This window comes from Pseudomonas sp. PAMC 25886, assembly GCF_000242655.1.
GTDB lineage: Bacteria > Pseudomonadota > Gammaproteobacteria > Pseudomonadales > Pseudomonadaceae > Aquipseudomonas.
Window position 1 is genome coordinate 1 of record NZ_AHHC01000093.1, and the last position, 56,761, is coordinate 56,761.

Genomic DNA, 56,761 nt, shown 5'->3' on the forward strand with positions numbered 1-56,761 from the left:
CGCCATCGCCGGCAAGCCGGGCTCCTACAGTTCCAGATGATCCAGCAGGCGCGGGTCCAACGGGTCCAGCGGCCGACCGAGCATGGCCTCCGCCGCCCGCCACAGTTGATCCAGGCCGCTGGCCAGTTCCTGTTTGCCGGTGGCGCCCAGCAACAGATAGGACGCGCCCTGGAAGTCTTCGACCTTGAGCCGGAACACCGCCAGCACCTGATTGATCGCCGCGATTCGGCGCAGGCGTTCGCGCCGGCGCGGCAGTTCATCGCCCAGCGGATCGCTCCAATGCAAGTCTTCGCCCAGCAGGCCGCAGAGTCCGCACATGCTTAGTGCCCGCTCATGGCATGACATCGCCGGAGTTCGGGCCGAGGGTCTGGCCAACGAACAGATTACCGCCGGGCTCACTGGCCAACAGCACGGCGGTGGGCGCCACTTCGTCTGCCAGGCCGAAACGGCCCAGGGGCAACTCGGCGGCCTTGGCGCGTTTCCAGGTGTCGCTGATGCCGCCTACCAACGGCGTCTCAATCGGCCCGGGCGCAATGGCGTTGACCAGCACATTGTCCTTCGCTACCTCCAGCGCCAGGGATTTTGTGAAGCCGATGACGCCGGCCTTGGCCGCCGCATAGTGTGTCAGCTCGGCGCCGCCCTTGATGCCCAGTTGCGAGGCGACGTTGATGATCCGGCCCCAGCGCTGGGCGATCATGTGGGGCAACGCACGCTGGCTGGCGACGAACACACTGGTGAGGTCGACGCGCAGCATGTCGTTCCACATATCGATGGTCAGGTCGACGCAACGGGCCTGGGTCAGCATGCCGGCGTTGTTGACCAGAATATCAATGCCGCCGTAGTGGGCGACGCAGGCATCGACGCTGGCCCGGGCGCCGTCGACGGTGCCGACGTCGGCCACGCATTCGAGGACTTCGACGCCGAGGTTGCGGCAGGTGATGGCGGTTTCGGCGAGGGTTGCGGCGTCGCGGTCGGCCAATAACAGACGCACGCCTTCGACGGCGTAGGCGCGGGCGATGGCGGCACCGATACCGCTGCCGGCGCCGGTGATCACGGCGCGGCGGTTATGCAGTTGGGACATACAAAAAACTCCTGATGACAACACTGGACCTGTGGTGAGGGGGCTTGTCCCCCGTTGGGCTGCGCAGCCGCCCCAAAAAAGCGGGAGCGCTGCGCACTCCAACGGGGGACAAGCCCCCTCGCCACAACAAGCCCTCACCGCTTAAGCCTTCATTTCCACGCTGCGTGGGTCAGTCCGGCCAGCGCACGGTCAACCCACCATCAATCACGATGCTCTGCCCGGTCAGGTAACTCGATTCCTCACTGGTCAAGAACCGCACCAGGGACGCCACTTCATCCGCCCGCCCTACCCGGCCCAGCGGAATCGCCCGCGCGGCTTTCGCCAGCCCTTCCGGGCCGAGTGAGTTCTTCGCATCCAGCGACTGCGGCGTCTCGATCAACCCCGGAATCACCGCATTGCAGCGAATCCCCAGCGGCGCCAATTCCACCGCCAGCGACCGGCACAACCCCGGCACACCGGCCTTGGCCGCTGCGTAGTGCGCGTGGTCCTGCCAGCCATACACGCCACCGGCAATCGACGAAATCGCCACCAGCGCGCCGCCTTCCTGCATGTGCCGGGTCGCCGCCCGGAAGGTGCGCATCACCCCGGTCAGGTCGACGTTGAGCATCTCGTTCCACAGCTCGTCGGTCATCTCCAGCAACGGCGCACGCCGCAACAACCCTGCGTTGGCCACCGCGTAATCGAGGCGACCAAAATGCTGGATCGCCTGCGCGGCCAGGTTATCCACAGAGGCGGTGTCGCCCACGTCCAGCGGCAGCATCAGGCATTCACCGCCGGCTTCTTCCACTAGTAAAACGGTGTGGTGCGGGTCGTGGGGATCGGCCGGGTAATAGCCGCCCACCACCGCCACGCCGCTGCGGGCATACGCCACCGCCAGGGCCTGGCCGATGCCGCTGGCGGCACCGGTAATCAACGCAACTTTACGACTCATCAACTGACTCCTTACTGGACGGTTTCCGGACGCACATGGCGTGCGGCAAACATCAGTGCACCGGACAAAAAGCACGGCACTGCGCCAAACCACAGCGCGGCGGTCTGCCAGTCACTACCGGCCGACAACACTTGGGTCGCGCCAAACCCGGCGACCACCGCACCAATCGGCCCCATGGCATGAATGATCGCGCCGCCGGTGGCACGGATGCTGGTGGGAAAACTTTCGCTGATGAAAAACAGCGCCGCCGAGTACGGCCCGATCAGGAAGAACAGGCCCAGGCTGTAGAGCCCGACCACCATCGCCATGTTGCTCGGGCCAAACAGCATCCCGGCAAACGACAGCCCGCCGAGCATCCAGCCCAGGCCGATCACGTTGCGGCGACCGATCTTGTCGCCCATCCAGCCGTGGCTGAGGTAACCGCAGTAACCCACCAGGTTCGACAGCACGAGGATGATCAGCGAGTTCTCGAACGAGATGTGGTGCACGCTGACGATCACCGATGTACCCAGCACGCTGAACACCTGGATCGCCGCCCAGTTGAGCAGCAGCGCCGCACCAATCACCAGGGTTGCACGGCGTGCCGGGCCACGGAATGCGGCCTTGAGGCCGGCCTTGCTGTGTTCGTCATAGTCCACGCCGTAGGTCACGGCGACGTTCTGCGCTTCTTTCACCGAGCCGCTTTTGCGCAGCTCGCTGATGCGCTGGTGAATCTGGAACTGCGGGCTCTCCTTGAGCTTGCGCGCCATGACCGCGATGACAATCGCCGGAATCGCCGCAAACACAAAGCAGCCCTGCCAGCCAATCACCGGCAGCAACAGCGCGGTCAAACCGGCGGCGATCAACGCGCCCACCGGCCAGCCGCCCTGCACCAGGCTGTAGATAAAGCCGCGACGCTTGGCCAGTTTCGGGTCATCGGAGGCGGCGTACAGCTCGCTCAGATAGGTCGCGTTGACGGTTTCCTCGGCATAACCCAGGCCGCCCAGCGAACGGATCAGGATCAGCGACGACTTGCCCCACGCGCCGCCAATGGCGGTCAGCGCCGAGCAGATCGCCGAACCGGCCACGGTGAAAATAATCCCTTTGCGCCGGCCCAGTTTGTCCACGATCGGACCGATGGCCAGCGCTACCACGGCGGTGCCTACCGCCACCCATGTCGCAATCTCCGCTTGCTCCACTTCACCCCAGTTAAAGTGCCGCCCGATTTCCGGCAGCAAGGTGCCGAAAAGAATGAAGTCATACACCGCAAACACCCAGGCGAAAAACGCGATCCAGGTGGCGAAACGCACTTCCTTGGGCGTCAGTTGCCGGGGTTTCCAGCCAGTCAGATCAAGCTTGTTGTAGATAGACATGAATCGCGCCTCGGGAGGTTGGCCAGGGGTTGGTTACAGGTATCAGGTACGCGGTTGGCGGCGGATAAAGTCATCGGCGATTTCGTCGAAGGTGACGAAGCGCACACCGGCATGGCTCTGGATGTGTTCGATCAGGCGCTCAAGCATCAGCAGCACTTGCGGGCGGCCGGACACGTCGGGGTGGATGGTCATGGTGAACACCGCGTGCTCGTGCTCGCGGTAGACCCAGTCGAACTGGTCGCGCCACATTTCTTCCAGGTGACGCGGGTTGACGAAGCCATGGCTGTTGGGGGCTTTCTTGATGAACATCATCGGCGGCAGGTCGTCGAGGTACCAGTTGGCCGGGATCTCCACCAGGTCGGTTTCTTCGCCGCGCACCAGGGGTTTCATCCAGGTGTCGGGGTGCTGGCTGTAGTCGATCTTGGTCCAGCTGTCGCCCTTGCGTACGTAGTAGGGGTGGAAGTCGTTGTGCATCAGGCTGTGGTCGTACTTGATGCCTTTTTTCAGCAGCAGCTCGTTGGTGACCTTGCTGAATTCCCACCATGGCGCGACGTAGCCGGTGGGGCGTTTGCCGGTGACGTTGGTGATCAGTTCGATGGACTTGTCGAGAACGATTTCTTCCTGCTCGGCCGTCATCGCAATCGGGTTTTCGTGGCTGTAGCCGTGCACACCGATTTCGTGGCCGGCGTCGGCGACCGCCTTCATTTGCTCGGGGAAGGTTTCCATCGAGTGGCCGGGGATAAACCAGGTGGTGCGCAGGCCATAGCGCTCGAACAGTTTGAGCAGGCGTGGCGCACCGATTTCACCGGCGAACAGGCCACGGGAAATGTCGTCCGGGGAGTCTTCGCCGCCATAGGAACCGAGCCAGCCGGCGACCGCGTCAACGTCGACGCCAAATGCACAGAGGATGTCTTTAGCCATGATGTGTCTCCTTAAAAAATGAGTGCTGTTTCGGCTGCCAGGGCAGCCCGAAGCAGGCGCGCGTCTTCGCCGCTGGGGGCGCTGAGCAGCAGGCCGGTGGGCAGGCCCAGGGCATCGCGGCCGCTGGGCAGGCTGACGCCGGGCATGTCCAGCAAGCTGCCGGGCATGGTCAGGCGCAGGGTGGCGAGGTTGGTGCTGACGAACAGTTGATCGTCGGCTTCCAGTGGCGCCAGGGCCGGGGCCACTTGGGCCACGGTGGGGGTGATGAGAATCGCGCCGTCGAGTTCGTCGACAAGCTGCTGTTGCAGGCGCCGGCGCGCTTCGTACAACGCCAGCAGTTGGCTGGCCGGCAGCGTGCGGGCCGCTTCAAGGCGACGGCGTACCCGAGGGTCGAGCTGGCTGGCGTCGGGGCTGTCGAGCAGGGCTTCGTGGAGCGCGAAGGCTTCGAAGGAGCCGAGCCAGCCCTGGTGCTGGATCAGGTCGAGGGTGGCCTGGAAGGTCTTCGAGGGGCGCACATCAATCAGCGCGCCTTCGGCTTTCAATCGGTCCACGCAATACAGCAGGTTGTTGCGCACGCCGGGCTCGACGCGGGCGTCTTCCAGCACACTTTGCTCAACCCAAAAACGCTGGCCATTGAGGCTGCGGGCCTGGCGTGGCTGGCGCTGGTCGCGACCGTTGAGCAAATCATCAATGGCCAGCGCATCGCGCACACTGCGGGTCAGCGGGCCGAGGCTGTCGAGGGTATGGGCCAGCGGGAAAACGCCGTCGCGGCTGTAACGCCGGCAACTGCTGCGATAACCCACCACGCCATTCAGTGCCGCAGGAATACGGATGGAGCCCGCGGTGTCGGTGCCCATGGCGATTGGTACGATATCGGCCGCTACGGCGACCGCCGAGCCCGACGACGAGCCACCGGGGATCCGCGGTTGATCGATGCCGCTCGGATTGTGCGGGGTGCCGAAGTGCGGGTTCAGCCCAAGGCCGGAGTACGCCAGCTCGCTGAGGTTGGTCTTACCCACGCTGACCATCCCGGCGCGGCACAACAGGCCTACACTCGGCGCATCCAGCAAAGCCGCCGGCGCGTCGCGACGATGGGCCGCGCCTGCCGTGGTAATGCTGCCGGCCACATCAAACAGGTCTTTCCAGGCCAGGGGCACGCCATCGAACACGCTCAATGGCTGGCCGGCACGCCAGCGGGCAGCCGACGCTTCGGCCTCACGCCGAGCGCGCTCGGCGGTCAGGGAGATGAATACGCTGGGGGCCTGGCTCGCGCGAGCGAGTGCCTGTTCGAGGGCGTGCACCGGGTCGCTGCGACCGCTGGCGAAATCCTCGGCCAGTGAAGTGGCGTCTGACATGGGAATGACCTTCTGAAAACGTACATATTAATAAAATGTACATTTTACAAAGGCAGCTTTCGTGCCAGTCTCTCAGGGGTGATGTTTGAAGCATCTGGCACTTTGGGTCAGACCCACGGGATAGATGGGTTGTTGACATCAAAAGAAATATTCGGCGGCGTTCAATACTCGCCCACAATGAAATAATGTATCTTTTATTAATAAATACATTTTGGTGCAGAAAAGTAACAACCACCCTCTGAAGGCCCCAAAAAAGTGCCACCGACGTGGCGCAGAGTGACAGGCGCAACTATGAGAGAATCCCCGGCCACCGACCCGTTTGCTCCAGAGAACCCGATGAAAGCAGTGTCAGCCTCGGCTTCCCGTTACGCGATGATTCACCAGGTTTTGCGCGACGCCATCACCCACGGCACTGCCCGTCATGGCCTGGTGTTGCTGGAAGCGCCGCTGGCCGAGCTGTTCGGCACCAGCCGGGTGCCGGTGCGCAAGGCCCTGAACCTGTTGCATGACGAAGGGCTGATTTGCCGCTTCGATGGCCGCGGCTACCTGATCAACCCCGAAGGCCTGGACCTGGAACCGCTGCGACTGCCCTTGAGCCACGCACACCTGGGCCTCAACGGTGAAGATGAGCTGGTGGACACCCGGCCACTGGGGGAGCGCATCGTCGAGGAAATCGGCGCAGCGCTGTCGACCTGCATCGCTTTCGGCCATTACCGCCTCGACGAACAGGCCGCCGCCGAGCACTACAACGTCAGCCGCGCAGTGGTGCGTGAAGCCCTGATGCGCCTGCGGGACCGTGGCCTGGTAGAAAAAGAACCCTATTCCCAATGGCTGGCCGGGCCGCTGACCGCCCGGGAAGTCACCGAAGACTACGAACTGCGCGCCTGCCTGGAGCCCGAAGCCCTGCGCCAGAGCGCGCCGAACCTCGACCGCGACCTGCTGCAAGCCATGTTGCAGCGCGTGCTCGACGCGCAGAACAGCGCCCATTGCAGCCTGGAAGAGATCGAGCAGATCGAGGAAGACCTGCACCAGCACTGCCTCGCGGGCCTGCAAAACCGCAAGATCGCCGCGCTGATCCGCCAGGGGCAGAGCCCGATGATCATCAGCCGGATTTTCTACCGGCTGCTGGGTATCGGCGCCGATCCGGCGATGCTGGCCGAGCACCGGCTGATCCTTGAGCTGTTGCTGCACGGCGCCTTCGACGCCGCCGCGCTGAACCTGCGCGAGCACCTGCAACGGGCCCGGCAGCGCATGTTGCAACGCTTGAAGGTGCTGTCGGTGCTGCCCGAACAGCCGTTGCCGGCCTACCTGCACAAACTCAGCTGAAGAAACGCTCCCACATTGGTCCAGCAGCGTTTCGAAAATAGTGTGCAATTTGTTGCTAACCGCCCTCACCCATTGAAACCACTGCCGACCCGCCCCATCTAACCTGCATACTTCCTTATGCAGGTGCCCCATGAGCGACCAGCAAGAATTCCCGGACATCGACCTCGACGACTACGCCGACCCGGAAAACGCTGAACACACTTCCGCCAACACTGGCTTGGCGCTGCCTGGGCAAAACCTGCCCGACAAGGTCTACATCATCCCGATCCACAACCGGCCTTTCTTCCCGGCGCAAGTGTTGCCGGTGATCGTCAATGAAGAGCCGTGGGCCGAAACCCTGGAACTGGTGAGCAAATCCGAGCACCACTCCCTTGCCCTGTTCTTCATGGAGACGCCTCCTGAAGACCCGCGCCACTTCGACACCTCCAGCCTGCCGCTGTACGGCACCCTGGTGAAGGTGCATCACGCCAGCCGTGAAAACGGCAAGCTGCAATTCGTCGCCCAGGGCCTGACCCGCGTGCGGATCAAGACCTGGCTCAAGCATCACCGCCCACCGTACCTGGTGGAGGTCGAATACCCGCACCAGCCGACCCAGCCGACCGACGAGGTCAAGGCCTACGGCATGGCGCTGATCAATGCGATCAAGGAACTGCTGCCACTCAACCCGCTGTACAGCGAAGAGCTGAAGAACTACCTCAACCGCTTCAGCCCCAACGACCCGTCGCCGCTGACCGACTTCGCCGCCGCCCTCACCTCGGCCACCGGCACCGAGCTGCAGCAAGTGCTGGACTGCGTGCCCATGCTCAAGCGCATGGAAAAAGTCCTGCCGATGCTGCGCAAGGAAGTCGAAGTCGCGCGCCTGCAAAAAGAAATCTCCGCCGAGGTGAACCGCAAGATCGGCGAGCACCAGCGCGAGTTCTTCCTCAAGGAACAACTCAAGGTCATCCAGCAAGAGCTGGGGCTGACCAAGGACGACCGCAGCGCCGACGTCGAACAGTTCGAACAACGCCTGGTGGACAAGGTGCTGCCGACCCAGGCGCAGAAACGCATCACCGAAGAAATGAACAAGCTGTCGATCCTGGAAACCGGTTCGCCGGAGTACGCGGTCACCCGCAACTACCTGGACTGGGCCACCTCGGTGCCGTGGGGCGTGTATGGCGAGGACAAGCTCGACCTCAAGCACGCCCGCAAGGTGCTCGACAAACACCACGCCGGCCTGGACGACATCAAGAGTCGCATCCTCGAATTCCTCGCGGTGGGCGCCTATAAAGGCGAAGTCGCCGGCTCCATCGTGTTGCTGGTAGGCCCGCCGGGCGTGGGCAAGACCAGCGTGGGCAAATCGATTGCCGAGTCCCTCGGCCGGCCGTTCTACCGCTTCAGCGTCGGCGGCATGCGTGACGAGGCCGAGATCAAGGGCCATCGCCGCACCTACATCGGCGCCATGCCGGGCAAGCTGGTGCAAGCGCTCAAAGACGTCGAAGTGATGAACCCGGTGATCATGCTCGACGAGATCGACAAGATGGGCCAGAGCTACCAGGGCGACCCGGCTTCGGCCCTGCTCGAAACCCTGGACCCGGAACAGAACGTCGAATTCCTCGACCACTATCTGGACCTGCGCCTGGACCTGTCCAAAGTGCTGTTCGTGTGCACCGCCAACACCCTGGACTCAATCCCCGGCCCGTTGCTGGACCGGATGGAAGTGATTCGCCTGTCGGGCTATATCACCGAAGAAAAAGTCGCCATCGCCAAGCGCCACCTGTGGCCCAAGCAGTTGGAAAAAGCCGGCGTGTCGAAAAACAGCCTGTCCATCAGCGACGGCGCCCTGCGCGCCCTGATCGATGGTTACGCTCGCGAAGCCGGTGTGCGCCAGTTGGAAAAACAGCTGGGCAAACTGGTGCGCAAGGCCGTGGTCAAGCTGCTGGATGAGCCGGACTCGGTGATCAAGATCGGCAACAAGGACCTGGAAGCCTCCCTGGGGATGCCGGTGTTCCGTAACGAACAGGTACTGTCGGGCACCGGTGTGATCACAGGCCTGGCCTGGACCAGCATGGGCGGCGCGACCTTGCCGATCGAGGCGACGCGCATTCACACGCTCAACCGGGGCTTCAAGCTCACCGGGCAACTGGGCGACGTGATGAAGGAGTCGGCCGAAATTGCCTACAGCTACATCAGCTCGAACCTGAAGTCGTTTGGCGGTGACCCGAAGTTCTTCGACGAAGCCTTCGTGCACCTGCACGTGCCGGAAGGCGCCACACCGAAAGACGGCCCGAGCGCGGGCGTGACCATGGCCAGTGCGCTGCTGTCGCTGGCGCGTAACCAGCCGCCGAAAAAAGGCGTGGCCATGACCGGCGAACTGACGTTGACCGGGCATGTACTGCCGATTGGCGGGGTGCGCGAGAAGGTGATTGCGGCGCGGCGCCAGAAGATTCACGAGTTGATCTTGCCGGAGCCCAATCGCGGGAGTTTTGAGGAGTTACCTGAGTACCTGAAGGAAGGCATGACGGTGCACTTTGCCAAACGCTTTGCGGATGTGGCGAAGGTGTTGTTCTGACCGTTATGTAGCGCCTGAACTGGCCCCTGTGGTGAGCGGGCTTGCCCCGCTCACCACAAGCAAGCCCGCTCACCACTATTAAGTGGTGTTTGCCTTCCTGTCACACCTTGTCTCATCTTCGGTTATGCTCGCCCTTCGTCGCCAAACAACGGAGCCCCCATGACCGCTGCCCGCCTGCTTCTCCCCCTGAGCCTTTGCCTGCTCGCCGCCTGTGCCAGTGCGCCGAAGCAAAACGTCACCGTGGAAAAACAGAGCGCTTGCCCCCTGCAACTCAAAACCGGGCAAAACCTGATCCTGACCCTGCCCAGCAACCCCACCACCGGTTACCGCTGGGCCATCCAGGACTCGGCCGGCGGCGTGCTGCGCAGCCTGAGCCCTGAGGTCTACAGCAACACCGAAGACACCGGCGTGGTCGGCAGTGGCGGTCAATCCACCTGGCGTTTCCAAGCCTTCAATGCGGGCCAGGGCCGGCTGCGCCTCACCTCACAACAACCCTGGGAGCCGGAAGCAGAACCGGCCGAAACCTTCGACTGCGCCATTACGGTGAACTGATATGCCATGGATGATCCTTGCGTTGATGGGGGCGGTAACCTTTATCTACGGCCTGAGCACCCACGCCACCCTGCTCTGCCTGTTGGTAAAGCCGTTGCCGGTGCTGGCGTTGCTGGGCTGGCTGCATGATGCGCCGCCCACTGACTATCGACGCTGGATCAGCCTCGGGCTGATTTTTTCCCTGGTGGGCGACGTGCTGCTGGCCTGGCCCGGCGACTTGTTCATCTTCGGCCTCGGTGCGTTTTTGTTCGCGCACCTGGCGTACCTGAAAGCCTACTTGAGCGACTGCCGCCGCCCGGCGATTTTGCCGCTGGTACTGGCGCTGGTGGTGGGCGCGATCTTGCTGAGCATCCTGATTTCCCATGGCCTGGGCCCATTGCTGGTGCCGGTGGTGGTGTATGCGCTGGTGATCAGCGCGATGCTCTGGCGAGCGCTGGCACGGTTGGGCAGCGCAGTGCCCAAGCGCTCGGCGTACCTGGCGGCGGCAGGCGCGGTGTCGTTTGTGTTTTCCGACACGCTGATTGGGATCAATCGGTTTGTGGTGGCGTTTGAAGCGGCGCCGTATTTGCTGATCGTCAGCTATTGGCTCGGGCAGTGGGGCATTACCGCATCGGCGTTCCATCAGACAACCCGCGCATCCGAAGGCCAATTTGGCTAAAATGCCGGCCTTTTCCCCCTCGTCGCCGGAACAGCCGTGAGCAAAGAACCCGATCGCCTATTCGCCCAGCCCCTGCCCCAGGTGCCGGACTTCGCCTTCAACGAAGACGTGGTGCGGGTTTTCCCGGACATGATCAAGCGCTCGGTGCCCGGTTACCCGACCATCGTCGAAAACCTCGGCGTGCTCGCGGCGCAGTTTGCCCAGCCCAATAGCGTGCTCTACGACCTCGGCTCCTCCCTCGGCGCCGTGACCCAGGCCTTGCGCCGTCACGTGCGCACCGACGGTTGCCGGGTGATCGCGGTGGATAACTCGGCGGCGATGGTCGAGCGATGCCGCGAATACCTCAACGGCCAGGACTCGATGTTCCAGGAGTTGCTGCCGGTGGACGTCATCGAGGGCGATATCCTCGCCCTGCAATTCCAGCCGGCGTCCGTGGTGGCGCTGAACTTCACCCTGCAATTTATCGCCCCCGAACAGCGCCTGGCTTTGCTCTCGCGCATTCGTCAGTCACTACTGCCAGGCGGCGCGTTGATCCTCTCGGAAAAGCTGCGCTTCAATGATTCGGAAGAACACGCACTGCTCACCGATTTGCACATCGCCTTCAAACGCGCCAACGGCTACAGCGAACTGGAAATCGCCCAGAAGCGCAGCGCCATCGAAAACGTCATGAAGCCCGACAGCCTCGAAGAACACCGCGAACGCCTGCTGGCGGCCGGGTTCTCGAAAGTCGTGCCGTGGTTCCAGTGTCTTAACTTTGCCTCGTTGATTGCCTTGCCATGATTGATCTGTCTCCCCTCGCCCGCCATCTGGTCGGCACTCCCCTGGCCGTATGGGCCCAGGGCCTGCAAGCGCAACTCGATGCAAAGATGGAAAAGGGTCACGGCGACTTGGAACGCTGGCAAAGCGCACTGGACGCGCTGCCGAAGATCATGCCCAGCGAAATCGACCTGCTGAACGGCCTGGTACTCGACACCGATTGCGACGACGACACCCGCGCGCAAATGCGTACCGCGCTGATGGGCCTGTGCCCGTGGCGCAAGGGCCCGTTCGATCTGTTCGGCGTGCACGTCGACACCGAATGGCGTTCGGACTGGAAATGGTCGCGGGTCGCGCCGCACCTGGACCTCAAGGGCAAGCGCATTCTCGATGTGGGTTGCGGCAACGGTTACTACATGTGGCGCATGCTCGGCGCCGGGGCCGACAGCGTGATTGGCGTCGACCCGAACTGGCTGTTTTTCTGCCAGTTCCAGGCGGTGCAACGCTACCTGTCAGCGCCTAAGGCCTGGCACCTGCCGTTCCCGTTTGAAGACCTGCCGCCGAACATGGAAGGCTTCGACACGGTATTTTCCATGGGTGTGTTTTATCACCGTCGTTCGCCCATCGAGCATTTGCTGGCGTTGAAGGATTGCCTGGTAAAGGGTGGCGAACTGGTGTTGGAAACGTTGGTGGTTGAGGGCGATCAGCAACAAGTGCTGGTGCCGGAAGACCGCTACGCGCAGATGCGCAACGTGTGGTTCCTGCCGTCGGTGCCGGCGCTGATGCTGTGGCTGCGCCGTGCCGGCTTCAGCGATGTGCGCTGTGTGGATGTGAGCGTGACCACGGTCGAGGAACAGCGCGGCACGGAGTGGATGAAGTACCAGTCCCTCAGCGACTTCCTGGACCCTGAGGATCACAGCAAGACCGTCGAAGGGCTGCCGGCGCCGATGCGTGCGGTGATTGTCGCGAAGAAATAAGACTGCTGTTGTGTTGAAGAAATAAGACTGCTGTTGTGGCGAGGGAGCTTGCTCCCGCTGGGCTGCGAGCGGCCCCAAAATCTGGGGAGCGCTGCGCACTCCAGCGGGAGCAAGCTCCCTCGCCACAGGGTATCGCGTCAGCCTTTGGCGCGACGTGCCTTGAAGAACTCGCTCAACACCGTCCCGCACTCTTCGGCCAGCACCCCGCCTTCATACAGCACCCGATGATTGAGAAAGCCCTGGGTAAAAAACTGCCCCTGGCTTTGCACGATCCCCGCCTTTGGCTCCAGCGCGCCGTACACCACCCGGGCAATCCGTGAATGCACGATCAGCCCGGCGCACATGCTGCACGGTTCCAGCGTGACGTACAGCGTACTGCCCGGCAGCCGGTAATTGCTCACGGCCTGGGCGGCCGCACGGATCGCGACCATCTCGGCATGCGCACTGGGGTCGTTGCCACTGATGGGGCAGTTAAAGCCGCGCCCGATGATCTCTCCATCCTGCACCAGTACCGCGCCCACCGGCACTTCACCCAATGCCGCGCCTTGGGCAGCCAGGGCCAGCGCTTCACGCATGAAGTCCTGATCGCGGCTGCGGTCGATAATCGCCGTGGGGCGAAACTGGCGCATTACGCCACCTCGATGGCGGCCATCAGGCCGGTTTCCATGTGGTCGATCACATGGCAGTGGAACATCCAGACACCCGGGTTATCCGCCACCAGCGCCACCCGGGCACGTTCGTTCTTGCCCAGCAGGTAGGTGTCGGTGAAGTACGGAATCACCTTGTGGCGGTTCGAGGCGATGACCTTGAAACTCATGCCGTGCAGGTGGATCGGGTGTTGGTACTGGGTCATGTTCTTCAATTCGAAAATGTAGCTCTTGCCCTTTTCAAGCTTGGCGATCGGGCGGTCGGCGCAGGTCTTGTCGGTGATGTCCCAGGCCTGGCCGTTGATCTGCCACAGGCTCGGTGGCTTGCCATTGTCCACGTTCACCGAGACCGATCCAACCCATTCGAAATTGAAGTTGAGTTTCTCGGCATTGGCCAGGTCCGGCTCGGCAATCGGGTTGGCGGGCATCGCGGGCGGCCACTCGGTGGGCGCGTCGATGCTGGTCACCGAGCGGAAGGTGCCCAGGCGCACCGGCCCATTGCGGATCGACAATTCTTCACCGGCGGGAGGCGCCTTGATCGCCAGGCAAATGCGCATGCCCGGGCCCAGCCAGTATTCCTTGCCCAACGGGCGCGGTTCGACGGGATTGCCGTCCAGGGCATAGATCTGCGCTTCAACGTCGGGGATGTTGATGCGATAGGTCAGGGTGTTATCGAGGTTGAGCAGGCGCACCCGGGTGATCTGCCCGGCTGGCAAATCGATCACTGCCTGGGACACGCCATTGATGGTCGACAGGCGTCCGGCGGTGCCGCCCCGGGCTGCTTCGCGGGGAATGCTGAAGGCGACAAAGGCGCCCTCTTCGTCCACGTGCCAGCTTTTCAGGCTCAGGGTGCGTTCGTGTTTGAAACCAGTGGGTTCGCGCTCTTCGATGATCAGCGGGCCCACCAGGCCACGGCCCAGCTCTTCGCTGCTGTTCACGTGGGGGTGATACCAGTAGCTACCGGCATCGGGCACGCGGAATTTGTAGTCAAAGTATTCGCCCGGCAGCACCGGTAGCTGCGAGACGTACGGCACGCCGTCCATTTCCAGTGGCAGGCGAATGCCATGCCAGTGGATGGTAGTGGCGACCGGCAGGTGGTTGATAAACCGCACCCGCAGCCACTCACCCTGGCGCACCCGCAACTCGGTGCCTGGCGCCGATGGGCCGAATGCCCAGGCTTGGGTCTTGTGCCCCGGCACCAATTCCACGTCCAGCGGTGCGGCGATCAACTCGTAATCGTGCCCCGCCTCGGCCTCGGCGACTTTACCCAGCCAATAGCGGTAGGCGCCACCGGCACCAACGCCCACCACGGCAAGACCGGCAAGACCACCAAGGATTTGTCGACGGGAAAACGATTGGGACACAACAACCTCACGTATCTGCCGCGGGTCCGAGACCCGCAAAAGGCAGATACCATACACCGGCATCACCTAAACAGTAAGGGTTCGCATTGCCACATGTGGGGAACGAGGGTTGTGTGGGAGCGGGCTTGCTGTGGTGAGCGGGCTTGCCCCGCGTTGGGCTGCGAAGCAGCCCCATCAATCGGTGGTGAACCCGACGTGGGACAAGCCCCCTCACCACAGCCCGCTCCCACATTGGATCTTCAGCGCTTTTTTAATGTTTGGCAGCAGCCAGAATCAAGGCTTTCATCTCGGCGACGGCACCTTTGAATCCGACGAACAGCGCATGGGCCACCAGCGCATGGCCGATGTTCAGCTCATTGATGCCCTTGATCGCGGCCACGGCTTCGACGTTGTGGTAGTGCAGACCGTGGCCGGCGTTGACGATCAGGCCTTCGCCCAGGCCGCATTTGACGCCGTCGATGATGCGCTGCAATTCATCAGCGACTTCGGTCGGCGTGGTGGCGTCGGCGTAACGGCCAGTGTGCAGTTCGATGGCCGGGGCACCGACACGGCGCGAGGCTTCGATCTGGCGCTCGTCGGCGTCGATGAACAGCGAGACTTCACTGCCGATCTTCGAGAGGCGTTCCACCGCGGCCTTGATCCGCGCTTCCTGGCCGGCCACATCGAGGCCGCCTTCGGTGGTCAGTTCCTGGCGGGTTTCCGGCACCAGGCAGATATGCGCCGGGCGGATACGCTCGGCGAATGCCATCATTTCTTCGGTGACGCCCATTTCGAAGTTCATGCGGGTTTGCAGCACGTCCTTGAGCAGCAGTACGTCGCGTTCCTGGATGTGGCGGCGGTCTTCGCGCAGGTGCACGGTAATGCCGTCGGCACCCGCTTCTTCGGCGTCCAGCGCGGCCTTGACCGGGTCCGGGTAACGGGTGCCCCGGGCCTGGCGCAGGGTGGCTACGTGGTCGATGTTCACGCCGAGAAGAATGCGATTGCTGGTGGTCACGAAAAGCGCTCCTGAAGAGGGAAGGAATCGCTGCACAGCATACACGGGGATGTCAGGGCTTTCGAAACAACTCGCGACTGACCAATGGCCGACCGCCCAAATGCACGGCCAGGGCCTGGCGCATCAGGCGCTTGGCGGCGGACAACGCGCCGGGGGCGGTCCAGTCGGCTTCGCTCATGGCCAGCAACTCGGTGCCCTGGAACAGGCCGGGTTGCAGCAGGTAGACGCGCTCCAGGCCCGCGTCGACTTGCAGGCGGTACATGCCGTCGGCGGCGATAGGGTCGCCGTGCAAGTCGTTGCTCAATTCGAAGCCGTAGCCAAGGTCGTCCAACAGGCGCCATTCGAACGCGCGCAACAGCGGCTCCAAAGGGCGGCCTTCGGCGAGGGCGAGCAAGGTGGCGGCATAATGATCGAAGACGCCGGGGTGCGGGTCTTCGGCGGGGAGCAGGCGAATCAGCAATTCGTTGAGGTAGAGGCCGCTGAACAGCGCCTCACCGTTGAGCCAGTTGGAGGCACCGGCGGCCTCCATGCGGCCAACGTTCTTCAGCTCACCGCGTCCGCGAAACTCCACTTCCAGGGCCACAAAGGGCCGCGCCAGGGTGCCGGCCTTGCCGCGCGCACTGCGCAAGACAGCGCGCAGACGTCCTTGGGGTGTGAGGAAGTCCACCAAGGCGCTGGTCTCGCGGTAGGCGCGGCTGTGCAAGACGTAGGCGGGTTGGCCGGTGGGTGGGGTGGAGGACATGAGACGGGAGCTTTTCCTGTGGCGAGGGGGCTTGTCCCCCGTTGGGCTGCGCAGCAGCCCCAAACAAAGTAGCTGCAGTCTTTCAGAAAGACCTCATTGTTTGCTTTTAGGGCTGCTTCGCAGCCCAACGGGGGACAAGCCCCCTCGCCACAACAAGCCCCTCACCCACAAATCCGGTCAGGGCTTACAGGTCGCCGTAACCCAACGAACGCAACGCACGCTCATCATCAGACCAACCACCCTTAACCTTCACCCACAGGTTGAGCATGATCTTGGAATCAAACAGCAATTCCATGTCCTTGCGCGCTTCGGTGCCGATGCGCTTGATGCGCTCGCCCTTGTCGCCAATGATGATTTTCTTCTGGCCGTCACGTTCAACGAGGATCAGCGCGTGGATGTGCAAGGTCTTGCCCTGCTGCTTGAACTCTTCGATTTCGACGGTGATCTGGTACGGCAGCTCGGCGCCCATCTGGCGCATGATTTTCTCGCGTACCAGTTCGGCGGCGAGGAAACGGCTGCTGCGGTCGGTGATCTGGTCTTCCGGGAAGAAGTGCTCGTTCTCCGGCAGGTAACCGGCGATCACACGCTCCAGGGCTTCGAGGTTGTGCCCGTGCTGGGCCGAGATCGGCATGATCTGGGCGTTCGGCAGTTGTTCCTGCAGCCAGCTCAGGTGCGGCATCAGCTCGGCTTTGTCTTCGATACGGTCGGTCTTGTTCAACGCGACGATCAACGGGCCGGTGACGTACTGCACGCGCTCCAGAACCATCTGGTCTTCGTCGGTCCACTTGGTGCGGTCGACCACGAAGATCACCACGTCGACGTCTTTCAACGCCGCCGAAGCGGTTTTGTTCATGTAGCGGTTAAGGGCCTTTTCGCCGCCTTTGTGCATGCCCGGGGTATCAACGTACACCGCCTGGACGGCGCCTTCGGTCTTGATGCCCAGCATGTTGTGGCGGGTGGTCTGAGGCTTGCGTGAAGTGATCGCCAGCTTCTGTCCCAGGATGTGGTTCAGCAACGTGGACTTGCCCACGTTCGGACGGCCGACGATGGCAACATAGCCACAGCGAGTTGCGGTTGAATCAGTCATGGCCATTCTCCACGCCCAGGGCAATCAGTGCTGCAGCGGCCGCTACCTGTTCGGCAATACGACGGCTCACACCCTGACCTCGGCTTTTTTCATTCAGTAAGGTGATTTCACATTCGACGAAGAAGACTCGGCAATGCGGCTCACCCTGGATATCCACCACTTCGTAACGCGGCAGGTCGCAACCACGGGACTGCAGGAATTCCTGCAGGCGGGTCTTGGGATCTTTGTTGGTGTCTACCAGCGTCAGGCTTTCGATCTCGGTCGACAGCCAGGCGACGACGCGCTCTTTGGCCGCTTCCATGCCCGCATCGAGGTAGATCGCGCCGATCAGCGCTTCAAGGGCGTCGGCCAGGATCGACTCGCGACGGAAACCGCCGCTCTTCAACTCGCCGGAGCCCAGGCGCAGGTAATCACCCAGGTCGAAACCACGGGCCAGTACGGCCAGGGTCTCACCTTTCACCAGGCGCGCGCGCAAGCGCGACAACTGGCCTTCGCGGGCCAAGGGGAAGCGATTGAACAGGGCTTCACCGGCGACGAAATTGAGGATGGCATCACCGAGGAATTCCAGGCGCTCGTTGTTACGCCCGGCAAAACTGCGGTGTGTAAGGGCAAGGATCATCAATTCCTGATCCTTGAAGGTGTAGCCGAGCTGACGCTCGAGACGGCTTAGAGAAACGCTCACGGTTTACCCACATTCAGTTCGAGGCACCGGTGGCCTGCGACGATTAACGCTGTGTTCAAATTCAAATCCTGGTGGTTGCTGCATGGAGCCGGACTTTGTCCAAGCCCCAGAAAAGCATTCGGCGCTGTGTTCACAGCGCCGCATGGATTACTTGATCAGCCCGACCCGCGAGAAGTTCGGCAGGTGGCTGAGCTTGGGTTCCGGCCAACTCATCCAGACCGCGAAGGCCTTGCCGACGATATTCTGGTCGGGGACCATGCCCAGCAGGTCCTTGGGAATATTGGGGTCATCCCAGTAGCGGCTGTCATTGGAGTTGTCGCGGTTGTCGCCCATCATGAAGTAGTGCCCGGCAGGCACTGTCCACTGGTTGTCAGGCGGCGAACGGTAGCGGCTCATTTCCTTGCGGATTTCGTGCTCTACCGCTCCGAGTTTCTCCTGGTACAGCTCGGCGCTGCCCAGGGTGTTCGGCTCGGAACCGATCAGTTTTTCTGCCACCGACTCGCCGTTGACGAACAGGCGCTTGTCGCTGGTGTAGCGAATCACGTCGCCCGGCAGGCCCACTACACGCTTGATGTAGTTGACGTTCGGGTCGCTTGGGTAGCGAAACACCATCACATCGCCGCGCTGCGGGTCACCGATCTCGATCACTTTCTTGTCGATCACCGGCAAGCGGATCCCGTAAGAAAACTTGTTCACCAGGATGAAGTCGCCCACGTCCAGGGTAGGTTTCATCGAGCCCGACGGGATCTGAAACGGCTCCACCAGGAACGAACGCAACACCAGCACGATGAACAACACCGGGAAGAACGACTTGCCGTATTCAACCAGCATTGGCTCTTTGTTCAGTTTCTCGATCACCGCCACATCGGGCTGGCTGACGCTGCCCTGATAGGACGCGATGGCTGCCCGGCGACGCGGGGCGAAGAACACCAGATCGAGCAACGCCAATAGACCGCAAACGGCAACGGCGATGACCAGCAACAGCGGGAAATTTAGTGACATAGGACCTAACTATCCAACCTGAGCACCGCAAGGAAGGCTTCTTGTGGAATTTCCACGTTGCCCACTTGCTTCATGCGTTTTTTACCGGCCTTTTGCTTCTCGAGCAGCTTGCGCTTACGGCTGACGTCGCCGCCATAGCATTTGGCCAGTACGTTCTTTCTGAGTGCCTTGACGGAGGTCCGTGCAATGATCTGCCCGCCAATGGCGGCCTGGATCGCGACGTCGAACATCTGGCGCGGAATCAGTTCTTTCATCTTTTCGGTCAACTGGCGACCTTTGTAGTGCGCGTTGTCCTTGTGCACGATCAGCGCCAGGGCATCCACCTTGTCGCCGTTGATCAGCACATCCAGCTTCACCAGATTAGCTGATTGGTAACGATCAAAATGGTAATCCAGCGAAGCATAGCCGCGGCTGGTGGATTTGAGACGGTCAAAGAAGTCGAGGACCACTTCGTTCATCGGCAAATCGTAGGTCACTTGCACCTGGGTACCGAGGAAGAGCATGTCGTGTTGTACGCCACGCTTTTCAATACACAGGGTAATGACGTTGCCCAGGTGCTCTTGCGGCACAAGAATATTGGCCCGCACGATCGGTTCGCGCATGTCCTCGATGGAAGACAGATCCGGAAGCTTGGACGGGTTGTCGACGTAAATCGTTTCACCGGTTTTCAGCGCCAGCTCAAAAATAACCGTCGGCGCGGTGGTGATCAGGTCCAGGTCGTATTCGCGCTCGAGGCGCTCCTGGATGATTTCCATGTGCAGCATGCCCAGGAAACCACAGCGGAAGCCGAAGCCCAGGGCGTCGGAGCTTTCCGGGGTGTACTGCAACGACGAGTCGTTGAGGGTCAGCTTCTGCAGGGCTTCGCGGAAATCCTCGAAGTCGTCGGAGCTGACCGGGAACAGGCCGGCGTAAACCTGCGGCTGGATGCGTTTGAAGCCCGGCAGCACGTCGACGTCGGGGGTGGAGCTCAAGGTCAGGGTGTCACCTACCGGTGCACCGTGGATGTCCTTGATACCGGCGATGATGAAGCCCACTTCACCGGCTTTCAGATCAGCGGTCGCGGTGTGCTTCGGGTTGAATACGCCGACGCTGTCCACCAGGTGGATCTTGCCGGTGGATTTGACCAAGATCTTGTCGCCCTTCTTCACACGGCCGTGGCGCACGCGTACCAGGGAAACAACGCCCAGGTAGTTGTCGAACCAGGAGTCGATGATCAACGCTTGCAGCGGATCTTCGTAGTTGCCGGTGGGGGCTGGAATGGTCTTGACCAGGCGCTCGAGCACTTCGTCGACACCCAGGCCGGTCTTGGCGCTGCACTCGACGGCGTCGGTGGCGTCAATGCCGATGATCTTCTCGATCTCTTCCTTGACGCGGTCCGGATCGGCCTGTGGCAGGTCGATCTTGTTCAGCACCGGCATCACTTCCAGGCCTTGCTCGATGGCGGTGTAGCAGTTGGCTACAGACTGGGCTTCAACACCCTGGCCCGCGTCCACCACCAGCAACGCACCTTCACAGGCCGCAAGCGAACGGCTGACTTCATAGGTGAAGTCGACGTGGCCCGGGGTGTCAATGAAGTTGAGCTGGTACTTGATACCGTCTTTGGCGGTGTAATACAGAGTAACGCTGTGGGCCTTGATGGTGATCCCGCGCTCGCGCTCGAGGTCCATGGAGTCCAGCACCTGGGCTTCCATTTCACGCTCGGCAAGGCCGCCGCACATCTGGATGAATCGATCGGCCAGCGTCGACTTGCCATGGTCAATGTGGGCGATGATGGAGAAATTGCGGATATGACTCAAATCACTCACGGATCAACACTCAAAAAGGCTGCAGGCAGACTGCCCGCTGAAAAATAGCCGGGAATTGTACCTGATGCGCAGACCAGACGTCATCCATGGTGACCAAGAACAAAAATGCCCCGATCGTTCGAGCGGGGCATTTTTTGTTCATAAGCGCGGGCTCAACCTGCCCGGCGCAACAGCCAGAAGCCGGCCACGGCGCAGATCGCGGTCGGCACCAGCACCGCAAACAGCGGCGAGAAGCCGAATACCAGGCTGGATGGCCCCAGCAAGTCCTGGGCAATACGGAAGGTGAACCCCACCAATACGCCGGTAAATACGCGCTGGCCGAGGGTTACCGAGCGCAGCGGGCCGAAGATGAACGAGATCGCCATCAGTACCAGCGCAGCGGTCACCACCGGCTGCAACACCTTGACCCAAAACGCCAGCCAGTAACGACCGTTGTTCAAGCCCTGGTCCTTGAGGTAGTGGATATAACCCCACAGGCCGGAGATCGGCAGGCTTTCGGGGATCATCACCACGGTGTTCAGCAATTCAGGCTTGAGGGAAATATCCCACTGCTCCGTCGGCACATTGATCACTTCAGTGCTCGACGCCGCGCCCTTGCCGATATCGCGGAAATAGGTGGTGCTCACCTCGCTCAGTTGCCACTTTTCGTCGGCGTACTGCGCACGTTTGGCGAAGCTGGACGACAGCAGGTGACGTTCTTTATCGAAGTGGTAACGGGTGACACCGATCAACAGGCCGCCCGGTTGCACGGCGTTGATGTGGATGAATTCACCACCCTGACGGTGCCACAAGCCATGCTTGGAACTCTGCGCATCACCCGAGCCCTGGGCCAGGGCACGATTGGCCTGGGCCGCGGATTCGGCCGGAGGCGCCACGTATTCACCGATCAGCACGCTGACCAGCATCAGCAACAGCATGGGCTTCATGACCGCCCACACGATGCGGCCGATGGAAACACCCGCCGCACGCATGATGGTCAGTTCGCTGTTGCTGGCCAGGCTGCCCAGGCCGATCAGGCAACCGATCAGCGCAGCCATCGGCATCATGTCGTAGAGACGACGGGGCGCGGTCAGCGCCACGTAGCTCAGAACGTCGGTGACGGTGTAGGTATCGCTGACGTTGCCGACCTCATCAATGAAGGCGAACAACGAGGCCAAACCCAGAATAATGCCCAATACCGCAAGGATTGCGACCAGGACGCTGCTACCAATGTAGCGGTCGAGCTTAACCACGAGCCATCTCCTTCATGCTGCGACGACTCTGCATCTTCAAGCGCAACGGTTCCCAATAAAGCAGGCCCAGGCCAATCGCCAGGAAGATCCCGTGGACCCACCACAGCCCAAGGGCCGGCGGCAGCTTGCCCTTCTCCAGGGAGCCGCGGGCGGAAATCAGGATGGTCAGGTAAGCCATATAAAGCAGGATCGCCGGCAACAGCTTGAGGAAGCGGCCCTGGCGCGGGTTGACCCGGGACAGCGGCACGGCCATCAAGGTCACGATAAACACCAGCAGCGGCAGGGAAATCCGCCATTGCAGCTCGGCAATCGAGCGCAGTTCCTTGCTGCCGATCAGGTCTGGCGTCGGGATCGCGTCACGGTCGGTGACTTCGTCGCTGACATCCGGCCGGGCCAGCATCACGCCATAGGTGTCGTATTTGATTGCGCGGTAATCGGCCTGCCCGGGGCTGCCGTCATAGCGATAGCCGTTTTCCAGGATCAGGTAACGGCTGCCGTCCGGACGCACTTCCTGCCGGCCGCTGTCGGCCACCAAGATCGAAATGCCACGGTCTTTCTGGTTCTGACCGAGGTTTTTCTGGGAGATGAACACACCGCCCAGGTTGGCACGGTCATCCGACAGTTGTTCGGTGTAGGTCACCCGGGTGCCGTCGTTGAGCGCTTGAAAGCGGCCCGGCTCCAGGGTGTCGAATTCGGTCATGGCGTCTTGTTTATTGAGCACCAACTGGAACTGCAAGGCTCCCTGGGGTGCCAGGCTCAGGCTCAACCAGGCCACGACCAGCGCGATACCGGTGGCAGGAACCATGGTCATGGCCAGCAAACGTTGCTGGCTCATGCCGGTGGCCGACAGTACGGTCATTTCGCTTTCAAGGTACAAGCGACCATAAGCCAGCAGGATCCCGAGAAACAGGCCCAATGGCAGGATCAGTTGCAAGAAACCTGGCAGGCGAAAGCCCATGATCAGGAACAGCGAGCCCGGATCCAGGGCGCCCGAGGCAGCCTGGGCGAGGTATTTGACGAAGCGACCACTCATGATGATGACCAGCAATACCGCACTCACGGCACTCAGGGTCAACAGGACTTCGCGGGACAGATAACGGAAGACGATCAAACCAGACACTCCAGGGTTGTCAGGCTAAGGCGGCCAAACAAGCAAGCATATCGAGTCGACCCATTGCTGCAGGCCGGCTAAAAAGATGCCGCATTATCCTGTGATTGACCGCACCTGTCACGGAGCTTGCTCATACGCGTGCACAAAGCTGTCCGCAAGGGTTGTCAGGCTCGGCCGGCGAGGTTCAAACTGCGGCCTTTGTCGCGGGCGGCCTACAGGCTGCCAAGCTTACAAGCCGGAGTACAGACTCCTGGCTCACTGACCTTTATAAGGGACCCGAAAATGGAACTGGTTGTAAAAAGCGTTAGCCCCGAAACGTTGAAAACCGCCACCCTCGTGGTCGCTGTCGGCGAAGGCCGCAAGCTGGGCGTTGCCGCCAAGCAACTGGACGAACTGAGCGGCGGCGCCATCAGCGCGGTCCTCAAGCGCGGCGACCTGGCCGGCAAAGTGGGCCAGAGCCTGCTGCTGCAAAGCCTGCCTAACCTTAAAGCCGACCGCGTATTGCTGGTGGGCGTGGGCAAGGACGCCGAACTGGGCGACCGCCCGTTCCGCAAGATCATCAGCGGCATCCTCAACACCCTCAAGGGCCTGGGCGGCACCGATGCAGCCCTGGCGCTGGACGAAATCGTGGTCAAGGGCCGCGACAGCTACGGCAAGACCCGCCTGCTGGCCGAAAGCCTGCTGGACGGCGAATACGTCTTCGACCAGTTCAAGAGCACCAAAGCCGAACCCCGCGCGCTGAAGAAAGTCACCCTGCTGACCATCAAGGCCGCCCAGGCTGAAGTCGAACGCGCCGTGACCCACGCCCAGGCCATCGCCGGCGGCATGGCGTTCACCCGTGACTTGGGCAACCTGCCACCGAACATCTGCCACCCCACCTACCTGGGCGAACAAGCCAAGGCGCTGGGCAAGGAATTCAAGGGCCTGAAAGTCGAAGTCCTGGATGAGAAGAAGATCAAGGAACTGGGCATGGGCTCGTTCTATGCCGTGGGCCAGGGCAGCGACCAGCCGCCACGCCTGATCGTGATGCAATACAACGGCGGCAAGAAGTCCGAGAAGCCCTTTGCCCTGGTCGGCAAAGGCATCACCTTCGACACCGGCGGCATCAGCCTCAAGCCGGGCCTGGGCATGGACGAGATGAAGTACGACATGGGCGGCGCCGCCAGTGTCTTCGGTACCCTGCGTGCCGTGCTGGAACTCAAGCTGCCGATCAACCTGGTGTGCATCCTGGCCTGCGCCGAGAACATGCCAAGCGGCGGCGCGACCCGTCCGGGCGACATCGTCACCACCCTCAGCGGCCAGACCGTGGAAATCCTCAACACCGACGCCGAAGGCCGCCTGGTGCTGTGCGACGCCCTGACCTACGCCGAACGCTTCAAGCCGCAAGCCGTGATCGACATCGCCACCCTGACCGGTGCCTGCGTGGTCGCCCTGGGCGCCCACACGTCGGGCCTGCTGGGCAACAACGACGAACTGATCGGCCAACTGCTCAGCGCCGGCCAGGCGGCTGACGATCGCGCCTGGCAACTGCCGCTGTTCGATGAGTACCAGGAACAGCTGGACAGCCCGTTCGCCGACATCGCCAACATTGGCGGCCCGAAAGCCGGCACCATCACCGCAGCCTGCTTCCTGTCGCGTTTTGCCAAGAACTTCAACTGGGCTCACCTGGACATCGCCGGCACTGCCTGGACCAGCGGCGGCAAGGACAAGGGCGCCACTGGCCGTCCGGTTCCATTGCTGACCCAGTACCTGCTGGACCGCGCCAAAGCCTAAACGCCCCGCCCCTTGTAGGAGCCGGCTTGCCGGCGATGAGGCCCGTCAGCCCTGCGCTGATCCCACGGACGCCATCGCCGGCAAGCCGGCCCCTACACAGGCGGGTGCGGCTACTCAGGAACCGCAATGACCCAAGTCGACTTCTATATCTTGCCCAGCGCCGATCCTTCCGCGCGCCTGGACTTTGCCTGCAAGCTCACCGAAAAAGCCTGGCGCATGGGCCATCGCATCTACCTGCATTGCAGCGACGCCGCCCAGCGTGACGACCTCGACGCCCGCCTGTGGCGTTTCAAGGGCGAAAGCTTCGTGCCACACGGCCCCGCTGAATCAGAGCCGGAAGGCCTGGTGGCGCTGGGTTTGGGCGACAGCTGTGGCGATCACACCGACCTGCTGGTCAACCTCGACCTGAAAGTACCGGCCTTCGCCAAAGGTTTCGCCCGTGTGGCGGAAGTGGTGGTGGAAGATCCGGCTATTCGTCAGGCCGCGCGGGAGAGTTTCCGTTTCTACCGCGAACAGGGCTATTCTCTGCAAGATCACCGGCTACAACGACTTTGAGCACATGATGGATACTCCAAACCCGCTAAAAGACTCTGACCACTTGCTGGATGACCTTGAGTCGATCCGCCAACTGCTCGGTGATGATGACCTGCAACCACCGCTGCTGACCGATGCGGTCAACGGTGACGTCCAAATTCCTTTGCTATTCGATATGGTCGGTGGCAAGCCCGTGGCGCCGGAACCTGTCGAAACGCCCGTGGTGCAAGCTGTGCCCGCTGCGGCTGTTGCCGTACCTGCCGCCGAAAAAGCCCCCGACGCCCTGCTGCTGCACCTGGACAACGAACTGCGCGCCGCCGCGCAACTGATCATGCAAGACGTGATCGACGATTTTGCCCCGCATATCGAAACCGAGATCAAGCGCCGGCTGGATGCGCGCATGGAGCGGTTGTTGAGCCAGTATCAGAACTGAGCTTCCATAAAGGAGCGGGCTTTCTCGCTCCTACCCCTGCGCTCCCTCCCCCGCTATACTTGCCGGCTTTCCTGAATTAATGCCAACTAGGGTCCCGCCGCGCATGGATAAGACCTACCAGCCGCACGCTATTGAAACTTCCTGGTACCAGACCTGGGAGTCCGAGAATTATTTCGCTCCGCAAGGCGCGGGCGATTCCTACACCATCATGATTCCGCCACCGAACGTCACTGGCAGCCTGCACATGGGCCATGGCTTCAACAATGCGATCATGGATGCCCTGATTCGTTTCCGCCGCATGCAGGGTCGCAACACCCTGTGGCAGCCAGGCACCGACCACGCCGGTATCGCCACCCAGATGCTGGTGGAACGCCAACTGGAAGCCACCGGCCAGAACCGTCACGACCTGGGTCGCGAGAAATTCCTCGAGAAAATCTGGGAATGGAAGGATCAGTCCGGCGGCAACATCAGCCGTCAGATCCGTCGCCTGGGTTCGTCCGTCGACTGGAGCCGCGAGCGCTTCACCATGGACGACGGCCTGTCGGAAGCCGTGAAAGAAGCCTTCGTGCGCCTGCATGAAGACGGCCTGATCTACCGCGGCAAGCGCCTGGTCAACTGGGACACCAAGCTGCACACGGCGATTTCCGACCTTGAAGTGGAAAACCACGACGAGAAAGGTTTCCTGTGGAACCTGAAATACCCGCTGGCTGACGGCGCGAAGACCGCCGAAGGCAACGATTACCTGATCGTCGCCACCACCCGCCCGGAAACCATGCTCGGCGACGCCGCTGTCGCGGTTAACCCGAACGATGAGCGCTACCAGGCGCTGATCGGCAAGTTCGTTGAGCTGCCGCTGGTCGGCCGCCGCATTCCGATCATTGCAGACGACTACTGCGACCCTGAATTCGGCACCGGCTGCGTGAAGATCACCCCGGCCCACGATTTCAACGACTATGAAGTCGGCAAGCGCCACAACCTGCCGCTGCTGAACATTTTCGACAAGAACGCCGCCGTTCTGCCGGCCTGCCAAGTGTTCAACCTCGACGGCACGCTGAACGAAAGCATCGACGGCAAGATCCCGGCCGAATACGCCGGCCTCGACCGTTTTGAAGCGCGCAAGCAGATCGTTGCTGCCTTCGACGCTGCCGGCCTGCTGGTGAGCGTTGACGACCACGGCCTGAAAGTACCGAAAGGCGACCGCTCCGGCACCGTCATCGAGCCTTGGCTGACCGACCAGTGGTACGTGTCCACCAAACCTCTGGCCGAGCCGGCGATTGCTGCCGTGGAAGACGGCCGCATCGCGTTCGTGCCAAAACAGTACGAAAACATGTACTTCTCGTGGATGCGCGACATCCAGGATTGGTGCATCAGCCGTCAGCTGTGGTGGGGCCACCGGATCCCGGCCTGGTACGACGAGTCGGGCAAGGTCTACGTTGGCCGCGATGAAGCCGAAGTGCGTGCCAAGCACAACCTCGGCCCGGACGTGGCGCTGCAACAGGATAACGACGTGCTGGACACCTGGTTCAGCTCGGGCCTGTGGACGTTCTCCACCTTGGGCTGGCCGGAAAAAACCGAGTTCCTCGAGAAATTCCACCCGACTGACGTGCTGGTGACCGGCTTCGACATCATTTTCTTCTGGGTTGCCCGGATGATCATGCTCACCATGCATTTGGTGAAAAACGACGACGGCACCCCGCAGGTACCATTCAAGACCGTGTATGTGCACGGCCTGGTACGTGATGGCCAGGGCCAGAAGATGTCCAAGTCCAAAGGCAACGTCCTGGACCCGCTGGACATAATCGACGGCATCGACCTGGAAACCCTGGTGCAGAAACGCACCTCGGGCCTGATGCAGCCGAAACTGGCGAAGAAGATCGAGAAGCAGACCCGCGACGAATTCGCCGACGGCATCGCCAGCTACGGCACCGACGCCCTGCGCTTCACCTTCTGCTCGCTGGCGTCCACCGGTCGCGACATCAAGTTCGACATGGGACGCGTCGAAGGCTATCGCAACTTCTGCAACAAGATCTGGAACGCCGCGCGCTACGTGCTGGATAAAGGCGAAGACTGCGGCCAGAACGGCGAGGCCATCGAGTTGTCCCTGGCGGACCGCTGGATCATCTCCCAGTTGCAGCGCACCGAAGCCGAAGTGACCCGTCAACTCGACCAGTTCCGCTTCGACCTGGCAGCACAGGCCCTGTACGAGTTCATCTGGAACCAGTATTGCGACTGGTACCTGGAACTGTCCAAGCCGGTGCTGTGGGACGAGAACGCGCCGATCGAACGTCAGCGCGGCACCCGTCACACCCTGGTCCGCGTACTGGAAGTGGCCCTGCGCCTGGCGCACCCGTTCATGCCGTTCATCACCGAAGAAATCTGGCAGCGCCTCGCGCCGCTGGCTGGCAAAGACGGCAAGACCATCATGCTGCAGCCTTGGCCAGTGGCCAACGAAGCACGCATTGATGAGGCCGCCGAAAGCGACATCGAATGGCTCAAGACCTTGATGCTCGGCACGCGCAACATCCGCGCCGAGATGAACATCGGTCCGGGCAAGCCATTGGCGGTGTTCGTGAAGAACGCCAGCAGCGAAGACCAACGCCGTCTCACCGAGAACGATGCGCTGCTGAAGAAGCTGGCGAAGCTGGAGTCGATCACTGTATTGGCCGCAGACGCCGAAGCACCGCTGTCCGCCACCGCTCTGGTGGGCGAGATGGAAGTGCTGGTGCCGATGGCGGGCCTGATCGACAAAGGTGCCGAACTGGCGCGCCTGGACAAGGAAATCCTGCGTCTGCAAGGCGAAGTGCAGCGGGTGGGCGGCAAGCTGTCCAACGCCGCGTTCGTCGACAAGGCCCCGGCTGAAGTCATCGACAAGGAACGCGCCAAACTGGCCGAAGCCGAACAGGCTTTGGGCAAGCTGGCCGAGCAGCACGCACGGATTTCCAGCCTGTAAGGGGCAACCCGTGTGAAAAAAGAGACCTTCGGGTCTCTTTTTTTTGCCCGCAGAACACTGCTATTTCTCTTTGGAAACCCGATCATTGTGGGAGCTGGCTTGCCTGCGATGGCGTCGCCTCGGTCCGACAGGTACACCGCGTCGCCTGCATCGCAGGCAAGCCAGCTCCCACATTTGACCGAGTTCGACCAAGGAATGTGTGACAATACCCGCCACTTTTGAAACAACCCCAGAATCGACGCAGCCCATGACCGCCCCCAGCACACCCAAAGCACCGCGCAAGAAGCCAAAATCCACGACCCCGGCCAAGCCCGTCGTTCCGCGGAAAGAGGCCACCTTGCACCCGCGTAACCGCCACCAGGGCCGTTACGACTTCCCGGCGCTGATCAAGACCACGCCAGAACTGGCGCAATTCGTGATCATCAACCCGTACGGCAAGGAAAGCATCGACTTCGCCAGCCCCGACGCGGTGCGGGTGTTCAACCGGGCGTTGCTCAAGGCGTTCTATGGCATCAATCACTGGGACATCCCGGCTGACTACCTGTGCCCACCGGTCCCGGGCCGTGCCGACTACGTGCACTTCCTTGCCGACCTGCTGGCCAGCGTCAACGAAGGCGTGATCCCTCGTGGTGCGCCGGTGAAGGTGCTGGACATCGGCATGGGCGCCAACTGCGTCTACCCGTTGATCGGCTACAGCGAATACCGCTGGCACTTCCTCGGCTCGGAAGTCGACCCCACCGCCGTGGCCGCCGCCAAGGCGATCGTGCAGTCCAACGGGCTGAACAAGGCCATCCAGTTGCGCCAGCAAACCAACCCCAAGCAGATCCTGCTGGGCCTTCTGGAGCCGGGCGAGCGGTTTGACCTGACCATGTGCAACCCGCCCTTCCACGCCTCCATGGATGAAGCGACCAAGGGCAGCGAGCGTAAATGGCGTGCACTGGGCAAGGCGGATCCGAAACGCAAGTTGCCGGTGCTGAACTTCGGTGGCCAGTCGGCCGAATTGTGGTGTGAAGGCGGTGAAGCGCGGTTTGTGACCCAGCTGATCGCTGAAAGCGCGCATTTCCAGCATAAAGTGCTGTGGTTCAGCACCCTGGTGTCAAAGGCGTCGAACCTGCCGGCGATCCAGACTGCGCTGAAAAAAGCCGGTGTGCTGGAGAGCCAGGTGGTGGAGATGTCCCAGGGCCAGAAGCAAAGCCGCTTCGTCGCCTGGACCTTCCAGACCCCGAGCGAGCAACAGGTGTGGCGCCAGCGTTGGGCGCGTAAAGACTGATAAATCGCGGGCAACAAAAAACCGCGCCCGGATCACTCCGGAGCGCGGTTTTTTTTGCTGCGTCTTACTTGTTAACAGCGTCGGTCAGGCCTTTGGCCACAACCAGCTTGATAACTTTCTTGGCAGCGATTTCGATGGCAGCGCCAGTCGAAGGGTTACGGCCAGTACGGGCAGGACGCTCGGTCACTTTCAGTTTGCCAACGCCTGGCAGAGTGATTTCGCCGCCGTTTTCCAGCTGATCAGCAACGATCTGGCTCAGTTGGTCCAGCAGAGCGCGCACGGTGGTTTTCGGTGCGTCTACAGCTTCAGCCAGATCAGCGATCAGTTGGTCTTTAGTAATAGCCATTGTGGTGTTCCTTCCCTATCAAATTCATTTGGATTGCAGAGTGCAGTGTCAGCCATCGAGCCCTGCCATCAAGGCCTGGCACCCAAGGGCTATAACCACGAAGATCGGGGTTATAGATACCTGAAACCGGGTTTGGTTCGACCTGACAAATGCTGAATGCACGCTTAACGCCCAGACTGCGCGTAAGACGGGGCAAAACTAGCACAGAGACGGGGAAATATCCGCCTCAACATACCCATTTGGTCAGCTTTATCGCTCTAAACCGTGAAAAAAAGGCATATGGACCGTCGGAGGGTGCCCAAAATGCCCTCCGAACAGCGCCATCCCCAGCGGGTGCGGTACACTGGCGACTTTTTCCGGGAGCCTCACCACTCCCCTTCAACCAGCCGAGAAGCCCATGCCGATCCGTCATTGCATCGTCCACCTGATCGACAAAAAACCCGACGGCACACCCGCAGTTCTCCACGCCCGCGACTCCGAGCTTGCCGAGTCGGCTGCGATCGAGAACATGCTTGCCGACCTCAACGAGAGCTATAACGCCAAACAAGGCAAGGCCTGGGGCTTTTTCCATGCCGAGTCCGGCGCGCACCCGTTCAGCGGCTGGTTGAAGGAATATTTCGACGGCGGCAAGGATTTCACCGCCTTCAGCCGCATCGCGGTGGAACACCTGCAAAAGCTGATGGAAGAGTCCAACCTCTCCACCGGCGGCCACGTGCTGTTTGCCCACTACCAACAGGGCATGACCGATTACCTGGCGATCGCCCTGCTGCACCACAGCGAAGGCGTGGCGGTGACCGACCAACTGGACGTGACCCCGTCGCGCCACCTGGACCTGGGCCAGTTGCACCTCGCCGCGCGGATAAACGTCTCCGAGTGGCAGAACAACAAGCAGTCCAAGCAGTACATCTCGTTTATCAAGGGCAAGAACGGCAAGAAGGTCTCGGAGTACTTCCGTGACTTTATCGGCTGCCAGGAAGGCGTCGACGGCCCGGGCGAGACCCGCACCCTGCTCAAGGCCTTCAGCGACTTTGTGGAAAGCGAAGACCTGCCGGACGAGTCCGCCCGCGAAAAAACCAAGACCCTGGTGGACTACGCCAGCAGCCAGGCTAAGCTCGGCGAGCCAATGGGCCTGGAAGAGCTGTCGGGGCTGATCGACGAAGAGCGGCCAAAAGCCTTCTACGACCACATCCGCAACAAGGATTACGGCCTGTCGCCGGAAATCCCGGCGGATAAACGCACCCTGAACCAGTTCCGCCGCTTCACCGGGCGCGCCGAAGGCCTGTCCATCAGCTTTGAAGCGCACCTGCTGGGCGACAAGATCGAATACGACGAAGCCGCCGGCACCTTGATCATCAAGGGCCTGCCGACCCAGTTGACCGACCAGCTCAAGCGTCGCAACTGATGCTGGGCGGGGTTCTGAAGAAAGTCCTGCTGGTATTGCTGGTTGTGGTGGTTTTCCAGAACTGGGGCAAGATCGAGCGGCTGTTCAACCCCTCGCAGGTAGTGCCGGAGCAGACACGCGCAGCGGCGCGCGTGGTGCTGTATTCCACCGAGTGGTGCGGCTACTGCAAACAGATCCGGCGCTTTCTGGATTCCAAAGGGATTCCCTACCAGGCGTTTGATATCGAGAAGGACGCCCAGGCGCGCAAGGCGTACGAGGCGTTGGGGGGTGGCGGGATTCCGTTTGTGGACGTGAACGGCACGCTGATTCGGGACTACAACCCGGAAGCGATCATGGCGGCCTTGAAGTAATCCAGCCCCACCCAGTGTGGGAACAGGCTTGTGTGGGAGCTGGCTTGCCTGCGATAGCATCACCCCAGTGCAACTGACTGATCGAGGCGCCTGCATCGCGGGCAAGCCCGGCTCCCACAAAAGCCCATTCCCACCCAGGAAGGTGTGGGGCTTAGAAATTGGCCTCCAGGGAAACCATCGCCGTACGCTCTTCGCCCACGTTGTAGTACGCCGAACTGGCCGCCAGGCCATTCACCGGCGCCGAGTTGAACGACACGGTACGCGCCGAGCTCAGGTATTCCTTGTCGAACACGTTGAGCATCGAGAACCGCAGCGCGGCCGATTTGAAGACCTTTTTGTCCACCGGCAGGTAAATACCGGCGTTGAGGTCAAACACCGTGCGCCCGGAGATTTTCTCGTTGTTGGTCAAGTCGCCGTAGAACGCACCGACGTACTTGCCGGCAATGTTGCCGTAGTAGCGCTTGTCGTCATACCCGAATACCAGGTTCAACATGTTCTCCGGGACGTTGGCCAACTGGTTGCCCTTGGTCGGCAACAGTACGTTCTTGCTGACAAAGTCGTCTTGCTGCTCGGACTTGGTGTAGGTGTACGACGCGTAATAGTTGAAGTTGTACGGCAGCAGGCCGCTCCACTCCAGCTCCAGGCCTTTGTTGGTCACGTCACCCACGTTGGCCATCACGTAGTCACCGTTCAAGTCGGTGGTCGACAGCTGACGGTCCTTGAAGGTGATGTAGAACAGGGTGGCGCTCAGGGCCATTTTCTCTTCGGTGTAGCGCCAGCCCAGCTCCTGGTTCCAGCTCAACTCGGGGTTGAGGTTGAGGGAGTCACCCTTGTTGTACAGCACGTAGTTCTGCGGGGTACGCATGTTGCGGGTGACGTTGTAGAACGCCTGGTTGCTCTCGTCGACCTGGTACTTGGCACTGAAGTTAGGCAGGAACTGATGGTAGCGGGCGTTACGTTTTTCCGGCTTGTCGTACAGGCTGCCGAGGTTGTCGCCGTCACGCTCGACGTACTGGTACGCCAGGCCGCCGACAAAGCTCAGGTCTGGCGTGGCTTGCCAGCTGTCCTGCACCCACAGTTTCTGGGCCGGGGTGACGGTGTATTGATGACGACCCTGGACAGTCTTGCCGTTCTTGTCGACCACCTGGCCGCCGCTGTTGTAATCGCCCCAGACGTCGTCCGGTGCCCCCTCGCTGTTGATCCCGATATACGGCTGGGTCTGGCGCTGGCGAGCGCGCTCGTACCAGTAGCCGTAGTCCAGGCTGTGCTCCTCGTTGATGTCCCATTTCATTTTGACGGTGACGCCAGGGCGCCAGGTCTCGGTCCACGAGGGGCGATAGTAGTTGGCCGACTTGAGGTTGCTCAGGTCGTAGTTGCCGGCCTTGTCGGACTTCGGCCCCAGGTTGGTCGCGGTCTGGCCGCTGAAGCTGCCGCCGTTGCCCCAGTAGTAGTAAGGCGCAACCGTCAGGGCCAGGTCATCACGCAGGCGCCAACGCTGGGTGAAGGTGGTCATGACACTTTCGAACGGGTTGCGGTTGAGCTTGTAGGAGGACGACAGCAAGCCGTTCTTGTAGACCGGCGTTTCCGCGTAATCCAGACGGCGACCCTGTTGCTGGAACTGGCTCTTGCTCAGGGTGTTGTAGTTGTAGTTTTCCTGGGTGTTGTACTTCATGGTGAAGTTGCTGGTGTTGCCGTTGTCGTCTTCGAACAGCGTGCTCCACTCCACCTTGTCGCCGCGCAGGGTGCCCTTGCCGCGCCACTTGTCGCCCTCGGTGTGAGAGGCCGACACCCAGGTCTTGAAGCCGCCCAGGTCGCCGGTGTTGATGCGGGCGAAGGACTTTGTCAGGTTGTTCGAGCCCATGGACTGCTTGACGAATAACCCTGGCTCTTTGGTCGGCCGGATCGTGACCATGCCGATGTTGCCGCCGCTGGAACCGATGTGCGGGCCGTCCGCTTCGGAGGAACCCTGGGTGACAAACACTTCGCCGACGTTTTCCGGGTCGCCCAACTGGTTGGCGTACACGCCATAACTGCCGGAGTCGTTGATCGGTACGCCGTCCATGGAAACCCCGACCTGGTCGGAGTTCATGCCGCGCATGGTGAAGCTGGTGCCGCTCATGCCGCTGGCGTCATCGTTGGAAACGTTGATGCCCGGCGTGTACTTGAGCTTGTCGATGGCGTTGGCCGTCGGGGACATTTCGTCCATGGCTTCCTTGGTCACGGTGGACCGGGCCTTGGCACTTTCTTCCTGAATCATGTGGCCGGTACCCAGGGTACGTTCGCCGGCGACGTGCACCGAACCGACGTCCTGGGAGTCGTCTGCCAAAACCAGCGGCGCAAAGCCGCCCAGGCCCGATGCTAAAAGCAGGGCATAGAGTTTGTTGTAGGTCACGAGTAGATCCCTTACATGCATCTATCTGTTGTTATGGGGGAGGTATTGGCGATTTCGGCCGGGTGAACAGCGCCGCCAATCTTCCTGACCACCTGCTCAGGAATCCGAGGATCATCCGTGCATCACGTAACGATTTGGTTACAGGTTTTGGCGATTGCGATGAAGGTTAAATGAAAGGTCCGCAAACACGGATGTGCCAAGGCAGGGGGATTTTCAAGGGAAATCGGTGCAAGTAATGACAGCGCTACGCCATTGCAGCGTAGCGCTCTGTATCTAGCGCAATACGATCATCCGACCGAGCAGCGAATGTTGTTCGAACCCCAACACCGCCTGCAGGGCATTGAGCACCGCCTGGGGGTCCTTGCTCGGGAAACTGCCGCTGACACGCCGGGCGGCGAGGTCGTCATTGAGCAGGAGAATACGCCCGGGGTAGTAACGACCGAGGTCTTGCACCACATCGGCCAGGGGCGCCTTGTAATAATTGAGCCAACCGTCACGCCAGGCCAGTCGCGATTCGCTGTCGACCGCGTGCAGCTCATCGGCGACACCATCGGCGTAGGCCACTTGCTGGCCGGCCGTCAGAATCTGTTGCTGGCCATCTTTGGACGGCGTCACGCCGACCCGCCCGGACAACACCGTCACCTGGGCGCCCGCCGGCTGCAGGCGCACTTCGAATTGCGTGCCCAGCACCCGCGCTTCGCCACTGCCGGCCTCGACCACAAAGGACTCGCCGGTGTGGGTCACGCTGAAAAAGCCGGCGCCACGGCGCAGCTGGACATGGCGCTCGCCATGCTTGAAATCCACGGCGATGGCGCTGTCCGCGTCCAGAGTAACCTGGCTTTGGTCGGCCAGGGTGACGGTCTTCACCTCCCCCGGCGCGGTGACGTAATCGGCACCGAAGTCATCAACCCAGCGCGACGGCTGCCACCCGGCCCCCATCGAGAGCATCACAAGCAGGCAGGCGGCCATCGCCAGCGCGCCGGACCAGCGCCGCACACCGGAGCGCTTCGAGGTGTTCATCGCGTTCAAGTAGCCCTGCAACGCCAAGGCGTCCTCACCGGCCAACTTTCTCGCCGGCACTTCACTCAATTCCCACAGCACCTGGGCCTGGGCGTAGGCCTCCACATGCGCCGGGTCGGCCCGCAGCCAACGGCTGAAGGTGGCCTGGTCGCCGCTGCTGGGCTGGTCGTGCAACAGACTCAGCCACGCCAGTGCGGCCTGTTCCTGGTCGGGCGTCGGGGTGACGCTGGCAGTGGAATTCACGGTGCTTTCCTTGGCGATGGTTCGCGAAGGCTGGCCTTGCAGGCTTCGAGGGCACGCATCATATGTTTTTCCACGGCACTTTGGGACAGCCCCATGGCCTTGGCGATTTCCGCGTACTTGCGGCCATGGATGCGGTTGAGCAGGAAAATCTGCCGGGTACGTTCCGGCAGGCTGCGCAAGGCCGCTTCGACATGGCGCAAGTCATTGCCCGCTTCCAGCGCGGCCTGGGGTTCGGAACCCTGGTTGTCTTGCTGCTCGGGCAGCCAGCCTTCACTGCTGCGCACCCGGGCGCCTTCGCTGCGCAGGTGGTCGATGGCGATATTGCCCGCGCAACGCAGCAGGTAGGTGCTGAGTTCCTCGACCTGCACCAGCGGCCGGCGCCAGAAACGCAGGAACAAATCCTGCACCAGGTCCGCCGCCGTCGCACGGCAACCCACACGACGGCTGACCAAGGCTTCCATCTGCGAACGCTGGGACAGGAACACCTGCAGAAAATGCGCCCGCCCGCCTGCCGCGTCTGCGTGCTGTTCGTTGGGTTCGGGTGGCGTGGTGATCATCAAGGATGAACTCAAAGGGTGGCGAAGGCCGCAACCGGGCTGGCCAGCAGGCCGACGCCCGCCAGAATCAAGGCCAGCCTTGGCCGATACGGCAACAGCAACACCAGCAGCAACCCGCTGAGCATCAGTACCGCGCACCACTCCACCAAACCCTGGCTCCAGCCAGTCGCGCGCACCGCCGGCCAGATCGACACGATCAGCAGCAGCCACCCGCCCACGCGCAAAACCAGGCGCCGACGGGGCGAGGGTTTACTGTGCAGCAGTTCGCCATGGTGGCGGTCCATGGACAGGCACAACGCGGTAAACCCTGCGTAACACAGCAGCAGCGCCAACAGCATTCAGTTCACCTCGCCCTTGAGGGTCAACGGCCGGGCGCGTTCGGCCTTGGGTTGGGCGATGCGGCGGTGCTGCATTTTCCAGGCAGCCCAGGCGAGGAACACGCCGCTGCCCAGGCACGTCAGGTCGAAACCGGCCATGGCCCAGTCGCCGTTGGCCAGCGACACACCCAAGTGCTGCGATGTGGTCAATGCGTTGAGCACCGGCACACCGATAAACAACATCGCGCCCACGCTCAATTGCTCGACCCAACCGCGGCGCCCCTGGCGGACAATGGCGTGCAAAACGCTCAAGCCCCAGGCAATAAAGAACGCGTTTACTTCCCAGTCCGAGCGCCCGACAAAGCTTGCCGGCAACAGACGATTGGCCCAGAAAAACACCGCGATGGCGATCATCAAGCCCGACATGCTGGCGATGTTCAGCACGTCCACCAGCCGCAGTTCAAACGGCATCACCCCGGTTTTGGTGTGTTTGAGCTGACGCTTGCCCAGCCACATCACCAGCCCGGTGCCGATCATCGCCGTGCCCGCCAGGCCGCAGATGAAATACAACCAGCGCAATACCGGGCCAGCGAAATGGCCCATGTGCAAGCCGTAGAAGCTGCCGCCGATCGCCGCCGGCAACGACTGCTCGCCGCTGACCCGCAACAGCTCGCCGGTGGTGCCGTTGAATGAGACGGTGCTGCCAAAGTCGTGCACCACGCGATCCGACCCGGCGCGGAACACATTGACCGAGGCATTCACGTCGCTTGGGTTATTCACCACCAGCCGTCCGACATGGCCGCCGGCCCACTGCTCGCGCGCCTGTTCGTACATCGGGCCCAACGGCAACAACTGCCCCGGCTGGCCAAGGGCCGGCGCATTGTCGGTGGCCGGGAACACATCATTGAAGAACGCCCGGGTGTCGTTGCCGTAAGAAGCGAGGATGCTCGCCGGCATCACCATGCTCATGAAAATCACCAGGCTGCTGTAGGTGATCATCAAGTGGAATGGCAGCACCAGCACACCCACGGCGTTGTGGCCGTCGAGCCAGGAGCGCTGGCCCTTGCGCGGGCGAAAGGTGAAGAAGTCCTTGAAGATTTTCTTGTGGGTGATGATCCCGGTGATCAACGCCACCAACATCACCATCGCCGCAATAGTCGACAGCCAGCGACCCCACGGATACGGCATTTGCAACTGGAAGTGGAAGCGGTAGAAGAATTCGCCACCCCTGGTTTCCCGGGCCTGGACCTGCTGGCCGCTGACGGGATCGAGGAGTTTTTCGACGAAGTTGCCGCGCTTGCCTGGGTCGACCTTGTCTTGCCACATCACCGACAAACCCGGCTCACGGCTGCTCGGCAAGGTAATAAACCAGCGCGCGGCGTTGGGCGCCTGTTGCTGCAAATACGTTTGGGCGGCGGCCAGGCTACGGGCGTCGTCGACGGGATGCGCCTGCACTTCGGGCTGCATCCAATGGGTAATTTCGTCTTTGAAATACGACAAGGTGCCCGTCAGAAAAATCGCAAACAGCAGCCAGCCAAAAATCAGCCCGGCCCAGGTGTGCAACCAGGCCATGGCCTGGCGAAAGCCCTCTTTCATGTGCGCGCCATCCAATACGTCAACCCGGCGAATGTGGCCAGGATAGCGCTGGGCAGCAACACGCCGAACCAGGCACGCCAGGCGGTACGGCAGGCAAAACACCAGATCACCGCCAACAGATAGAAGACAAACGAACTGAGCATGCCACTGATCACTGCATCGGCGCGGCCGGTGGGCAGCCACAACGTCATGCACACGCTGGCCAGCGAGGCCAGCAGGTAACCGCCGACCACCGCTGCCAGCACGCGAGAAGTCACGGCCAGACGGTAGGACACGGGAAGTGAGGTTTTGCGTTTCATGCACAGGGCACCAGGTTCGTCAGTGCGCAATATTAATGATAAATATTCTCATAAGCAAAAGAGAACGCATCCCTGGCAATTGCCGAACCGTCCTACTCGCCCTACAATGCGAACAATTCTTGTTCTCTAAAGCATGCGCATGCTGCCGGAGTGTTCGCGTTGCAGCCGTCCAACACCGTCGAAGTCCTGTACCACGACCATCACCACTGGCTCACTGGCTGGTTGCGACGCAAGCTCGGCTGTCCGGAAAGCGCTGCCGACCTGGCCCAGGACACCTTTATTCGCGTGCTCACTGCACGGGACGCCCCGACGCTGATCGAACCCCGCGCCTTCCTCACCACCATCGCCAAGCGCGTGCTGTTCAACCATTACCGCCGCCAGGACCTGGAGCGCGCCTACCTCGACGCCCTGGCGCAAATGCCCGAGCACGTGGCGCCGTCGGAGGAAGAGCGGGCAATCATCCTGCAAACCCTGATGGAGCTGGACCAACTGCTGGATGGCCTGGCGCCCTTGGTTAAACGCGCGTTCCTGCTGTCCCAGCTCGACGGCCTGACCTACGCGCAAATCGGCGCGGAACTGGGGATCTCCATCGCCACGGTCAAGCGCCACCTGAATAAAGCGGCCATGCGCTGCTACTTCGCCTTATGAGCTTCTCTACCCACGTCGCCGAACAAGCGGTGCACTGGCTGATGGAAATGCAGCAGGGCCCGCTCAACCCGCGCAAACAGGCAGCCTGGCAACAATGGCTGGACGCCCACAGCGAACATCAGCGGGCCTGGGAGCAAATCCAGCGGGTGAACCAGCGGTTGCGCGGGATGCCCTCGCCCCTGGCTCACGCCGCGTTGAATGCGCCGAAATCCGGCAGCCGCCGTCAGGCGCTGAAACTGTTGCTGATCCTCGGCGCCGGCTCGGCAGCGGCCTGGGGCCTGCGCCAGCAACATATCCTGCCGCCGTTGAGCGCCGATTACCGCAGCCCCATCGGCCAGCGGCGCAAGTTCCAATTGGTAGATGGCAGCCAGTTGCAGCTCAACACCGGCAGCGCGGTGGATGTGCACTTTGATGGCCAGCAACGCTTGATCCGCTTGCTCGAAGGCGAAATCCTGCTGACCGCCAAACCCGGCAACACCCCACTGCGGGTGATTACGACCCAGGGCTTGCTCAGCGCCCAGGCCGCGCGGCTGAACGTGCGGCAGTTCAACGATCACACGCAGCTGGCGGTGTTTGATGGGCACGTTGACGTGATGCCCAACACCTATAGCGGTTTGCCGCTGTCGGTGGAAAAAGCCCATCAGGTCAATTTCACCCGCAAAGGCTGGGACACCGCCCGCCCCACCGATGCCGGCAGCGGGGCCTGGGCCGATGGCATGCTGGTGGCGGCCCACATGCGCCTGGAAGATTTCCTCGCCGAACTGAGCCGTTATCGCCGGGGCCAGCTCAACTGCGACCCGAAAGTGGCCAACCTGCTGATCTCCGGCAGTTACCCGCTGGACGACAGCGAGCGGATTCTGGACCTGCTGCAGGTCAGCCTGCCGGTCAAGGTCCGGCGGTTTACCCGCTACTGGGTGACCGTCGAAGCCCGTGCCTGAATTATTTTCAAAACCCGTGAGCCGTTTTCCAGCCCTCGCGTGACAGAGAAGGAAAGCCCCCTTGACCCTTCCTTCTCAGGACCGCACTTCATGCCCCAGCAACCGACCCGCCTGACGCCCCTCGCCCGCACCCTGCGCCACTTGTTGCTGGGGGCCAGCCTCAGTTTCAGCGCCGTGCCCTACGTGATGGCGGCTGATGCCAAGCCCTACCGCATCGCCCCCACGTCGCTGGAAGCGGCATTGAATCAATTTGGCCGGGAAGCCGGCGTACTGATTTCGTTTGGCTCGCAGGTGACGGCCGGTGTGCAAAGCCACGGCCTGTCGGGCAACTACACCGCCGAGGAAGGCTTGAATGCCTTGCTCAAAGGCACCGGCCTGCAAGCCCGCGCCGAGGGCAACAATGCCTTCAGTCTGCAACCGGCCAATGCCCCGGCCACCCTTGAGCTGGGCACCTCCAACGTGGTGGGTGACTGGCTGGGAGATGCGGCGCAAACCAACGTCTTCGAACACCCGGGCGCACGGGACGTGATCCGCCGCGAAGAATTCGAACGCCAGGGCGCCACCCAGGCCCGCGACGTGCTCAACCGCATTCCCGGGGTCAACGCCCCGGAAAACAACGGCACCGGCAGCCACGACATGGCGCTGAACTTCGGCATTCGCGGGCTCAATCCTCGCCTGGCCTCGCGCTCCACGGTCTTGATGGACGGCATCCCGGTGCCGTTCGCGCCGTATGGCCAGCCACAGTTGTCGTTCGCGCCCATCAGCATGGGCAACATGGACGCGGTGGACGTGGTGCGCGGCGGCGGCGCCGTGCGTTATGGCCCACAGAACGTCGGCGGCATCGTCAACTTCGTCACCCGCGCGATTCCCGATGCGCCGACGGTGAAAGGTGGCCTGCAGACCGAAACCAGCCCGTCTTCCAGCCACGACGGCTTCAAAACCACCGGCAACCTGCTGGCCGGCGGCACGGCAGACAACGGCCTGGGCGGCGCGATCCTGTATTCCGGCACCCGTGGCGGTGACTGGCGCGAAAACAGCGACACCCGCATCGACGACCTGATCCTCAAGGGCAAATACCAGCTGGACGACGCCAACAGCTTCAACGCCATGGCGCAGTACTACGAAGGCAAGGCCGATATGCCCGGTGGTTTGAGCACCGCGGCCTACAAGGCCGACCCGTATCAGTCCACCCGCCCCTACGACCAGTTCTGGGGCCGCCGCACGATGTTCAACGCGGGCTATCGCTACCAGGAAGACCGCCGGGAATTCACCGTCAACAGCTTCTTCACCACCACCCTGCGCAGTGGTTACCTGGACCAGGGCAGCTTCCTCTCCCTGTCGCCCCGCGAGTATTGGGTACGCGGCCTCGAAACCCGCTTTGCCCAAGGCTTCGACCTCGGCCCAACCAGCCACGAAGTGGGCGTGGGCTACCGCTACATCAACGAAGCCGGCCACGAACTGCGCTACCGCACGCCGATTGCCGCCAACCAGCAACTGCCCACCACCGACAGCCGCAACGACCGCGACACCCGGGGCAGCACCGAAGCCAACGCATTCTTCGTCGACGACCGGATTGATATCGGCAAGTGGACCATCACCCCGGGCATCCGCTACGAGATGATCGAGTCCCAGCAAACCAACAACCTCAGCAACGTCAAATACAAGGGTGACTACAACACCGCCCTGCCGGCGTTGAACGTGCTCTATCACCTGACCGATGACTGGAACCTCTACGCCAATACCGAAGGTTCGTTCGGCAGCGTGCAGTACAGCCAGATGCCCAATCGCGTGACCAGCGGCGAAGTGAAGCCTGAAAAGGCCCGTACCTGGGAACTCGGCACGCGCTATGACAACGGCACCTTGCGCGCGGAAATCGGCGCGTTCCTGATCAACTTCGACAACCAGTACGACAGCAACCAGACCAACGACACCGTGATCGCCCGTGGCGAGACCCGTCACCAGGGCATCGAGTCCAGCATCAACTATGCCCTCGACGGCTTGAGCCCCGCGCTCGCCGGTTTTGATGTGTACGCCACCTACGCCTACGTCGACGCCACCATCCGCGAAGACGGCCCGAACAAAGGCAACCGCGTGCCCTTCTCTTCCAAGCACAAAGGCACCCTGGGGGTGGGTTACACCGAAGGTCGCTGGAAGTTGAATGTGGACAGCAGCTACCAGAGCAGCCAGTTCGCCGACAACGCCAACACTGAAGCGGAAAGTGCCGATGGCAGCACCGGACGCATCCCTGGCTACATGCTGTTCAGCAGCCGCGCGGCGTACGACTTTGGCCCGCAGCTGTCGGACTTGAACGTGGCGGTGGGTGTGAAAAACATCTTCAACAAGCAGTACTACACCCGTTCGTTTGACGACAACAACAAGGGCAAATACGTCGGTGAGCCGCGCACGCTGTATGTGCAGACGTCCATCGCGTTCTGATCAACTGCCCGCCAGGCACGACGGTGTGCCGGCCACCAACGCGTCGATGGCACAGCGGGTCTTGGCCGGCATGTGCGTCGCCGTGGGCCAGATGACATGGATCGGCATCGGCTGCTCGCGGTGGCCCGGCAGTACCGCCTGCAGTTGCCCGCGCAACACGTAGTGGGCGATCAGCCAACTGGGCAACCAGGCCAGGCCGATCCCGGCAATGGCGGCATCGGCCACGGCCTGCAGGTCATCGAGGATCAACGGCGAGGCCACCCGCTCCCGGTGCGAGGCATTGCTGCGATAGGCAATGCCCCGGTGCCCGGCCAGGTCCTCGATGGAGTCGATTCGGGGTGTGCGCTGCAAGTACGCGGGTGACGCCGCCAGGGCAATCGCCTGTTCGCCCAGGCGGCGGGCGCTCAGGCGGTCGGTGTCGGGCAACGCGCCGATGCGTACCGCCAGGTCGAAGCCTTCCTGGGCCAGGTCGATCAACCGGTCGGAGAAGGAAATCTCGATCTCCAGTTGCGGAAAACGGTCCATCAGCCCCCACAACGCCGGCGCCGCATAGTGGTGACCGAACGCCAAAGGCAAGCTCGCCCGTAACCGTCCACGGGGTTGCTGGCGGCCACTTTCCAGCACGGATTCGGCGGCTTCCAGCTCGGCCAGCGCGCGCAGGCAATGTTCGTAATAGGCCTGCCCGTCTTCGGTCAAACGCTGGCGCCGGGTGGAGCGTTGCAACAGCGACGTGCCCAGCCGCGCCTCCAGGCGAGCCAGGCCCTTGCCCACCGCCGAGCGCGTGAGGTTCAGCCGTTCGGCGGCCTCCGTCAGATTGCCGCTCTCGACGATCTGCAAAAACAGTTCAACACCATCAAAACGCGGGGTAGCCATGGTCGTTTGTCGCCCTTAATTCCCTTATTACAGGAAGAAGTATCGCCAATAAAGAATCCTATTCCCGCAAAAATGACACCTTCCCCCATCGAAAGGAAGAGGCCATGCCATCCGACGCCGTTGTATCCGCCATCAGCCCGCCGCGTACCGCCAGGGACGGCCTCGCGCTCACCGCCGTGTGCCTGGTGGCGCTGATGTTCGGGCTGGAGATTTCCAGCGTGCCGGTCATCCTGCCCACCCTTGAACAGCAATTGGGCACCGGCTTCCAGGACGCCCAATGGATCATGAACGCCTACACCCTGGCCTGCACCAGCGTGCTGATGGCGGCGGGCACCTTGGCCGATCGTTTCGGCCGGCGGCGCATGCTGGTGCTGTGCCTGTGGGTATTCGGGCTGGCGTCGCTGGCCTGCGGGCTGGCCAACGACGCCTCCACGCTGATTGCGGCGCGCTTTGTCCAGGGCGTGGGTGCCGGGGCCATGATGATCTGCCAGTTCGCGATCCTGTCACACCAGTTCAGCGAGCCGGCGGCGCGGGCACGGGCCTTTGCGGTGTGGGGCGTGATCGCGGGTGTGGGCTTGGGTTTCGGGCCGATGGTGGGCGCGTTGATTCTGGCCGTCGCGGATTGGCGCTGGGTGTTCCTGGTGCATGTGCCGCTCACATTGGTCACCCTGGCCTTGCTGCGCATCAGCGTGCAGGAATCCCGTGACCCGGCGGCCCATCGCCTCGACATCGCCGGCATGACCACCCTGACCCTGGCGGTGTTTGCCCTGGTTTATTTCATCACCCAGGGCACCGCGAGCGGCTTTGCCACCCCGGCCATGCTCGGCTGGGCCGGACTGTCGGTGGCCGGCTTGCTGTTGTTCGTGGTGATTGAGCGGCGCAGCCCTCACCCGATGTTCGACTTCTCGGTGTTTCGCATCCCGCGCTTCAACGGCGCGCTGATGGGCTCGATCGGCATGAACTTCAGCTTCTGGCCCTTCATGATCTACCTGCCGCTGTATTTCCAGGCCGGCCTGGGTTACGACACGATGCTCACCGGCCTCGCCCTGCTCGCCTACACCCTGCCCACGCTGGTGGTACCGCCGCTGGCCGAACGCCTGGCCCTGCGCTACGGCGCCGAACGCATCATCCCGTTGGGCCTGGGCTTGATGGGCGTGGGGTTTATGGCCATGGCCGCGATCAACCATAGCGACCAGCCCAGTGTGGTATTGATCCTGATCGCCTGTGGGATTGCTGGCAGCGGCTTGGCGCTGACCAACTCGCCCACCACCAATACCACCACCGGCTCGGTGTCGTCCGACCGCGCGGGCATGGCCTCGGGCATCGACTTCAGTGCACGGCTGATCACCCTGGCGCTCAATATCGCGTTGATGGGATTGGTGTTGATCCTCGGGATCGCACATTACCTGGCTGGCGCATTGCCCGACACCGCACAACTGGCCACCCTCAGCCAGGACATCGCTGCCGGCAAGCTGGAGGTGTTGCCCCAGGGCCAGGTGATCGCCCAGGCCGCGCTGCGCAACGGTGCCGGCTGGGCCATGGTGTACGCCGGTCTTGGCGCGTGCGCACTGGCGGTCTTGAGCCGCAGCTTTTTCCGGCACAGCCCGCACTGACCTTTTGCGCATAAAAAACGGGCCTGCATCTGCAGGCCCGTTTTCAGTGGGGTTGAAAAAGTATCAGCTATTAGCCGTTAAGCGCAGCCTGTTCGTTTTCCAGGAATTCCTCTTCAAGCTCGGCCTCGTCGGCCTTGGTGTTGGGCAGGCTTTGACCCGCGGCGCGTGGTTTGCCGCGCAGTTTGCCGTACAGATGCTCCAGCGCATGCTCCAGCTTGGTGGCCGCACCATCGATCGCCTGTTCCAGCGTATCGGCTTTATGGAGGACCGAAATCGGTTGATGGCCTTTTGGCCGTGCTTCCAGTCGGCAACTCAGATCATGTGGACCGGGCTTGTCACCGTTTTCGTCCCGCAGATAAACCTCGACGCGGGTCAGATCTTCTTCATAACGTTCGAGCGTGCTCTCAATGGTGGTACGTACCCACTCCTCCAGTCGGATGCTGCTTTCAATATGGTTATCGCTATTGACTTGGATTTGCATAGTTTTCCCTTATTTCAGCTAGCTCGCGGAAGGCCATTCCTGCTTCACCGGATGGGTGAAAACCATGACCTCCTGATTACACAATTGAGCAGACAGAGGAACATTTCAAGCCCTTTGCAAAGATAAATCCCACATTACAAATTAACCCTGACTACAACCAAAAACGCTGTTAGGGTGGGGAGTTGGTTACATCTTCTTACCGCCAACTTCCTTACAATTGCCCCTCTCCCAACGGGTGCAATCCGCGAAAAATCCCGGCTTCCTCCACCAGCCAGTCATGCACCGCCCGCACGCCCGGATGGCTCAGCGCGCCAGGCGCATACAGCAGCACGTAACGTTTGTGATTGGGCACCGCCAGGCCGAACGGCACGATCAACGTGCCACGCTCCAGTTCATCATTGAGCAAGGTGCGCCGGGCAATCGCCACGCCCATGCCGGCAATCGCCGCTTCGATGGTCAGGTGGTTACGGTTGAAGGTATGCCCGCGCCGCACGTCGGCAGCGTCGTAGCCGATGGCATTCAGGTAAAACTCCCACTCTGCGTACTCATAACTCCCACGCCAGGCGGTAATGTCGTGCAACAGCGGGAAATGCACCAGGTCAGCGGGGCCATGCAGCGGCGGTCTCCCGCGCAGCAGGCTGGGTGCGCACACCGGGAAGATCTGCTCGTCCAGCAGGGCTGTGGATAACAACCCGGGGTAGCTGCCGTCGTTCAGGTCGATGGCCAGGTCGAAGTCGCCCTCGTGCAGGGCGATGCTGCTGTCTTCGGCCACCATGCGCAGTTGAATATCCGGGAAGCGCTGCTGCAAACGCGGCAGGCGCGGGGTCAGCCATTTGCCGAGAAACGACGGAATCGAGCGTAGGCGCAACGTACCGCTGATCATCCCCGCATCCAGCCGCTGCAACTCGGCATCGATGCTGCCATACGCCTCGCCCACGGTGATCGCCAGCCGCTGGCCCTCTGCACTCAGCTCAACCCCGCGTGCGCGTCGGTGGAACAGCCGGAAGCCCAAACGCTCTTCCAACTGGCGGATTTGCTGGCTGACCGCGCCCGGGGTGATGTGCAGTTCTTCGGCGCAGCGGGTGAACGACAAATGCCGCGCGGCGCAGGAAAAAACGTGCAACCAGACGTAAGTCTGGCCATGAAGCGGGCGAGCCATAGGGTTTAGTCCTGCTAAAGGGTGTCTTAGGATAATTCGTTGGTCAGTGCCGATCCAGAGGCTCAGTATCGCGCCAATTCCGCTTGTCCTACAAAAGATGGCAGCGATTCCTACTCCATTGCTTGTAAGGGTTTAGCATGGCTATCAGTGTTTTCGATCTATTCAAGGTGGGCATTGGTCCTTCCAGCTCCCATACCGTCGGCCCGATGCGGGCGGCGGCGACCTTCGTCCAGGCGCTGACCGACCAGCAATTGCTCGACGAAACCCGTCGCGTCGAAGTGCGTTTGTACGGCTCGCTGTCCGCCACCGGCGTCGGCCATGCCACCGACCGCGCCTGCGTAATGGGGCTGATGGGCGAATGGCCAGACAGCATCGACCCCACCAGCATCGGCCCACGCATCCATCAACTTCGCGAGTCCAGCCAATTGCTGCTCGCTGGCCGCAACTCGATTGCCTTCAACTGGCAACACGACCTCCTGCTGCTGGACGAAAGCCTGCCCTACCACCCCAACGCCATGTCCCTGCACGCCTACGGCGAAAACGGCCTGTTGAGCGAACAGACGTACTACTCGGTGGGCGGCGGTTTCATCATCGAAGCGGCGGAAGCTGAATCCGGCATTGCGCCTACCAGCGAAGTGCAATTGCCCTACGACTTCTCCAGCGCCGCTGAACTGCTGGCCTTGTGCAACAAGCACGGCCTGCGGGTTTCCGAATTGATGATGGCCAACGAGCGGGCCTGGCGCAGCGATGCCGAGATCCGTAACGGCCTGCTGCATATCTGGTCGGTGATGCGTGAATGCGTCGAACAGGGCCTGCGCCACGAAGGCATCCTGCCCGGCGGCCTGGATGTGCCACGGCGCGCGGCGAAATTGCACCGCAGCCTGTTGGAAATCGGCAAACCCAACGTCATCACTTCAACCTTGTCGGCCATGGAATGGGTCAACCTGTTCGCCCTCGCCGTCAACGAAGAAAACGCGGCCGGCGGGCGCATGGTCACCGCGCCCACCAATGGCGCGGCGGGGATCATCCCGGCGGTGTTGCACTACTACATGAAGTTCAACCCGGACGCGTCCGACGATGACGTAGTGAATTTCTTCCTGGCTGCCGCCGCCGTCGGCATCCTCTGCAAGAAAAACGCCTCGATCTCCGGCGCCGAAGTCGGCTGCCAGGGCGAAGTCGGTTCCGCCTGCGCCATGGCTGCTGCGGGCCTGGCCGACGTGCTGGGTGCGTCCCCGGAGCAACTGGAAAACGCCGCCGAAATCGGCCTGGAACACAACCTGGGCCTGACCTGCGATCCGGTCGGCGGGCTGGTTCAGGTGCCGTGCATCGAGCGCAACGCCATCGCGGCGGTCAAGGCGATCAACGCCACGCAAATGGCCCTGCGCGGCGACGGCAAACACTTCATCTCCCTGGACCGGGTGATCCGCACCATGCGCGACACCGGCGCCGACATGCACGACAAATACAAAGAAACTTCACGGGGCGGCCTGGCCGTTAGCTGGGTGGAATGCTGAGGAGCATTCCCTGACCGTCCCAACGTGAGCCCGCGCAAAAATAATAACGAGGCAATAACGATGACCGATGTACGTACACCTGCTGCCGAAAATCCCGCTGTAGACCTGACCACGACCACCGTGACAACCGGCTGGAACAAACACGACACCACCTGGATGCTGGGCCTCTACGGCACCGCCATCGGTGCCGGCACCTTGTTCCTGCCGATCAACGCCGGCGTCGGCGGCTTCTGGCCGTTGATCGTGCTGGCGTTGCTGGCCTTCCCGATGACCTTCTTCGCCCACCGTGGGCTGACGCGCTTTGTGTTGTCGGGCAAATCCGGCGACATCACCGATGTAGTGGAAGAACATTTCGGCATCGGCGCCGGCAAGCTGATCACCTTGCTGTACTTCTTCGCGATTTTCCCGATTTTGCTGGTGTACAGCGTGGCGCTGACCAACACCCTGACCAGCTTTATGGAACACCAACTGCACATGGCAGCGCCGCCCCGGGCGATCTTGTCGCTGGTGCTGATCCTCGGCCTGATGGCCATCGTGCGCTGCGGCCAGGGCGTGATCGTCAAGGCCATGAGCGTGCTGGTGTACCCGTTCGTCGCCGCCCTGCTGCTGTTGGCGGTAAGCCTGATCCCCAACTGGAACGGCGCCTTCTTCGCCTCCGCCAGCGAAGGCATGCCCCTGCCGGTGTTCTTCAAGACCTTGTGGCTGGCGATCCCGGTGATGGTGTTTTCCTTCAACCACTCGCCGATCATCTCCGCCTTCGCCGTCGATCAAAAACGCGTGTACGGCCCGCAGGCCGAGCGCAAAAGCAGCGGCATCCTGGCCATGGCCCACAGCATGATGGTGCTGACAGTGATGTTCTTCTGCTTCAGCTGCGTACTAGCCCTGTCGCCGGCTGACCTGGCAGCAGCCAAGGCGCAGAACATCTCGATCCTGTCGTACCTGGCCAACCATTTCCAGACGCCGGTGATTGCCTACGCTGCACCGTTGATCGCGCTGGTGGCCATCACCAAATCCTTCCTGGGCCACTACATCGGCGCCAGCGAGGGCTTCCAGGGCCTGATCGTCAAATCCCTGCGCGGGCGCAACCGCAGCATGTCGGCCAAGTGGCTGGAGCGCTGCACCGCACTGTTCATGGTCCTCACCTGCTGGGCCGTGGCCACGTTCAACCCGAGCATCCTGGGCATGATCGAAACCATGGGTGGGCCGATCATCGCCTGCCTGTTGTTCCTGATGCCGATGTACGCCATCCGTCGAGTGCCATCTTTACGCCAGTACTCGGGCCAGGCGTCCAACGTGTTTGTGGTGTTGATCGGCTTGATTGCGCTGTCTGCGATCGTTTTCTCGGTCATGCCCTGAAACAGGACACACTCACCACGACTTGAGTGAAAGCCGCACCCTGTGGGAGCCGGGCTTGCCCGCGATGGCGGTGGATCAGTGGGTATAAATGCCGGCTGATCCTCCGCAATCGCAGGCAAGCCAGCTCCCACAGTTAATTCAAGGCAATGCTGAACGCTTGTACGGCACGCCCCTTGCTGTACAGCACTCGAGGAAAACGGACCTTGTGAAAACCTCAGCGAGAGAATGGCCGGTGGTCAGGAAACGCGAACTAATCCCGACACCGGTCGTCAATGACTGCATGTTCTTATCAGGCGGTAACGCACCATGGACAATCCTTTTCAGATCATCACCGACACCTTCGCCCCGAAATACCGGGTCAATTTAAGCATCCAGCGGCTGGACGGCAGCATCATGCTGACCCTGTCCGACGAAGACGGCGTAGTGGCCAAACGCATGATCAGCGCCGAACAACGCAACGACCCGCAGCGCCTGAAACGGCTGGTGCAGAGTGTGCAGTTCGGGATTGCGATTGAGCAGGGGCACAGCGCGATTGAGATATTGGCGGTGATGACCGACGGGGACAGCCACAAAGTGTTGCAGCGGCCGCCGGTCAGCCGGCCGCCGCTGAGTGCCGGGCTTTAAAGCTCGCCCTTCTCTGTTTCAAGGCTCGCTTCGCCCTTGCGGCGCGGGCCTTCGACCTTCACCGACGGAAACGCCGACGACGCATACCGCACCACCAGAATCGCGAACGCCAACAGCAGAATCCCACCGCACAGGTAGATGATGCCGATGTCGGGCGGGTTGTGGTGGGACACGTTGGAGATCAGCAGGCGGGTCAGCGCGGTGATCGCCACGTAGATCAGGAAGCGCACCGGCATGTGGTTGGTCTTGAAGTAAATCCCGACCATCGCCCCCAGTTCCAGGTAGATGAACAGCAGCAAGATGTCATCGATCTTGATGTGCCCCGTTTCCAGCATCCCCAGAAACTCCATCACCGCTGCATAGGCGGTCACCGCACCAATGGCGAACAGCGCCAGGTAGTGGAAGGTCTCGACGAACAGATTTCCCAAGGACTCGGCCAGTTGGTGCACGGTCTTGCGCAGGTTTTCAGCCCAGTTGATTTTCACGATGATGCTTCCTTAGGTCGGCTCGACCGGATAATGCGGGTTGGACGTGACGGTTTCTCTGCATGCAGAAAAAAGGCCAGGGAACAGGGAGTGAGATGGTGGCGGGGTGATATGAGGCACGTGTGAAGGGAGAGGAGAACAAAAAACACTCCTCATCCCAACAATCAACTGCTCAAGGGTATTGCTGTCGCGCGTGTAAAACCGCCAGTACCCGAACAGAGTCGGTGACTTGGTAAACCACCAGGTAATTGGGATGCACGACCATTTCTCGTGTGCCGCCAACACGGCCTGTTCGGTAAAGATGAGGTCTGCGGGAGAGGGCCAATACTGAGGCTTCTATTGCTCGGTTCAGCTCAAGAGCAGCATTGGGATTGCGATCGCTGATGTAATCAAGAATTTTCCAGAGTTGCGCCCGCGCAGCGGGTGCCCATTCAATCAGCATCGCCTTTCTTGCGTTTAGATTCGATCAGCGCCTGCATTTCGGACATCACCTGATCGTGAGGGATGCCGGGACTAGGGTCATCCAAAGCGGCTTGCACCTTGGCACGAAACCAGCGGTCGTAGCTGGCAGCTTGCTCCTCGGTTTCGGTCAGGGGAGCTCGAGGGAAAAAGGAAGTACTCATAGGGGCCTCCGTTGTCGATGAGAAAGGAGTCTAGTCGCTAGACTTTTCACTGTCGTGGGTCAAGCGATGAAGTGAGTAACAGAAAAAGTCGCCGTTTGGACTCAACAACTGAAAGGAACAGGCCTCGCACGAGCGTACTTAGCCTGCCTCCTCCGCTTATTTGGAATACCGGTTCAGGTTGGCGCGATCTGATCGAGCGCTTGATCGACCAATAAACCACTCATTTCCAGCAGTTGATGGATCGCCAGAAGCAAACTTCGCTGTGGGCCCTCAAGCTCAAAAGCCAGGCTGCTGGCCATTTCACGGGCACTGTTCAAGGTTTCGCTGGCGTTGGCGAGTAACGTTTCCGTATCGGCATTGGGCGTTACGCTGAAAAGAATCGAGGAGGGCTCGGAAGGTGGTTCAGGTGCTTCAGGGCGCAGATAGTGATCAATCGCGCGGTTGGCTGCGGCTTGAAGACGGGTGTCAGTGTGTGAATCGTAAGGGGGACTCGGGGTAATCTTTTTCATGGTCAGACTCTTCCGTATTAAGGACCGTCCCCATCTGCCGCCAAGCAGATTGGGTGACGGATTGCACAAGGTTGGCGGACCGGTACGAAAGAAGAAAACCGGCACCCCGAAGGGTCCATGCGCAACCCGTCATGACACAGGAATACAAACGCCACGAAGCGTCTGCAATCTTGTTGGGACGTTGTTACGCCTTTCGTTACCGAGCCGCCAAGCCCGTCCGCTGCATTTGCAGCGCCCGAGGAAGGTAAGCGAACGGACGAAGCCGGCGCAACCCCGGCAAGTTGTCAGAAATTTCTCTTGCTGCAAACCCCCGTATTCCAACTACATTAAAAAGCCACTACCCAAAGCCCATGGATTGGCTTATGCTTTTAGCTGTATATAAATACAGTAGTCGCGAGAACGCTTGGCGACACCCGAACCAAGGGCAACTCCCTTCAATACTGCACCGATGACGAGGCCGAAAAATGGCTGTTGAAACCCTGTATCGCAGTACCCGTGACCTGGAGACTACATTCGTGGATCGCAAACTTGCCGACGCACACGACCAGATGCTTGAACTGGCAGAGTCCCTGATGGAAGTGCTGTTGAAAAACGTCGAAGGCTTGAGCGAGAAGCAGGCTGAAGATGCCGGTATTTTCATGGCCAAGAACCGCGCGGCGTTTGCGGCGGCGTTCAAGAACAATGCGAGTGCATTGGCGGAGATTGGGCAGCCAGAGGCTGAGTGATGCGTTGCCGTTTGTCCGTGGGATTGTTGTAGCTGGGGTTTATTGTGGTTAGGGGGCTGGTCCTGTGGTGAGGGGGCTTGTCCCCTCACCACAGGACCAGCCCTTTCACCATAGAAAGCCCTCACCACAGGGTTATGTGTAGGCCGGTAAAGCGTGTTTTATGCCTACCACAAGGTCTTGCCGAAGAACGTCAACGTGCGGTCCCACGCCAGTTGCGACCAGGCGGCATCGTATTGCGTGTCTGCAATCCGACCATCACCAATCGCCGTCTCGTTGGCAAACGCATGGCGCGCCAGGTAGCGATGGAAAGTCGCGTCCACACCCGCTGCGTGCAGCTTTGACTCCAGCTCAGCCACGGTGTCAATGTTGAAGAAGGCATCCTGCGTGCCCCAGTGCCCAATCAGCGGCGCCTTGATTTTCGACGCATCCAGATACTCCAGCGGCGGGAAGCCGTACCACACCACGCCCGCAGCCACTTCCGCAATTGCGTTCAGCGCCAACAACGTCAACGCCCCGCCCATGCAGTAACCGGTCACGCCGACTTTTTTCGAGTCTGCCTGCAGGTACTGCACAGCGCCCTTGATGTCCTGGGAAACCGCATCGCCAAAATCCAGACCATCCATCAGGTGGTGAGCTTCTTCCTCTTCCACCGTGGAGGCGCCGCGATAAAGGTCCGGCACCAGCACCCGGTAACCGCACTCCGCCAAGCGGTTGGCCACGCCCTTGATCTGATCGTTGACGCCCCACCACTCCTGGATCACCACGATCGCCGGCGCGCCTTCGAGTACTGCCGGGCTGGCCAAGTAGCCGTTGACGTCCCCGCCATCCGGACGTTTGAAGGTGATCATGCGCCCGCTGGAGCGCCCTGCTGTTTGTTTGGACATGCCAACCTCGTTCTGATGGGTTTGATAACAGAGATATCTGTATTTGCCCGTGTCCGCCACTGCGGGTGTATCAGAGTGTGTATGGATGCGCCTCAGATACACACGGACCGGCAATCGCGGCAGCGCGACACACGACAGATACACACCGGCGGTTAAGTGATGAAGCCTGTTGAACATTCAATCACCCAGGGCCAGGAAAATAAAATGAATAACCTCCCAGCTGTCGACCGCCTCAGCGTCACGTCCTACACCAACGGCCTGCTCGGCCCCAGCCAGAAAATGCTCGGGCCGCTGGCCGACGGGGGCACCTTGATCACCGGCACCCCGCCCGGCTGCTGGGGCCCGATGATCACCCCGGCCTTCGAGGGCGGCCATGAAGTCACCCAGCCGGTGTTCATCGCCGGGGCAGAAGTTGGGGACGCGGTGGCGCTGAAGATCACACGCATGCGGGTCACCTCCCTGGCCACGTCCTCGGGGGTCATGAGTTTTGTCGAGGGGCGCTACCACGGCGACCCGTTTGTCGCGAAGTTCTGCTCCAACTGCGGGCAAGAGCACCCCGCCAGCCATGTCGAAGGCATTGGCGAAGACGCTATCCGCTGCAATGCCTGCGGCGCCGAAGTCAGTGCATTCCGCTTCAGCAATGGCTACGTGATCGTCCTGGATGCCGAGCATCAGGTGAGTTTGACGGTCAACCAGGCCGTGGCAGACCGCCTGGCCGGCAAGGCCTCGGACCTGTCGGCGCTGCCCGAACTATCGGCCCAGCATTCGATCCTGTCCCTGGCGCGCGCCGACATCCCCGGCCTGGCCGCGCATATGCGCCCGTTCCTGGGCAACATCGGCACCACGCCTTCACGGGATCTGCCGGATTCCCACAACTGCGCCGACTTCGGCCAGTACCTGGTGGGCGCGCCCCATCGCTACAGCATGACCCACGAAGAACTGCACGCCGCGAAAACCGATGGCCACATGGACACCAATTCGGTGCGCGAGGGCTGCATCCTGATCTGCCCGGTGAAAGTCCCCGGCGCCGGGGTGTACATGGGTGATATGCATGCCCAGCAGGGCAACGGCGAAATTGCCGGGCATGCCACCGATGTGTCGGGAGAAACCGAACTGACGGTGCACCTGATCAAAGGCCTGAGCCTGGACGGTCCGATCCTGCTGCAAAACCTCGATGACCTGCCGCCCATGGCGCGCCCGATGAACGCGGAACAACGCCTGCGGGTGAAGGCATTGGGCGAGCGCTGGGGCCAGGTGGAGATCGAGGAGAACGCCCCCATCACCTTTATCGGCAGTGGGACAAATCTTAATGTCGCGACAGAAAACGGACTGGAACGCGCCGCCGTCGTGACCGGACTGCCGATCGACGAAGTGCGCAACCGCGCGACCATCAACGGTTCCATCGAAATCAGTCGCCTGCCGGGAACCGTGCGGGTCACGATCCTGTGCCCGATGCACATCCTTGATCGTATGGGCGTGGGCCAATTGGCCCGGGAAAAATATCAGCGTTGACCCGCTTCAGCGGTACAGCAACCGCTCCGCCAGCTCATCCGCCACCCGCGCGGGTGAGCGTTTTTCCGCCTGGGCGTGGGCGAAGATTTCGGTCAGGCGGGTGCCGATGTTCGACAGGTGCGCGGTGATGGTTTCCAGCTCTGCGCCACCGTGCTTGAGGGCGACGTAGATCAGGCCGCCGGAGTTGATCACGTAGTCCGGCGCGTAAAGAATCCCACGCCCTTCCAGTTGATCGGCCACTTGCAGGTTGGTCAGTTGCGCACTCGCAGAGCCGGCTACCGCCGCGCAGCGCAACTGCGCGACCGTGTAGCGGTTGAACACCGCGCCCACGCCACAGGGCGCAAGGATGTCGCACGGGGTGCTGAGCAAGGCTTCGTTGGCAATCGGGTGCGCGCCCAGTTGTTCCATGGCCAGTTGCACCTTGCCGTGGTCGATGTCGCTCACCAGCAATTCGGCCCCGGCGGCGTGCAGTTGCTCGGCCAGGGCATAACCGACGTTGCCCAGGCCCTGGATCGCCACGCGCAAACCTTCAAGATTATCGCTGCCCAGGCGGGCCATGGCGGTGGTGCGGATGCCGGCGAATACCCCCATGGCGGCGTGAGGCGACGGGTCGCCGGCCGCTGTGGTGCTGGTGACATAGCGGGTCTGCTGGGCGATGCAATCCATGTCGGCCACGGAGGTGCCGCTGTCGATGGCGGTGATGTAGCGGCCATCAAGCTGCTCGATGCAGCGCCCAAAGGCTTCAAACAGCGCGGCGCGGCTTTCGACATGGGCGGGGCGGATGATCACCGCGTTGCCGCCACCCACCGGCAAACCGGCCAGGGCAGCCTTGTAGCTCATGCCTTGGGCCAGGCGCGCGGCATCCGCCACGGCACTTTCATCGTCGGGGTAAGAGAGGTAGCGGCAACCTCCGAGGGCGGGGCCCAGGCGGCTGTTGTGGATGGCAATGACCGCCTTCAACCCGGTGGCCGGGTCGACGCTCAGGTGCAGCGATTCAAGGCGGGTGCTGTGCATGAGCGCAAACATCGTCGAGCTCCCGAATCACTTCTTGTAGGCGCCAAGTATAGGACTGCCAGCGAAAGCCTGCTGAAGCGCGCAGGAATAAGGCCACCGGTTTTAAAGGGTTTGCGACATAAACAGGTAGGACGCTTCTCAAGGTACTGGACGAAAGTGCACAGCAAGGCTAAAACGAGACATCCGCCGGAGAACCCAATGAATCCCCGCAAAGCCTTTTTCGCCTGCCTGGAACGGTCACCGCCCGCGCTGTTTGAAGCCGCGCTGTGGATGGCGGCCGAGCACGACCCGGCAGTCGATCCATTGGCCATCCTGCAGGACTTCAAGGTGTTGCAACAGTTGGTCAGCCTCAGCATGCCGATGCTGCCGCCGGATGAACTGGGGCAACCACTGCTGCGGCGCATGAACGACCTGGGGTTTGCCCAGGATGACCACACGCCACTGCGCCCCGCCGCCGCCCTGCTGGACAAGGTGTTGAAGCGCAAGCGCGGGCAGCCTCTGGCATTGGGGCTGATTGCCCTGGAACTGGCCCGACGCCTGGACATTCCCCTGGTGGGCGTCAACTTTCCGGGACACTTCCTGTTGCGCGTACCGGGGGCCGATCATCTGCTCGACCCCTGCGGCGGCCGACGGCTGTACCCCAACGACTGCCGCGAACTGCTGACTCGCCAGTACGGGCCCAATCTCAAATTGCAGGCCGACCACCTGCACACCGCAGAACCGCGTTCGATCCTGCAACGGCTGTCACGCAATCTGCGC

The 56,761-nt window shown here is 61.6% G+C and carries 55 protein-coding genes (1 of these 55 cut by a window edge); 23 read left to right on the top strand and 32 right to left on the bottom strand.

The genetic code is table 11. The features are described from left to right. Window positions 1-24: 24 nt before the first annotated feature. From MUM_RS0131340 to MUM_RS0131365, 6 genes are all read right to left on the bottom strand, one after another. Window positions 25-318, bottom strand: a complete 294-nt coding sequence (locus tag MUM_RS0131340; protein ID WP_010176916.1) for a hypothetical protein — start codon at window positions 316-318, stop codon at window positions 25-27. A gap of 13 nt (window positions 319-331) precedes the next feature. Continuing rightward, entirely contained in the window at window positions 332-1,081 is a 750-nt protein-coding gene (locus MUM_RS0131345; protein ID WP_010176917.1) for an SDR family NAD(P)-dependent oxidoreductase, read from the bottom strand. A 169-nt stretch (window positions 1,082-1,250) separates the two neighbouring features. Next, entirely contained in the window at window positions 1,251-2,012 is a 762-nt protein-coding gene (locus tag MUM_RS0131350) for an SDR family NAD(P)-dependent oxidoreductase (RefSeq protein WP_010176918.1), read from the bottom strand. A gap of 11 nt (window positions 2,013-2,023) precedes the next feature. Continuing rightward, window positions 2,024-3,364, bottom strand: coding sequence for an MFS transporter (locus MUM_RS0131355; RefSeq protein WP_010176919.1), 1,341 nt, complete (start codon window positions 3,362-3,364; stop codon window positions 2,024-2,026). Between the two features lie 42 nt (window positions 3,365-3,406). Then, complete coding sequence (locus MUM_RS0131360; protein WP_010176920.1) at window positions 3,407-4,285, bottom strand: polysaccharide deacetylase family protein; 879 nt, start codon at window positions 4,283-4,285, stop codon at window positions 3,407-3,409. Window positions 4,286-4,296: 11 nt separating this feature from the next. Beyond that, window positions 4,297-5,640 (bottom strand): amidase, encoded by a 1,344-nt coding sequence (locus MUM_RS0131365; protein WP_010176921.1) that lies wholly within the window; start codon window positions 5,638-5,640, stop codon window positions 4,297-4,299. Between the two features lie 336 nt (window positions 5,641-5,976). Between MUM_RS0131365 and MUM_RS0131370 the strand changes: the two genes are divergently transcribed. From MUM_RS0131370 to cmoB, 6 genes are all read left to right on the top strand, one after another. After that, window positions 5,977-6,966, top strand: a complete 990-nt coding sequence (locus tag MUM_RS0131370; RefSeq protein ID WP_010176922.1) for a GntR family transcriptional regulator — start codon at window positions 5,977-5,979, stop codon at window positions 6,964-6,966. Window positions 6,967-7,096: 130 nt separating this feature from the next. Continuing rightward, complete coding sequence (lon, locus tag MUM_RS0131375; RefSeq protein WP_010176923.1) at window positions 7,097-9,517, top strand: endopeptidase La; 2,421 nt, start codon at window positions 7,097-7,099, stop codon at window positions 9,515-9,517. A 159-nt stretch (window positions 9,518-9,676) separates the two neighbouring features. Continuing rightward, window positions 9,677-10,069, top strand: coding sequence for a protease inhibitor I42 family protein (locus MUM_RS0131380; protein ID WP_010176924.1), 393 nt, complete (start codon window positions 9,677-9,679; stop codon window positions 10,067-10,069). A 1-nt stretch (window position 10,070) separates the two neighbouring features. Beyond that, complete coding sequence (locus tag MUM_RS0131385; protein WP_029616177.1) at window positions 10,071-10,727, top strand: lysoplasmalogenase; 657 nt, start codon at window positions 10,071-10,073, stop codon at window positions 10,725-10,727. Between the two features lie 36 nt (window positions 10,728-10,763). After that, a complete protein-coding gene (gene cmoA, locus MUM_RS0131390; protein ID WP_010176926.1) occupies window positions 10,764-11,507 on the top strand; it encodes a carboxy-S-adenosyl-L-methionine synthase CmoA in 744 nt (247 codons plus the stop codon). Next, window positions 11,504-12,460, top strand: a complete 957-nt coding sequence (gene cmoB, locus MUM_RS0131395) for a tRNA 5-methoxyuridine(34)/uridine 5-oxyacetic acid(34) synthase CmoB (RefSeq protein ID WP_010176927.1) — start codon at window positions 11,504-11,506, stop codon at window positions 12,458-12,460. The genes cmoA and cmoB overlap by 4 nt, the downstream gene beginning before the upstream one ends. A gap of 137 nt (window positions 12,461-12,597) precedes the next feature. On the opposite strand, the gene tadA is transcribed toward cmoB, so the two are convergent. The 10 genes from tadA to lptF form a co-directional block, all read right to left on the bottom strand. After that, a complete protein-coding gene (tadA, locus tag MUM_RS0131400; protein WP_010176928.1) occupies window positions 12,598-13,089 on the bottom strand; it encodes a tRNA adenosine(34) deaminase TadA in 492 nt (163 codons plus the stop codon). Then, the gene (locus MUM_RS0131405; protein WP_029616178.1) at window positions 13,089-14,471 is read right to left on the bottom strand and encodes a multicopper oxidase family protein; all 1,383 of its coding nucleotides are present in this window, start codon (window positions 14,469-14,471) and stop codon (window positions 13,089-13,091) included. Before MUM_RS0131405 ends, tadA begins: the two co-directional genes overlap by 1 nt. Before the next feature lie 250 nt (window positions 14,472-14,721). Continuing rightward, on the bottom strand, window positions 14,722-15,465 hold the full coding sequence (gene pdxJ / locus MUM_RS0131410; protein ID WP_010176930.1) for a pyridoxine 5'-phosphate synthase: 744 nt from the start codon (window positions 15,463-15,465) through the stop codon (window positions 14,722-14,724). 52 nt (window positions 15,466-15,517) lie between these two features. After that, window positions 15,518-16,207 (bottom strand): DNA repair protein RecO, encoded by a 690-nt coding sequence (recO, locus tag MUM_RS0131415; protein WP_010176931.1) that lies wholly within the window; start codon window positions 16,205-16,207, stop codon window positions 15,518-15,520. A gap of 184 nt (window positions 16,208-16,391) precedes the next feature. Next, the gene (gene era, locus MUM_RS0131420) at window positions 16,392-17,294 is read right to left on the bottom strand and encodes a GTPase Era (RefSeq protein WP_003210432.1); all 903 of its coding nucleotides are present in this window, start codon (window positions 17,292-17,294) and stop codon (window positions 16,392-16,394) included. Further along, on the bottom strand, window positions 17,287-17,976 hold the full coding sequence (rnc, locus tag MUM_RS0131425) for a ribonuclease III (RefSeq protein ID WP_003210434.1): 690 nt from the start codon (window positions 17,974-17,976) through the stop codon (window positions 17,287-17,289). The genes era and rnc overlap by 8 nt, the downstream gene beginning before the upstream one ends. A 147-nt stretch (window positions 17,977-18,123) precedes the next feature. Beyond that, window positions 18,124-18,978: a signal peptidase I gene (gene lepB, locus MUM_RS0131430; RefSeq protein ID WP_003210437.1), complete on the bottom strand. Its 855-nt coding sequence runs from the start codon at window positions 18,976-18,978 to the stop codon at window positions 18,124-18,126. 5 nt (window positions 18,979-18,983) lie between these two features. After that, window positions 18,984-20,783, bottom strand: a complete 1,800-nt coding sequence (gene lepA, locus MUM_RS0131435; RefSeq protein WP_029616179.1) for a translation elongation factor 4 — start codon at window positions 20,781-20,783, stop codon at window positions 18,984-18,986. A gap of 152 nt (window positions 20,784-20,935) precedes the next feature. Continuing rightward, window positions 20,936-22,015 carry an LPS export ABC transporter permease LptG gene (gene lptG / locus MUM_RS0131440; RefSeq protein WP_010176933.1) on the bottom strand — a complete coding sequence of 360 codons (1,080 nt, stop codon included), beginning with the start codon at window positions 22,013-22,015 and terminating at the stop codon, window positions 20,936-20,938. Then, window positions 22,008-23,126, bottom strand: coding sequence for an LPS export ABC transporter permease LptF (gene lptF / locus MUM_RS0131445; RefSeq protein ID WP_010176934.1), 1,119 nt, complete (start codon window positions 23,124-23,126; stop codon window positions 22,008-22,010). The genes lptG and lptF overlap by 8 nt, the downstream gene beginning before the upstream one ends. 282 nt (window positions 23,127-23,408) lie before the next feature. On the opposite strand from lptF, the gene MUM_RS0131450 reads away from it, so the two are divergent. The 5 genes from MUM_RS0131450 (at window position 23,409) to rlmF (ending at window position 30,086) form a co-directional block, all read left to right on the top strand. Next, on the top strand, window positions 23,409-24,899 hold the full coding sequence (locus MUM_RS0131450; protein ID WP_010176935.1) for a leucyl aminopeptidase: 1,491 nt from the start codon (window positions 23,409-23,411) through the stop codon (window positions 24,897-24,899). Between the two features lie 126 nt (window positions 24,900-25,025). Then, window positions 25,026-25,454, top strand: coding sequence for a DNA polymerase III subunit chi (locus MUM_RS0131455; RefSeq protein WP_010176936.1), 429 nt, complete (start codon window positions 25,026-25,028; stop codon window positions 25,452-25,454). Window positions 25,455-25,461: 7 nt separating this feature from the next. Then, entirely contained in the window at window positions 25,462-25,866 is a 405-nt protein-coding gene (locus MUM_RS0131460; RefSeq protein WP_029616180.1) for a hypothetical protein, read from the top strand. A gap of 103 nt (window positions 25,867-25,969) precedes the next feature. Further along, the gene (locus tag MUM_RS0131465; protein WP_010176938.1) at window positions 25,970-28,816 is read left to right on the top strand and encodes a valine--tRNA ligase; all 2,847 of its coding nucleotides are present in this window, start codon (window positions 25,970-25,972) and stop codon (window positions 28,814-28,816) included. A 247-nt stretch (window positions 28,817-29,063) separates the two neighbouring features. Beyond that, entirely contained in the window at window positions 29,064-30,086 is a 1,023-nt protein-coding gene (gene rlmF, locus MUM_RS0131470; protein WP_010176939.1) for a 23S rRNA (adenine(1618)-N(6))-methyltransferase RlmF, read from the top strand. A 64-nt stretch (window positions 30,087-30,150) separates the two neighbouring features. Here rlmF and MUM_RS0131475 read toward each other — a convergent pair whose 3' ends face one another. Beyond that, window positions 30,151-30,432, bottom strand: coding sequence for an HU family DNA-binding protein (locus tag MUM_RS0131475; protein ID WP_003212743.1), 282 nt, complete (start codon window positions 30,430-30,432; stop codon window positions 30,151-30,153). A gap of 397 nt (window positions 30,433-30,829) precedes the next feature. Here MUM_RS0131475 and yejK point away from each other — a divergent pair, with 397 nt between their 5' ends. Together yejK and MUM_RS0131485 are read left to right on the top strand one after the other, a co-directional pair. Continuing rightward, window positions 30,830-31,834, top strand: coding sequence for a nucleoid-associated protein YejK (yejK, locus tag MUM_RS0131480; RefSeq protein WP_010176940.1), 1,005 nt, complete (start codon window positions 30,830-30,832; stop codon window positions 31,832-31,834). After that, the gene (locus MUM_RS0131485; protein WP_003212747.1) at window positions 31,834-32,184 is read left to right on the top strand and encodes a glutaredoxin family protein; all 351 of its coding nucleotides are present in this window, start codon (window positions 31,834-31,836) and stop codon (window positions 32,182-32,184) included. Before yejK ends, MUM_RS0131485 begins: the two co-directional genes overlap by 1 nt. A 151-nt stretch (window positions 32,185-32,335) precedes the next feature. Here the strand turns inward: MUM_RS0131485 and MUM_RS0131490 are convergent, their stop codons facing one another. From MUM_RS0131490 to MUM_RS0131515, 6 genes are all read right to left on the bottom strand, one after another. After that, window positions 32,336-34,576 carry a TonB-dependent receptor gene (locus MUM_RS0131490; protein WP_010176941.1) on the bottom strand — a complete coding sequence of 747 codons (2,241 nt, stop codon included), beginning with the start codon at window positions 34,574-34,576 and terminating at the stop codon, window positions 32,336-32,338. Between the two features lie 273 nt (window positions 34,577-34,849). Further along, the gene (locus MUM_RS0131495; RefSeq protein ID WP_010176942.1) at window positions 34,850-35,839 is read right to left on the bottom strand and encodes a FecR family protein; all 990 of its coding nucleotides are present in this window, start codon (window positions 35,837-35,839) and stop codon (window positions 34,850-34,852) included. Further along, window positions 35,836-36,399 (bottom strand): RNA polymerase sigma factor, encoded by a 564-nt coding sequence (locus MUM_RS0131500; RefSeq protein ID WP_029616181.1) that lies wholly within the window; start codon window positions 36,397-36,399, stop codon window positions 35,836-35,838. The genes MUM_RS0131495 and MUM_RS0131500 overlap by 4 nt, the downstream gene beginning before the upstream one ends. An 8-nt stretch (window positions 36,400-36,407) precedes the next feature. Continuing rightward, window positions 36,408-36,734, bottom strand: coding sequence for a DUF3325 domain-containing protein (locus MUM_RS0131505; protein ID WP_010176944.1), 327 nt, complete (start codon window positions 36,732-36,734; stop codon window positions 36,408-36,410). Further along, window positions 36,735-38,309, bottom strand: a complete 1,575-nt coding sequence (locus tag MUM_RS0131510; RefSeq protein WP_010176945.1) for a PepSY-associated TM helix domain-containing protein — start codon at window positions 38,307-38,309, stop codon at window positions 36,735-36,737. Continuing rightward, window positions 38,306-38,608, bottom strand: coding sequence for a DUF3649 domain-containing protein (locus MUM_RS0131515; RefSeq protein ID WP_010176946.1), 303 nt, complete (start codon window positions 38,606-38,608; stop codon window positions 38,306-38,308). Before MUM_RS0131515 ends, MUM_RS0131510 begins: the two co-directional genes overlap by 4 nt. 159 nt (window positions 38,609-38,767) lie before the next feature. On the opposite strand from MUM_RS0131515, the gene MUM_RS0131520 reads away from it, so the two are divergent. The 3 genes from MUM_RS0131520 to fecA all read left to right on the top strand — a co-directional run bounded on the left by MUM_RS0131520 (window position 38,768) and on the right by fecA (window position 42,630). Beyond that, window positions 38,768-39,256, top strand: coding sequence for a sigma-70 family RNA polymerase sigma factor (locus tag MUM_RS0131520; RefSeq protein WP_010176947.1), 489 nt, complete (start codon window positions 38,768-38,770; stop codon window positions 39,254-39,256). After that, on the top strand, window positions 39,253-40,194 hold the full coding sequence (locus tag MUM_RS0131525; RefSeq protein ID WP_010176948.1) for a FecR domain-containing protein: 942 nt from the start codon (window positions 39,253-39,255) through the stop codon (window positions 40,192-40,194). Before MUM_RS0131520 ends, MUM_RS0131525 begins: the two co-directional genes overlap by 4 nt. Window positions 40,195-40,284: 90 nt before the next feature. Continuing rightward, window positions 40,285-42,630: a TonB-dependent Fe(3+) dicitrate receptor FecA gene (gene fecA, locus MUM_RS0131530; protein ID WP_010176949.1), complete on the top strand. Its 2,346-nt coding sequence runs from the start codon at window positions 40,285-40,287 to the stop codon at window positions 42,628-42,630. On the opposite strand, the gene MUM_RS0131535 is transcribed toward fecA, so the two are convergent. Beyond that, on the bottom strand, window positions 42,631-43,503 hold the full coding sequence (locus tag MUM_RS0131535; protein WP_010176950.1) for a LysR family transcriptional regulator: 873 nt from the start codon (window positions 43,501-43,503) through the stop codon (window positions 42,631-42,633). Window positions 43,504-43,607: 104 nt separating this feature from the next. On the opposite strand from MUM_RS0131535, the gene MUM_RS0131540 reads away from it, so the two are divergent. Further along, window positions 43,608-45,116 carry an MFS transporter gene (locus MUM_RS0131540; RefSeq protein WP_010176951.1) on the top strand — a complete coding sequence of 503 codons (1,509 nt, stop codon included), beginning with the start codon at window positions 43,608-43,610 and terminating at the stop codon, window positions 45,114-45,116. Window positions 45,117-45,186: 70 nt separating this feature from the next. Here MUM_RS0131540 and MUM_RS0131545 read toward each other — a convergent pair whose 3' ends face one another. Beyond that, a complete protein-coding gene (locus tag MUM_RS0131545) occupies window positions 45,187-45,597 on the bottom strand; it encodes an HPF/RaiA family ribosome-associated protein (protein ID WP_010176952.1) in 411 nt (136 codons plus the stop codon). A 211-nt stretch (window positions 45,598-45,808) separates the two neighbouring features. Continuing rightward, the gene (locus MUM_RS0131550) at window positions 45,809-46,756 is read right to left on the bottom strand and encodes a LysR substrate-binding domain-containing protein (protein ID WP_010176953.1); all 948 of its coding nucleotides are present in this window, start codon (window positions 46,754-46,756) and stop codon (window positions 45,809-45,811) included. 137 nt (window positions 46,757-46,893) lie between these two features. Here MUM_RS0131550 and MUM_RS0131555 point away from each other — a divergent pair, with 137 nt between their 5' ends. The 3 genes from MUM_RS0131555 (at window position 46,894) to MUM_RS0131565 (ending at window position 50,250) form a co-directional block, all read left to right on the top strand. Further along, entirely contained in the window at window positions 46,894-48,270 is a 1,377-nt protein-coding gene (locus tag MUM_RS0131555; protein ID WP_010176954.1) for an L-serine ammonia-lyase, read from the top strand. A 60-nt stretch (window positions 48,271-48,330) separates the two neighbouring features. Next, window positions 48,331-49,626 carry a serine/threonine transporter gene (locus MUM_RS0131560; protein ID WP_010176955.1) on the top strand — a complete coding sequence of 432 codons (1,296 nt, stop codon included), beginning with the start codon at window positions 48,331-48,333 and terminating at the stop codon, window positions 49,624-49,626. A gap of 306 nt (window positions 49,627-49,932) precedes the next feature. Then, window positions 49,933-50,250 carry a DUF3509 domain-containing protein gene (locus MUM_RS0131565; protein ID WP_010176956.1) on the top strand — a complete coding sequence of 106 codons (318 nt, stop codon included), beginning with the start codon at window positions 49,933-49,935 and terminating at the stop codon, window positions 50,248-50,250. Here the strand turns inward: MUM_RS0131565 and MUM_RS0131570 are convergent. The 4 genes from MUM_RS0131570 to MUM_RS0131580 all read right to left on the bottom strand — a co-directional run bounded on the left by MUM_RS0131570 (window position 50,247) and on the right by MUM_RS0131580 (window position 51,867). Then, window positions 50,247-50,735 (bottom strand): phosphate-starvation-inducible protein PsiE, encoded by a 489-nt coding sequence (locus MUM_RS0131570; RefSeq protein WP_003212783.1) that lies wholly within the window; start codon window positions 50,733-50,735, stop codon window positions 50,247-50,249. The two genes, MUM_RS0131565 and MUM_RS0131570, sit on opposite strands and share 4 nt — an antisense overlap. 172 nt (window positions 50,736-50,907) lie before the next feature. Further along, window positions 50,908-51,177, bottom strand: coding sequence for a type II toxin-antitoxin system RelE/ParE family toxin (locus MUM_RS1000000133765; RefSeq protein WP_010176957.1), 270 nt, complete (start codon window positions 51,175-51,177; stop codon window positions 50,908-50,910). Then, window positions 51,167-51,358: a type II toxin-antitoxin system RelB family antitoxin gene (gene relB / locus MUM_RS0131575; RefSeq protein WP_010176958.1), complete on the bottom strand. Its 192-nt coding sequence runs from the start codon at window positions 51,356-51,358 to the stop codon at window positions 51,167-51,169. The genes MUM_RS1000000133765 and relB overlap by 11 nt, the downstream gene beginning before the upstream one ends. Before the next feature lie 173 nt (window positions 51,359-51,531). Beyond that, window positions 51,532-51,867 carry a DUF6124 family protein gene (locus tag MUM_RS0131580; protein WP_010176959.1) on the bottom strand — a complete coding sequence of 112 codons (336 nt, stop codon included), beginning with the start codon at window positions 51,865-51,867 and terminating at the stop codon, window positions 51,532-51,534. A 464-nt stretch (window positions 51,868-52,331) separates the two neighbouring features. Between MUM_RS0131580 and MUM_RS0131585 the strand changes: the two genes are divergently transcribed. Further along, window positions 52,332-52,592 carry a YebG family protein gene (locus MUM_RS0131585; protein ID WP_010176960.1) on the top strand — a complete coding sequence of 87 codons (261 nt, stop codon included), beginning with the start codon at window positions 52,332-52,334 and terminating at the stop codon, window positions 52,590-52,592. 164 nt (window positions 52,593-52,756) lie between these two features. On the opposite strand, the gene MUM_RS0131590 is transcribed toward MUM_RS0131585, so the two are convergent. Continuing rightward, window positions 52,757-53,476, bottom strand: a complete 720-nt coding sequence (locus MUM_RS0131590; protein ID WP_010176961.1) for a dienelactone hydrolase family protein — start codon at window positions 53,474-53,476, stop codon at window positions 52,757-52,759. Window positions 53,477-53,680: 204 nt separating this feature from the next. On the opposite strand from MUM_RS0131590, the gene MUM_RS0131595 reads away from it, so the two are divergent. Next, window positions 53,681-54,988, top strand: coding sequence for an acetamidase/formamidase family protein (locus tag MUM_RS0131595; RefSeq protein WP_010176962.1), 1,308 nt, complete (start codon window positions 53,681-53,683; stop codon window positions 54,986-54,988). Between the two features lie 6 nt (window positions 54,989-54,994). On the opposite strand, the gene MUM_RS0131600 is transcribed toward MUM_RS0131595, so the two are convergent. Further along, entirely contained in the window at window positions 54,995-56,014 is a 1,020-nt protein-coding gene (locus tag MUM_RS0131600; protein ID WP_010176963.1) for a Leu/Phe/Val dehydrogenase, read from the bottom strand. Window positions 56,015-56,200: 186 nt separating this feature from the next. Here MUM_RS0131600 and MUM_RS0131605 point away from each other — a divergent pair, with 186 nt between their 5' ends. After that, on the top strand, window positions 56,201-56,761 hold the 5' portion of the coding sequence (locus tag MUM_RS0131605; RefSeq protein ID WP_010176964.1) for a SirB1 family protein. The gene runs 243 nt beyond the window's last position; 561 of the gene's 804 nt are visible here — the first part of the coding sequence; it begins with the start codon at window positions 56,201-56,203; the stop codon falls past the right edge of the window.

Coding starts and splice junctions, on each gene's coding strand:
- MUM_RS0131340 (WP_010176916.1), bottom strand. CDS start 318: ATGTGCGGACTCTGCGGCCTGCTGGGCGAAGACTTGCATTGGAGCGAT.
- MUM_RS0131345 (WP_010176917.1), bottom strand. CDS start 1,081: ATGTCCCAACTGCATAACCGCCGCGCCGTGATCACCGGCGCCGGCAGC.
- MUM_RS0131350 (WP_010176918.1), bottom strand. CDS start 2,012: ATGAGTCGTAAAGTTGCGTTGATTACCGGTGCCGCCAGCGGCATCGGC.
- MUM_RS0131355 (WP_010176919.1), bottom strand. CDS start 3,364: ATGTCTATCTACAACAAGCTTGATCTGACTGGCTGGAAACCCCGGCAA.
- MUM_RS0131360 (WP_010176920.1), bottom strand. CDS start 4,285: ATGGCTAAAGACATCCTCTGTGCATTTGGCGTCGACGTTGACGCGGTC.
- MUM_RS0131365 (WP_010176921.1), bottom strand. CDS start 5,640: ATGTCAGACGCCACTTCACTGGCCGAGGATTTCGCCAGCGGTCGCAGC.
- MUM_RS0131370 (WP_010176922.1), top strand. CDS start 5,977: ATGAAAGCAGTGTCAGCCTCGGCTTCCCGTTACGCGATGATTCACCAG.
- lon (WP_010176923.1), top strand. CDS start 7,097: ATGAGCGACCAGCAAGAATTCCCGGACATCGACCTCGACGACTACGCC.
- MUM_RS0131380 (WP_010176924.1), top strand. CDS start 9,677: ATGACCGCTGCCCGCCTGCTTCTCCCCCTGAGCCTTTGCCTGCTCGCC.
- MUM_RS0131385 (WP_029616177.1), top strand. CDS start 10,071: ATGCCATGGATGATCCTTGCGTTGATGGGGGCGGTAACCTTTATCTAC.
- cmoB (WP_010176927.1), top strand. CDS start 11,504: ATGATTGATCTGTCTCCCCTCGCCCGCCATCTGGTCGGCACTCCCCTG.
- tadA (WP_010176928.1), bottom strand. CDS start 13,089: ATGCGCCAGTTTCGCCCCACGGCGATTATCGACCGCAGCCGCGATCAG.
- recO (WP_010176931.1), bottom strand. CDS start 16,207: ATGTCCTCCACCCCACCCACCGGCCAACCCGCCTACGTCTTGCACAGC.
- era (WP_003210432.1), bottom strand. CDS start 17,294: ATGACTGATTCAACCGCAACTCGCTGTGGCTATGTTGCCATCGTCGGC.
- lepB (WP_003210437.1), bottom strand. CDS start 18,978: ATGTCACTAAATTTCCCGCTGTTGCTGGTCATCGCCGTTGCCGTTTGC.
- MUM_RS0131450 (WP_010176935.1), top strand. CDS start 23,409: ATGGAACTGGTTGTAAAAAGCGTTAGCCCCGAAACGTTGAAAACCGCC.
- MUM_RS0131455 (WP_010176936.1), top strand. CDS start 25,026: ATGACCCAAGTCGACTTCTATATCTTGCCCAGCGCCGATCCTTCCGCG.
- MUM_RS0131460 (WP_029616180.1), top strand. CDS start 25,462: ATGGATACTCCAAACCCGCTAAAAGACTCTGACCACTTGCTGGATGAC.
- MUM_RS0131465 (WP_010176938.1), top strand. CDS start 25,970: ATGGATAAGACCTACCAGCCGCACGCTATTGAAACTTCCTGGTACCAG.
- rlmF (WP_010176939.1), top strand. CDS start 29,064: ATGACCGCCCCCAGCACACCCAAAGCACCGCGCAAGAAGCCAAAATCC.
- MUM_RS0131475 (WP_003212743.1), bottom strand. CDS start 30,432: ATGGCTATTACTAAAGACCAACTGATCGCTGATCTGGCTGAAGCTGTA.
- yejK (WP_010176940.1), top strand. CDS start 30,830: ATGCCGATCCGTCATTGCATCGTCCACCTGATCGACAAAAAACCCGAC.
- MUM_RS0131485 (WP_003212747.1), top strand. CDS start 31,834: ATGCTGGGCGGGGTTCTGAAGAAAGTCCTGCTGGTATTGCTGGTTGTG.
- MUM_RS0131505 (WP_010176944.1), bottom strand. CDS start 36,734: ATGCTGTTGGCGCTGCTGCTGTGTTACGCAGGGTTTACCGCGTTGTGC.
- MUM_RS0131510 (WP_010176945.1), bottom strand. CDS start 38,309: ATGAAAGAGGGCTTTCGCCAGGCCATGGCCTGGTTGCACACCTGGGCC.
- MUM_RS0131515 (WP_010176946.1), bottom strand. CDS start 38,608: ATGAAACGCAAAACCTCACTTCCCGTGTCCTACCGTCTGGCCGTGACT.
- MUM_RS0131525 (WP_010176948.1), top strand. CDS start 39,253: ATGAGCTTCTCTACCCACGTCGCCGAACAAGCGGTGCACTGGCTGATG.
- fecA (WP_010176949.1), top strand. CDS start 40,285: ATGCCCCAGCAACCGACCCGCCTGACGCCCCTCGCCCGCACCCTGCGC.
- MUM_RS0131535 (WP_010176950.1), bottom strand. CDS start 43,503: ATGGCTACCCCGCGTTTTGATGGTGTTGAACTGTTTTTGCAGATCGTC.
- MUM_RS0131540 (WP_010176951.1), top strand. CDS start 43,608: ATGCCATCCGACGCCGTTGTATCCGCCATCAGCCCGCCGCGTACCGCC.
- MUM_RS0131545 (WP_010176952.1), bottom strand. CDS start 45,597: ATGCAAATCCAAGTCAATAGCGATAACCATATTGAAAGCAGCATCCGA.
- MUM_RS0131550 (WP_010176953.1), bottom strand. CDS start 46,756: ATGGCTCGCCCGCTTCATGGCCAGACTTACGTCTGGTTGCACGTTTTT.
- MUM_RS0131555 (WP_010176954.1), top strand. CDS start 46,894: ATGGCTATCAGTGTTTTCGATCTATTCAAGGTGGGCATTGGTCCTTCC.
- MUM_RS0131560 (WP_010176955.1), top strand. CDS start 48,331: ATGACCGATGTACGTACACCTGCTGCCGAAAATCCCGCTGTAGACCTG.
- MUM_RS0131565 (WP_010176956.1), top strand. CDS start 49,933: ATGGACAATCCTTTTCAGATCATCACCGACACCTTCGCCCCGAAATAC.
- MUM_RS1000000133765 (WP_010176957.1), bottom strand. CDS start 51,177: ATGCTGATTGAATGGGCACCCGCTGCGCGGGCGCAACTCTGGAAAATT.
- relB (WP_010176958.1), bottom strand. CDS start 51,358: ATGAGTACTTCCTTTTTCCCTCGAGCTCCCCTGACCGAAACCGAGGAG.
- MUM_RS0131580 (WP_010176959.1), bottom strand. CDS start 51,867: ATGAAAAAGATTACCCCGAGTCCCCCTTACGATTCACACACTGACACC.
- MUM_RS0131585 (WP_010176960.1), top strand. CDS start 52,332: ATGGCTGTTGAAACCCTGTATCGCAGTACCCGTGACCTGGAGACTACA.
- MUM_RS0131590 (WP_010176961.1), bottom strand. CDS start 53,476: ATGTCCAAACAAACAGCAGGGCGCTCCAGCGGGCGCATGATCACCTTC.
- MUM_RS0131595 (WP_010176962.1), top strand. CDS start 53,681: ATGAATAACCTCCCAGCTGTCGACCGCCTCAGCGTCACGTCCTACACC.
- MUM_RS0131600 (WP_010176963.1), bottom strand. CDS start 56,014: ATGTTTGCGCTCATGCACAGCACCCGCCTTGAATCGCTGCACCTGAGC.